Origin of the sequence: Amycolatopsis vancoresmycina (assembly GCF_000716785.1) — a bacterium.
In the GTDB taxonomy this organism is placed as follows: domain Bacteria; phylum Actinomycetota; class Actinomycetes; order Mycobacteriales; family Pseudonocardiaceae; genus Amycolatopsis; species Amycolatopsis vancoresmycina.
In genome coordinates, this window is record NZ_JNYY01000016.1 from 57,672 (window position 1) to 115,342 (window position 57,671).

The window sequence follows — 57,671 nt, forward strand, 5'->3', positions numbered from 1 at the left end:
TCCCGTACGACGACGTGGGCCCGACGGGCGCCCAGCCGGTCGACGGCCACCTCCAGGACCCGGCCCCGACGTCCTGGACGGTGTCACTGGGCGCGGGCGGCGGCACGACCCCGCCGCCGGGCAACGGCGGTACGAGCGCGTACTCGACGATCCAGGCGGAGGCGTACACCGCCCAGAGCGGCACCCAGAACGAGTCGTGCACGGACACGGGCGGCGGCGTGGACGTGGGCTGGATCGCGAACGGCGACTGGCTGAAGTACCCGGGCATCGACTTCGGCTCCAGTTCACCGAACCAGTTCGTCGCCCGCCTGGCCTCGGGCGCGGCGGCCGGGGTGAGCGGCGCGATCAAGGCGCGGCTGGACAGCGTGTCGGGGCCGGTGATCGCGGAGATCGACTTCGCGAACAACGGCGGCTGGCAGCAGTGGCAGACGGTCCCGGCCAACATCGTCGGCGCGGCGACGGGGGTGCACGACCTGTACCTGACGTTCTCGGGCAGTTCGTCGGACTTCGTGAACGTCAACTGGTTCACCTTCACCCGCTAGCGAGCCGGCCCGCGCGCCCCGGCGGTGGCGCGCGGGCATGATGGCGGCCATGCCGCACCGTGTCCTGCTCGCCGACGACGATCGTGCCATCCGGGAATCGCTCGTCCGGGCGCTCGACCTCGAGGGTTACCACGTCACCGAGGTGACCGACGGCGTCAGCGCGCTCGCCACCGCCCGGCGGGACGAATTCGACGTCATCGTCCTCGACGTGATGATGCCCGGTGTCGACGGCCTCGGGGTCTGCCGCGTGCTGCGGGCCGAGGGCGATCCGACGCCGATCCTCATGCTCACCGCGCGGGTCGAAACGCCCGATCGGGTGGCCGGGCTGGATGCCGGGGCCGACGACTACCTGCCCAAGCCGTTCGAACTCGACGAGCTCCTCGCGCGCCTGCGGGCCCTGCTGCGGCGCACGTCGCCCGAACCGGAAGCGCGGCGGACCGTGCGGCTCGGGGAGCTCGCCGTCGACCCGGCCGCACGGCGGGTGTGGTGGCAGAGCACCGAGATCACCCTCTCGAAGACCGAATTCGACCTCCTCGAACTGCTCGTCCGCAACGCCGGGATCGTCCTCGACCGGGCCACCATCTACCAGCGGATCTGGGGCTACGAGTTCGGCGCGGACTCCAAGAACCTCGCCGTCTACATCGGCTACCTGCGGCGCAAGCTGGAGCAGGCCGGGGCCGCCGGCCTGATCCACACCGTGCGCGGGGTCGGCTACTCGGTGCGGCCGTCGTGAGCCTGCGCAGCCGCCTCGCCATCGCCTTCGCCGGGGTCGGCGCCGCGGTGGCCATCCTCGTCGGGCTCTTCAGCTACCAGGCCGCCTCGCAGCGGATCGACGCCGAGCTCGACCGGTCCCTGCTGACGACGTCGGCGGAAATCGCCGCCGGGGCGACGCAGGTCCTCGCGCCGAGCCCGGTCACCCGCGGTCCGGACGACGACGACCACGACGAGGCCCAGCCCATGGCCGCGCAGGCGATCGCGCCGGACGGCGGCGTCCACCCGCTCGGCGGCCGCCGGGTGCGCCTCCCGGTCGGCGACGCCGACCGGGCGCTGGCCGCGACCGGCGCCCTCGGCGACCACCGCTACACGGACTTCACCGCGGGCCGCGACGACTACCGGGTGATCACCGTGGCCCTCGGGCCCGGCCGGGGTGCCGTCGAGCTGGGCATCGACGTCGACGAGTCCCGGCACGTCCTGAAGGGCCTGGCCGCCCGCATCACCGGGGTCAGCGCGCTCGTACTGGCCGCTGCCGCCCTGGCCGGGTGGCTGCTGGCCCGGCAGATCACCCGGCGGCTGGTCCGGCTGACCCGGGTCACCGAGCAGGTCAGCGACGGACGGCTCGACGACGTCGCCGTGCCCACCGGCGGCCGCGACGAGGTCGGCAGGCTCGCGACGTCGTTCGACCGGATGCTCGGCCGGCTCGCCGACGCCCGCGCCGACCAGGAACGGCTCGTCCAGGACGCCGCCCACGAGCTGCGGACCCCGCTGACCAGCCTCCGGACCAACGCCAGCGTGCTGCGCCGGTTCGCCGAGCTCAGCCCCGAGTCCCGCGCCCGGCTGCTCGACGACGTCGACGGGGAGACCCGCGAGCTGACCCACCTCGTCGACGAGCTCGTCGAGCTCGCGACCCGGCGCTACGAGGCCGAGGAACCGGCGCCGGTGGAGCTCGGCGAGATCGCCGGCCGCGCCGCCGAGCGCGTCCGGCGGCGGTCCGGGCGCGCCATCACCGTCGAGGCCGATGCGTCCGCGCTGACCGGCCAGGCGAAGGCCCTCGAACGCGCGGTCGCGAACCTGCTGGAGAACGCCGTGAAGTTCGCGCCCGAGGGCCCGGTCGAAGCCGTGGTGCGGGACGGCCGCGTCGAGGTGCTCGACCGCGGACCCGGCATCGGCGACGGCGACGCGGCCCGGGTGTTCGACCGCTTCCACCGCGCGGACGGCGCCCGCGGCCTGCCGGGCTCGGGCCTCGGGCTGGCCATCGTGCGGGAGATCGCGCTGGCCCACGGCGGCACGGTCTTCGCGGAGCCGCGCCCCGGCGGCGGCGCGGTGGTCGGGTTCACCGTCGGAGCCGATCTTCTCTTACCGAACTCTCACCCCGGTCACGTCGACGGCTAACCGGGCTCGGGAAGGGTGGATCCGGTAACGATCACCCGAGGAGCCCGATGTCCACCACCCTCGCCACCCGCCGCCTCGCGCGGCCGGTGGATCGCGCGTGGCGGCGTGACGCGGCCGGGCTGACGGCCTGGCTGAGTGTGCTGTTCGTGGTCGCGCTCTGGGTGTCCGGCCGCGGCCTGCAGGACCTCGCGACCGGCTTGCTCACCTCCGCCGGGCGGCTGACCGGGCTGCTGTCGGCGGACCTGCTGCTGCTCCAGCTGCTGCTGATGGCGCGGATCCCGTGGGTCGAACGCAGCTACGGCCAGGACGAGCTGGCCCGCCGCCACCGGCTCGCCGGGTTCACCTCGATCACGCTGCTGGCCGCGCACGTCGTGCTCATCACCCTCGGCTACGCGGCGACCGACCGCTCCGGTGTCCTGGCCGAGACGTGGGCGCTGGTGACGACCTACCCCGGCATGCTCCTGGCCACTGCGGGCACTGCCGCGCTGGGCATGGTCGCGGTGACGTCGGTGCGCGCGGCCCGGCGCCGGCTGCGGTACGAGTCCTGGCACCTGCTGCACCTCTACGCCTACCTCGGCGCCGGGCTCGCGCTCCCGCACCAGCTGTGGACCGGCGCCGACTTCACCGCCTCCCCGGTCGCGACCGCCTTCTGGTGGACCGCCTACGCCGCGGCCGCGGGCGCGGTGCTCGTGTTCCGGGTCGGGCGGCCGGTGTGGCTCAACGCGCGGCACCGGCTCGTCGTCGAGCAGGTCGTGCCCGAAGGCCGCGGGGTGGTCTCGGTGTACCTGCGCGGGCGGGACCTCGGCCGGCTGCCCACCGCCGCCGGCCAGTTCTGCGTCTGGCGGTTCGCCGGTCCCGGCTGGACGCGCGGCAAGCCGTTCTCCCTCTCCGCCGCCCCGGACGGGCACCGGCTGCGGATCACCGCCAAGGACCTCGGCCCGGGCAGCCGCCGCCTCACCACCCTGCGGCCGGGCACCCGGGCGTTCTTCGAAGGCCCCTACGGCCGGCTGACCGCGACTGTCCGCAAAGGACCGAAGATCGCGCTGTTCGCCGCCGGCATCGGCATCACGCCGATGCGTGCGCTGCTGGAAGAACTCCCCTACCGGCCCGGGGAAGCCGTGCTGTTCCACCGTGCCGCCCGCCCGGAGGACCTGCTGTTCCGGCAGGAACTCGAAGACCTCGCCGCCCGCCGCGGGATCCGGATCCACCACCTGCTCGGCCGGCGGTCGCCGGATCGCCCGTCCTGGCTGCCCGCCGGGTACGCCCCGGTGCCCGACGAGCAGGTGCTGCGCCACCTCGTGCCCGACATCGCCGACCACGACGTCTACGTCTGCGGACCCGACGCCTGGACCGACGCCGTGCTCGACGGCGCCCGCCGCGCCGGCGTCCCCGCCGACCGCGTCCACCACGAGCGGTTCGCCTGGTAGGAAAGGACTTCCGATGCGCAGGATCGCCATCGCGGCCGCGGCGACCGTGTCCGTCGTCGTGCTGCTGTTCAGCTACCGCACCAGCACGGACGCGACGCCCGTCGCCACCGGCCGGACCCAGCCGTCCCGGACCACGAGCCCGTCCGCGGCCGCCACCGGCACCGCCGCCGACGGGACGTTCACCGGCGACGCCGCCGACACCCGCTACGGCCCGGTCCAGGTCCGGATCACCGTCAGCGGCGGCCGCATCACCGCGGCGGACGCCGTCGAATACCCGCAGGAAAGCGGGCGTGACGTCCGGATCAACTCCGCCGCCGTGCCGGAGCTGAACCAGGAGACGCTGCAGGCCCAGAGCGCACAGGTCGACACGGTCAGCGGCGCCACCTACACCTCCGAGGGCTACCAGCAGTCCCTGCAGTCGGCGATCGACCAGGCCCACCGGTGACCACCGCGCCCCGGCGGTCCTGGACGCGTGCCGTCATGGGCACGCAGGCCAGCCTGCACCTGCGCGGACGGCGCGTCGACAGCGATCCCGGCGTCGAGCCCGCCGTCGCCGCCGTCTTCGGCTGCCTGCGGTGCGCCGACGAGCTGTTCAGCACCTACCGGCCGGACAGCCAGGTGAGCGCGATGCGCCGCGGGCTGCTGCCGCGGGCCCGCCGGCACCCGTGGGTCACCGAAGTCGTCGCGCTGTGCGAAGAAGCCCGGGACCGCACCGAAGGCTACTTCGACGCGTGGCTGCCCGGCGGCTTCGACCCGTCCGGGCTCGTCAAGGGCTGGGCCGCGGAGAAGGCGGCCGCGCACCTGGCCGGCCTGTGCGGCTTCGACCACTACCTCAACGTGGGCGGAGACATCACCGCCCGGGTCGGCGTGACCGCCGCCCCGCCGTGGCGGGTCGCCGTCGAAGATCCCGTGGACCGGACGGCGTTCCTGGCGATCCTCGAGCTGCGCACCGGCGGCGTCGCGACGTCCGGCACGGCCGCCCGCGGCCCGCACATCGTCGACCCGCACACCGGCGCCCACCCGGGCGACCTGCTCGCCGTCACCGTCACCGGCCCCACCCTGCTGTGGGCCGACGTCTTCGCCACGGCGGCCTTCGCCCGCGGCGGCGAGGACGTCGAGGCCTGGGTGGCCACCCAGGCCCCCGGTTACGAGGTCGCCACGCTCGCCCGCGCACCCTGAAGACGTCCTGCCCCGAACCCCGATCCCTCCACAAAGGACACCATGACCACCGTCAACGGCCTGCCCGCCCACATCCTCCTCGTGCACGCCATCGTCGTGCTGCTGCCGCTTTCCGCGCTGCTGCTGGTGCTCAGCGCGCTGTGGCCGGCCGCGCGCGCCAAGCTCGCCCTGCCCAACGCCATCCTGTCCGTGGTCGTCGTGCTCCTCGTGCCGGTCACCACCGACGCCGGCGAGTGGCTCGAACGGCGGGTCGCGCGGACACCGCTGGTGCGCACCCACACCGAGCTCGGCGACACGGCGATCTGGGTGGCGCTCCCGGTGGCCGTGCTGGCGCTGCTGGTGTGGTGGCGCGCGCGGGAAACCACGGCGAAGGGCCGCCGCACCTTCCTCGCCCCGGCTTCGGCGGCGGTCACCGTGGTGCTCGCGGTGCTGTCCGTCGCGGCCGCCGGCGCGGCGGTCTTCGACGTCTACCGCATCGGCGACTCCGGCGCCCAGGCCACCTGGCAGGGCCAGGTGAACACCGCGCCGGCGCCGGGCGAGCACTGATTCCGTAACGGCCGTTGCGTCCCGCGCGACCCATCAGTGCCGGAGTGGATCCGCTGCCGAACGGACGACCGGCGGGGTGGAGGCACGACCATGCGGAACCGCAGTACTGCCGATTCGTTGCAAGTCCACGTCGTGGCCGGGTCCGCCGTCGTGCTGTTCGGGATCGACCTGCCGAAGCGGGCCACCAAGGGCCTGCTCGGCTTCGCCATCGAACGCACCGATCCGGCCAAAAAGGAACGTTACTGGCTCCGCGGCATGAAGGTGTTCGAGGAAACTTCGCGCGGAATTCCCCCGGGCACCTCGGTCAGCCTGCGCGAGCACCCGGTGCAGGGGTTCCAGTGGGGCGACTACACCGCCGAACCGGACCACGAATACACCTACCGGGTCGTCGCGCTCTACGGGAAGCCGAAGAACCTCGAGGTGCGCCGCGAGGTCACGGTGACCGTCCGCACGGAACCGGTTGACACCGGGACGCACGCGATCCACTTCAACCGCGGGGTCGCCGCCAGCCAGGCGTACGCGCAGCGGTTCGGGCGGCCGCCGCGTCCCGGCGACCGCAGCGACCCGGCCTACACCTGGCTGTCCCGCGGTCTCGAGGAAGCCCTCGTGAAGTTCGTCGCCTCGGCCGGCGGCCCCGGGTTCGCGCTGCGCGGCTCGGTCTACGAGTTCTCCTACCCGCGCGTCCTCGAAGCCCTCAAGGCCGCCGCGGACCGCGGTGCCGACGTCAAGATCATCTACGACCGGCGGGGCCGGCCCAGCACGGATCCGAAGCGCGCCAAGGTGTGGCAGCAGTCCGAGCCGGCCATCGCCGCCGCCGGGCTCGGCGCGTGCATGATCCCCCGGGAGACCAACAGCGCCATCTCGCACAACAAGTTCCTGGTCCTGCTGCGGGACGGCGAACCGCAGGCGGTGTGGACCGGATCGACCAACATCACCTGGGGCGGCCTGTTCGGCCAGTCCAACGTCGGGCACCTCGTCCGCGACCCCGCGATCGCCGCCGGGTACCTGGCCTACTGGACGCGCCTGTCCACCGACCCGGACTACGACGAGATCCGGCCGGCCGACACCACCGCCACGCCCACCCCGGCCATCCCGCCGCCGGCCGGGATCACGCCCGTGGTCAGCCCGAGAACCACCCTCGACCTGATCGACTGGTACGCCGGGGTCGCCGGGCGGGCCCGGAAGTCGTTCTTCATGACCGCGGCGTTCGGCGTGCACGACAAGATCGCCGAAGCCATCGCCGTCGAATCCGACGTGCTGCGCTACCTCGTCCTCGAAGAACCGCCCGACAGCGGCGACGTCGAATTCACCCGCGACCACGACGTCAAGGTCGCCGTCGGGTCGCTGCTGAGCACCGACATCCTCGACCGCTGGACCAAGGAACAGCTGACCGGCCTGAACGTCCACGTCCGCTACACCCACACGAAGTTCATGCTCGTCGACCCGCTCGGCGACGACCCGCTGGTCATCACCGGCTCCGGCAACTTCAGCGACGCCTCGGTCCACGAAAACGACGAGAACATGCTGGTGATCCGCGGCGACACCCGGGTCGCCGACAGCTACCTCGGCGAGTTCATGCGGCTGTTCAACCACTTCTACTTCCGTTACCTGCAGCAGAAGTTCCGCGACGACGACCCGGAGAAGGTCGTCCACCTCGCCCCCGACGACAGCTGGGTTCCGCGCTACTACAAGCGCGACACCCCCAGCTACCGCCAACGGCTGCTGTTCCGCTGACCCGAGGAGAACCCGATGCCGCTGCCCGGCTACGGCGTCCTGATCGGCACGCTGGTCTCGTTCACCCGGGAGGACCCGAACGACTTCGGGTCCTGGTACCACGGCAAGCTGACCGTGCAGGCGCCGCAGGGCGCGTACGAATGCGCGGTCGACGTGTCGACACCGAGCGGGGTTCCCGTGCAGTACCGGGAGGTCCGCAACCTCGACGCGGGCCTGTTCGCCGCCGTCTCCGGCCTCGGCCCCGGCTGGCACCCCCTGGCCCGCGACGCGACGTCCGGCGCGCTCGACTACCTGCGGTCGCCGATGCTGCGCGGCCGCGGCTGCCTGACGCTGGTCGCGAGCCCCCTGGCGGCGGCGGTCAACGCGATCCTGCGGTCGCCCCGGTTCGGCTGGGTCGAGAGCACCGCGGACAACGCGCTGGACCTGCTGGAGCAGCGGCTGGCGGGCTGCCGCCGGGTGTACGTGTTCGGGGCGCCCTACAGCCACGGCCTCGGCGTCCACGACATCCACTACAACCAGGGCGACCCGCCGGGGCAGTTCCAGCACCTCGACGGCATCTGGCAGGACGGCGGCACGGTCATCGAGTCGGCGGCCGGCGAGCTGACGGCGTTCCTGACGAAGTTCAAGACCCAGGTCCTGACGACCGGCGACAACGGTCTCCCGGCCTGACGCGGGTCGCTCCGCCCCGGCCGGCCGGTACCATTCGCCGTGATCACGGCGGTGGCCGTGCCGATCGGAAGGCCGGGATGACGGGCGAACACGAGGTCGAAGCCGCCGAGCAGTGGTTCCGGCGGCGGGGGTTGCCCGCCGTCGTCCGGGGGCGGCCGGCGCGGCTGCTGCTCCGCACCACGCCCGCCGTCGTCTTCGTCGCCGCCTGGCAGGTGCTGACCGCGGTGCTGTCCGCAGTGGACGGACAGACGGACGCGGAGTTCGACCGGCTGATGGAGAGCGACGCCTTCGCGCTCGGCTACACCGCCCTGCTGGTGGGCCTGGTCGTCCTGCCGGCCGTGGGTTCCTGGCTCACCGCCCGGTGGGTGCGGCGCAAGCTGGTCGACCGCGGCGGGACGGTGCCGTCTTCGGTGCTGGCGGCCGGGTTCGTGCTCGTCGTGCCCGTCGCCGACGGGATCATCGAGGGCGACTCGATCCCGCTCGGCCTGGTGACCCAGCTCGCGATCCTGGCCGGCCTGTTCGCGGCGGCGTTCGCCGGCGTCGGCTCGATCGTCGGCTGGGCGCTGCGCGCGGCGTTCCGCCAGACGCAGCTGCTGGGCGAGCTGACCAGCCGGGCCCTCCCGCTGCTCCTGCTGTTCACCGTGTTCGGCTTCTTCACCACCGAGATCTGGCAGGTCGGCGCGGCCCTGCCGCGGCCGCGGATGTGGCTGGTGGCCGGGCTGTTCGCGGTGGTCGCGGTGGTGTTCCTGCTGGCGATGCTGAAGGACGAGGTCTCCCGCCTGACGCAGTCGCGCACGGTCCCGGTCGGCCTGGACAAGCTGCGCGGCACCCCGCTCGCCGCCTTCACGGCGGACGGCGAGCGGGTCCCGCTGACGAAGCTGGAGCGGGCGAACATGATCCTCGTCCTGGTGCTGACCCAGGTGCTGCAGACGCTCGTGCTGGCCGCGCTGGTGTTCGTGTTCTTCGTGGTGTTCGGGATCATCGCGGTGCAGCACTCGGTGATCAAGGCGTGGGTCGGCCGCGACCCCACGAGCGGCACGCTGTTCGGCATCCAGCTGCCGATCCCGCAGGAGCTGCTGCAGGTGTCCCTGTTCATCGCGGCGTTTTCCGGCCTGTACTTCGCGGCGTCGACGGTGACGGACGCGAAGTACCGCAGCGCGTTCTTCGACCCGCTGGCCGACCACCTGGCGGTGAGCCTCGTGGCCAGGGACCGCTACCTGGCGCGGCTCGCTCAGGCATGACTGTGCGCCCCGCCGCCGTGGGGCAGCGGCCAGGCGGCGGGCTGCTCCTCCGGCACCGTGAACGTGCGCTCGAACCGGAGGAACGGCTGCGTCGGCGGCGCCGGGACGACCGGCGGGCGGCCCGACCGGAACGGGTACGTCCGCAGTTCCGGGTTCGTCCGCGGTGACGGCGCCTTCTGCTCCTTCGTCGGCACGCCCGCGTAGCGCAGCCGCGGCAGCAGGCGTTCCTGCTTCATGATCACGCTGTGCGGCGCGACGTACGCGTATTCACCGATTTCCGCGCCGTACAACGGAACCGTGCCGTGGGACAGGGTCGAATGCGCGCCGACGTACACGTGGCCGATCTTGAGGACGCGGTCCTCGAACGTGTGCGCCTGGAACATCGCGCTGACCGTCGCGCCGTCGCCGAAGTGCAGCATGTCGGGGTCGACGACCTGGGCGAACCCCTCGCCGAGGACCACGCGCTTGCCGATGCTCATGCCCGTGCGGCGCAGGTACAGCGGCAGCATCAGGGTGCCCTCCAGCGCCGCGAGCACGCCGCTCGCGATGACACCCCAGGCGACGTAGAGGAAGTCCCAGCGGCTGCACCAGCACGACCACAGCGGGTGCACGCCCGGTTTGACCCGGCCGAGCAGCCCCCACTTGAGGGCCAGGACGAGCACGCACGGCAGGATCGCGGTCAGCACCGCCACGACCGCCGCCCCCGGGAAGACGAACGCGGCGAGCGGCAGCACCTGCACCGCGTACGCGGTCATCACGAACCACGCCGTCAGCACCGCCAGCGGGACGACCGGGAGCGCGAACCGCAGCCACTCCCAGAACACCCGGGTGACCACCCTGGCGAACGACGGGTCGTGGGTCAGGCTGCGGTCCGTTTCGACGATTTCGCGGCGGGGCAACAGGATCGGCGCGTGGCCGAACCAGGACGTGCCGGGCCGCATGATGCGGTCGTCGGCGACCGTGCAGACGCCGATCAGGATGTCCGGTGGCAGCCGCTGCCCGCCCGGGATGACCGCGTGGTTGCCGAGGAACGTGTCGTGCCCGAGGCGGACCGGGGCCAGTGTGACCGTGCCCTGCTGGATGCGGGGCCCGCCCAGGTAGATGCCGTCGGCGAAGAACGTGTCCGGCCCGATCTCGACCAGCTCCGGGACGACGTCGATGATCGTGCTGATCTCACAGCCGCGGCCCACCCGCATCCCGGCCCAGCGCAGCCACACCGGCCAGAACAGCCCGCCCGACAGCCAGTTCCCCGCCGTGGTGACCAGCCCGGTCTTGAGCGCCACCCGGATGTAGGCGAGGCTCCAGCGGCTGATCACGCCTTCGCGGACCCGGCCGAGAATCCGCGCGCTCAGCGCCTCCAGCCACACGCCGGCCAGCAGCGAAAGGCAGGCCGACAGCGCGAACACGGCCATGAACTGCCCGTGCGCCCACGGCTGCGTGAACGCCGCGAGCACGTCGGGGTAGGTGATGCCGAAGGCCAGCACCAGCGCGACCATGACGGCCGAGAACGGCAGGGCGAACAGCCAGCCGAACGCCGCGCGGGCCGCGACGGTCGCCAGGCCGTGGGCGAACGGCGAAAGCAGGCTGCCGGTGACGACCGGGACCGGCGCGCGGGGCGCGGGCCCGGCGTCGTGCGCGGGGACGCCGTCCCAGCGGCGGCCGTCGGGCACGGCGGTGCCGGACGGCAGCGACGACAACGCGGTGAGCCAGGCGCCCCGGCCGAGCCGGGTGTTCGGCGACATGCCCGCCCGGACGTCCACCGTGGCCCCGCCGGCGACGGTGATCCGGCCGATCGTGAGGTGCCCTTCGGCCAGCTGGACGGTGCCCAGGGAGGCGTCCTGGCCGATGGTGGCGTCGTCGCCGATGTCGAGCAGGTCCCAGCCGCCCTGCACGACGTCGACACCGCGGTGGATGTGCACGCGCTTGCCGATGCGGGCGCCGAGCGAGCGCAGGGCCATGTTCTGGAACTCGGTCCCGGCGATGGTCCCCCACGGCACGAACCGCAGCAGGTGCCGCACGATCCACAGCCGCAGGTGGAACCCGCTCCACACGGGCACCCGCATCGGCTCGAACCGGCCAATCAGCAGCCGTTTGGCCCGCACGGCGAAGAACACCGCCACCGGCGTCCAGCCGAAGCCCGCCACCAGCAGCGCGACCGGGGCCAGGACGATCAGCGGGACCAGCCCGATCCGCTCGGCCAGCCAGGGCAGCGCGACGAACGCGGCGAACCAGCCGAGCGGCGCGGCGATCGCCAGCTCGGCGAGCAGCCAGGCCGCCTGCGCCACGGTGATCGCGACGGCGCTGCGCGCGGGCGCCGCGACCGCGTCCAGCTCGTCGTGGGTCACCGGCGCGGCGAGCTTCGCCAGCCCGGACACCGTGCGGGCGCGGTAGACGTCCCGGACCGCGATGGCCTCGGTGAGCGGGTTGCCGCGCAGCTTCGAGATGAGCATCGCGGCCTGCAGGGAGCTGCCGCCCAGGTCGTCGAAGAAGTCGTCGTCGACGCCGACGCCGGTCGTCTCGAACACCTCGCCCAGCGCGCCGGCGATGAACTCCTCGAGCTCGTTGCCGGACGCGGTGGTCGTGGCCGCGTGCCGCCGGGCGGTGGCGAGGACGGGCAGGTCGGTGCGGCGCAGCTTGCCGCCGGCGCTGCGCGGCAGCGTCTCCACGGCCCCGAAGACGGCGGGGATCATGTACGCGGGCAGGGCCTTGCGCAGGTGTTCCTTCAGCTCGGCCGGGTCCGGCAGGCCGCCGGGCCGCTCCGGCACCAGGTGCGCGGCGATCACCTGGCCCGCGCCCTCACCCTGGACCCGGCAGGCGGCCTCGCGCACACCGGGGTGGCGCGCGAGCGACGCCTCGATCGCCTCCAGCTCGATCCGGTAGCCGCGCAGCTTGACCTGCGAGTCGATCCGGCCGTGGTAGAAGAGCGTGCCGTCCGGCCCGGCGGAGACCAGGTCGCCGGTCCGGTAGAGCCGGCCGAGCCGCGGGTGCTGCGGGAACTTTTCGGCGGTGAGCTCCGGTTTGCCGTGGTAGCCGAGCGCCAGCCCGGCGCCGGTCATGCACAGCTCGCCCTTTTCGCCGGGCTTGACCGGTTCGAGCCGGTCGTCGAGCACCAGCGCGCGCATGCCGGGCACCGGGCGGCCGATCGCGACCGGCTTCCCCGGTTCGACGTCCGCGCGCAGGCACGTCACCGTGCACTCGGTCGGCCCGTAGCCGTTGACCATCCGGCGCCCGGGTGCCCAGCGCTCGGCGACGTCGGCGGGCAGCGCCTCGCCGCCGACGTAGAGCAGGCGCAGCTGCGGCAGTTCGCGCCGGGGGTCCTCGCACGCGGCCGCGCGCAGGAGCGTCGGGGGCGGGCAGAGCACCGTGATCCGTTCGTCGCGCAGCCACGGCACGAGGTCGGGGCCGAGGCGCGCGGTCTCGTCGTCCATCACCACGGCGGTGGCCCCGCACGCCCACGCCATCCAGGCTTCCTCCACGGAGGAGTCGTAGGCCGGCGACGAGCCCTGGGCCACCCGGTCGCCGGGCCCGAGGCCGAACTCGGCGACGTCGGAGCGGATCAGGTTGACCACGCCCTGGTGCCCGACGAGCACGCCCTTCGGCTTGCCGGTGGTCCCCGACGTGTAGATGACGTAGGCCAGCCCGGCCGGCGCCGCCGGGGCGATGACCGGCTGCGCCGCGGGCTCGGCGGTGCCGTCGACGCGCTGCACCGCGCCGGCGTACCCGGCTCGGGCGGCCCGCTCGTGGCCGGCCCGGTCGGTGATCAGCAGCGCGGGCGCGGCGTCGGTGAGGATGTGCCCGAGCTGTTCGTCCGGGAAGGACGGATCGACGCAGACGTAGGCCGAGCCAGCCCGGAGCACGCCGAGCTGGGCGAGGTAGAGGTCTTCGGTGGTGCGGGAGAGCAGGATCGCGACGATCCCCGGGCGCCGGACGGCCCGGTGCACCGCGCGCGCCACGATCGCGGACCGGCGGTGCAGGTCGCGGTAGGTGGCGGTCCGCCGCGGCCGCCCGCCCGAAGGCGGGACGTCCACGGCGACCGCGTCCGGCCACCGCCGGGCCGACTCCTCGAAGAAGTGGTGCAGCAGGGCGGGGCCGGCGTCGTGCGGCTGGGGCGCTTGGCTCACCGTCACACCCCGGCGGGTTCGGGGATCCGGCCGTCCAGCACGGCGAGCAGGTACGGCGAGAGCAGCTCGCGCAGGCTCTCGCGGCGTTCCGGCGGCAGGTGGCGGAAGCCCTGGATCGTCCCGTCGCACCCGGCGGCCCCGCACCGGCAGGTGAACGGCTCGGCCATGTCGTATTCGGTGCTGGCGTAGTGGAAGGTGATCTCCGACCAGGCCGGGATCGGCCGCAGGCTCAGCACCGACCGGCCGCGGATCACGGCCGTCGGCTCGCAGGCGTGGTTCATGAACCGCCAGTAGTACCGGTCCAGCACGTCCTCGAGCGGGCAGCCGGCCGGCATGTCGACGTGGCTGTGCGCGTCGAGCTGGACGGTGTAGCGCGTCGGCGTGGCCGTCACGTCGCCTTCGAGGGTGAACAACAGCGCGCGGGCGGGCACCGCCTGGTTGGTGACCAGCCGGTACTCGCGGTCGTTGCGGACGACGGCTGCCCGTCGCGTGTCCTCAGCCATCCGTGACCTCCTGGGAAGTTGACCCGAACACCGGAGGCCACGTCGGCCGCGCCCGGAGAGTTCAGCTCCGCCACCCGGCCCGCTCTCAGGATCTTCTCAACGACGCTCTGGTAGCCGCGGTCCGGCCGGCACCCGCATGCGAGGATCGCGGGGTGTCTGCGACTTCCTCCCGTACCCCCTCGTTCTGGGACGACGCGGTCGTCTACCAGCTCTACGTCCGCTCCTTCGCCGACAGCGACGGCGACGGCGTCGGCGACCTCGGCGGGGTGATCCGGCGGCTGGACCACATCGCCGGGCTCGGGGCCGGCGCGATCTGGCTCAACCCGTGCTACCCCTCGCCGCAGGCCGACCACGGCTACGACATCGCCGACTACCGCGGCGTCAACCCCGAGTACGGCACCCTCGAAACGTTCGACCGGCTGGTCGCCGAGGCGCACGCGCGCGGGCTGCGGATCTTGCTGGACCTGGTCCCGAACCACTGCTCGGACCGGCACCCGTGGTTCACCGCGGCGCTCGCCGCCGGCCCCGGCTCCCCCGAGCGCGCGCGGTTCGTCTTCCGCGACGGCCGGGGCGACGCGCCGCCCAACAACTGGCAGTCGGTGTTCGGCGGGCCGGCCTGGACCCGCGTCACCGAACCCGATGGCACGCCCGGCCAGTGGTACCTGCACCTGTTCACCCGCGAGCAGCCGGACTTCGACTGGCGCAACGCCGAGGTGCTGGCCGAGTTCGACGACATCCTGCGGTTCTGGTTCGACCGCGGCGTGGACGGGTTCCGCATCGACGTCTGCCACGGGCTGATCAAGGACGCGGCCCTGCGCGACTGGGACGGCGGCGGCTACAACGCCCACAGCTGGAACCAGCCGGAGGTGCACGGAATCTTCCGGCGCTGGCGGGCGCTGGCCGAGGGCTACGACCGCGACCTGCTGCTGGTCGGCGAGGTGTGGGTGCCCGACCCGGGCGACCTCGACGACTACCTGCGCCCGGACGAGCTGCACCAGGCGTTCTCGTTCGACCTGCTCGTCCAGCCGTGGGACGCCGGGGCGCTGCGCGGCGCCGTCGAGCGCGCCGCGGCCCGGACCGCGGTGCACGGCGCACCGGCGGCGTGGACGCTGGCCAACCACGACGTGCACCGGGCGGTCACGCGCTACGGCATCGTCCGCCCCGAGCCCGCGCCCCCGAGCAACGACGCGTTCGCCGCCCTGATGCGCCCCCGCGGCGAGGTCGACGTCAAGCTGGGCGAGCGGCGCGCCCGGGCGGCGCTGCTCCTGGTGCTGGCCCTGCCCGGCTCGGTGTTCCTGTACCAGGGCGAGGAGCTCGGCCTGCCCGAGGTGCTCGACCTGCCGGACGAGGCCCGCCAGGACCCGGTGTTCCACCGCAGCGGCGGCCGGGAGAAGGGCCGCGACGGCTGCCGGGTCCCGCTGCCCTGGTCGGCGGCCGCCCCGGCGTTCGGCTTCGGCACGGGCACGCCGTGGCTGCCCCAGCCGGACTGGTTCGCGGCGTATGCGGCGGACGTCCAGGACGAGACGTCGACGCTGCACCTCTACCGCCGCGCGATCCGGGCCCGGCACGAGCTCGGCCTCGGCGAGCCCGGCGAGGTGGCGTGGCTCGCGACGGGCGAGGACACGGTGCTCGCGTTCCGCCGCGGCGAGGTGGTGTGCGTGGTCAACACCGGGGCCACGGATTTCACGCCCCCCGCGCAGTGGGGTGCGGTCGTGCTGCACAGCGGCGAACCCGCCGTCGTGGCCGCGGACACCGCGGCGTGGCTGGCCCCGGCCCGTTCGTAGGCGGGTGATCGGGCGCGGAAACCGCTTTCCCGTCCCTCACCCGAGTGATCTCGGGCGCGGGCCGAGCCGGTGAATTCACAGCCGCGGTCAGCCGCCGGGCACCGGCTCGGAACCCAGCGCCGCCAGGAGGTCCGCCACGCGGTGGTGCGCCTCCAGGGGGTGCCGCAGCCGGCCTTCCGGGTGGATCTTGTAGTGGTTGCGCCGTCCGACGCGCTCGCGCTCGAGGTAGCCCTCCGCGATGAGGTCGGCGAGGATGAGCTGCACGCCGCGTTCGGTGATCCCCACGCGCCGGGCGATGTCGTGCAGCGTCCGATCCGGATCCGCGGCCACGCACAGCAGGACGTGCGCGTGGTTGCTGAGGAACGTCCACGAAGCCATACCGGCCACAGTAGACGTCCGAACTTGACAGACGAAGTGGAGTTCGTCATTCTGGTGGCAGCGGAGGGGAGTACCCGCCAGGTCCGGCATCGTCAGTACGGCTGCCCGAGTGCAGCTCGGTGCCGGCGTCACCTTCGGGTGGCCGGGGAGACCTCCGGTTCGTCACCGAACCGGAGGAGTGTGTCGTGACCGTCCCGCTGTGGGCCTGGGCCGCCGTGCTCGGCGTCATCCTGGCCATGCTCGCCATCGACCTCGCCGCCCACCGCAAGGCGTCCGTCGTCGGCGTCCGCGAAGCGCTCGCCTGGTCCGGCGTCTGGGTCGCGCTGGGGCTCGCCTTCGGTGCCGTGGTCTGGTGGATCTGGGGCGCGGAGTTCGCGGGCCAGTACTTCGCCGGCTACGTCATCGAGAAGTCCCTGGCCGTCGACAACGTCTTCGTGTTCGCGATCATCTTCGGCTACTTCGCCGTCCCCCGCGAGTACCAGCACCGCATCCTGTTCTACGGCGTCGTCGGCGCGCTGGTGTTCCGCGCGGTGTTCATCGCCGCGGGTTCGGTGCTGATCGCGAGTTTCGCCTGGATCCTCTACGTGTTCGGCGCGTTCCTGGTCATCACCGGCATCCGGATGGCGCTGCACCGGGACGAGGCGGTCGACTACGGCAAGAACCCGGTGCTGCGGGTGTTCCGCCGCATCGTCCCGACCACCGACGGCGACCACGGCGGCCGGTTCCTGGTGCGCCAGGGCGGCCGCTGGGTGGCGACGCCCCTGCTCGCGGTGCTGGTGCTGATCGAGGTCACCGACGTCGTCTTCGCGGTCGACTCGATCCCGGCGATCTTCGCGGTGACCCAGGAGCCGTTCCTCGTGTTCACGTCGAACGCGTTCGCGGTACTGGGGTTGCGGGCGATGTACTTCCTGCTGGCCGACGTCATGCACCGGTTCGTGTACCTGAAGCTCGGGCTGGCGATGGTGCTGGTGTGGGTGGGCGTGAAGATGCTGCTGCTGGACGTGTGGAAGATCCCGACAGCGCTGTCGCTGGGCGTGGTCGCCGCAATCCTGGCGACGGCGATCGCCGCCAGCCTGCTCCGGACCCGCACCGCGGCGGCGGAGAAGGAAATCCGCTGAGAACGGCCACGGCCGGCACGCCGGACTGGCCGGGCGTTCTCGCGGCGATCGCCGTCGCCGCCGGGCTGTTCGTGGTCCGGCGCGGCTGCTGCTCGCTCACCGAGCGAGCCGGGCCGGCAGGCCGGCGGCCGTGACGAGCCCGGGGCCGTGGAACTTCACCGCCCGCGAGAAACGGCCGTCCCGCACCGTGAACACCCACAGCCCGTCGGGGCCGTCCGGGCGGTAGCTGCCCGCGGCCGGCTGGCCGTTCGCGCGGGTGGGCAAGAGCCGGGCGGCGCCGCCCGGTGCGGAGAACGCGCGCTCCAGGAACGGCAGGCACACGTCCACGCCCTTGAACCACAGCGGGTGCGGTACGGCTTCGAGGGTGAAGTCGTCGTGGATGACGGCCCGCAGCGCCACGGTGTCCTCGGCCTCGAACGCCGCGATGTAGCGGTCGAGCAGCGCGCGCTCGTGCTCCGGGCCGGGCGGCGGCCGGTCGTCCAGGTCCAGCTCGTCGAGCCGGCCGCGGGCCCGCTGCAGGAGGCTCTTCACCGCCGGGACGCTGACGCCGAGGGTGTCCGCGATCTCGGTGGCCTGCCACGAGAGCACCTCGCGCAGCAGGAACGCCGCGCGCTGCCGGGCCGGCAGGTGCTGCAGCGCCGCGACCAGCGCCAGCCGGACCGACTCGCGCCGCACGACGACCTCGCCCGGATCACCGAGCACCGCGTCCGGCAGCGGCCCGAGCCACGCGACGGAGTCGTCGGCGAAGGCCCGCACACCGGGGTCGTCCGACGGCGCGCCGAGGCCGGCGGGCAGCACCCGCCGGCTCCGGTGGTTCAGGTGGGTCAGGCACGCGTTGGTGGCGATCCGGTAGAGCCACGTCTTGAGCGAAGACCGCTCCTCGAACGCGGCGACCCCGCGCGCGGCCTTGAGCCAGGTTTCCTGGACGACGTCTTCGGCGTCCTGGTAGGACCCGGTCATCCGGTAGCAGTGCGCGACCAGCGCCGGGCGGAGCGAGCCGAACTTGGCCTGCAGCCACTCGGTCCCGTGAATCGCTTCGGAAGACACACACCCTCCTGCTCGTCGGGGACATCGTCGGTCAGCGAAGGGAATCTCGCAGCTCTGCGAGCGCCCCGCGCATCGCGGCCAGGCCGCCGCGGTGGAACCGCGGCCCGTAGGACACCCTGGCGACTCCCAGCGACGCCAGGGTGTCCAGGTCCAGCGCCGGGCCGGTGTTCCCGTTGACCGGCCCGGGCACCCCTTCGACCAGCCGCCCGACGTCGTCGGCGGCCGACATCCCGATCGGGTACACGCAGTCCGCGCCCGCCTCGCGGTAGGCCCGGCCGCGGCGGATCGCCTCGGCCGTCCGGTCCGGTTCGGGGATCCCGCTCGGCGGCAGGAAGACGTCGACCCGGGCGTTGAGCACGAGCGGGACACCCGCCGCGCCGGCGGCCGCGCGGACCGCGGCCAGCCGGTCCGCCTGGGCCGCGGTGCCGGTGAGCCCGCCCGCCCGGTGATCGGTGTCCTCGAGGTTGCAGCCGGCGGCGCCGGCTTCGAGCAGCTCGGCCACCAGCTGTTCCGGCGCCAGGCCGTAGCCCGCCTCGGCGTCCACGGTCACCGGCACCGGCACGGCGCGGGCGATCCGCGCGGCGGCGGCGAACATCTCGCGCCACGGCGCCCGTTCGCCGTCCTGGTGGCCGAGCGTCTCCGCCACCGCGACGCTGGACGTCGCCACCACCGGGAACCCGGCCTCGACGACGAGCTCGGCGCTGGCCTCGTCCCAGGCGTTCGGCAGCACCAGCAGCTTCCCGTGGTGCAGCGAGCGCAGCAGTTCGGCGTGGGTCTTCAGGTCAGGCATGGTCGTGCTCCTCCGGTTCGCGCCGCGGGATGGCCCAACCGGCCAGCGCCCCCGCGGCGGCGAGGACGGCGCTGACCACGGCGGCGGCGGTGAAGCCGTCGGTGAAGGCGCCGGGCGAGGCGTAACTGCCCGTCAGGGAGAACCCGAGGACCAGGACCGCCACCCCGAACGCCCCGCCGAGCTGCCGCATCGCGCTGAACGCCCCGGACGCCTTGCCGAGGAACCGCGGCGCGACCGAGGTCAGCACCGCGCTCTGCGCGGCCGGCAGGCACAGCGCGATCCCGGTGCCGGACAGCACCAGCGGCACCGCGATCGCCCAGTACCCGATCGCGGGCGCGGCGACCAGGGCGATCCACAGCATGGCGAGACCGTGCAGCCCGAGCCCCCCGACGACGAACGGCCGTTCGCCGAACCGGCCGGCCAGCCGGCCCGCCACCTGCGGGACGACCGTCGTCGTCAGCCCCCACGGCGCCAGCGCGAGCCCGGCGGCCAGCGGCCGGTACCCCAGCCCGTCCTGCAGGAACTGCGCCATGAAGAACACCGCCCCGAGCGCGGACGCCCAGTGGAAGAAGATCACGGCGTTACCGGCGGCGAACCGGCGCGAGCGGAACAGGTGCAGCGGCAGCATCGGGTGCACGGCGCGCCGCTGCCGGACGGCGAACGCCCCGAACGCCAGCAGGCCACCCGCCACGGGCCCGGCGACCGCCACACCGGTCCAGCCGGCCGTGCTGCCCTGCGCCAGGCCCCACACCACGCCGAACGAGCCGGCACCGGCCAGCACCAGGCCCGGGACGTCGATGGCCGGATCCGGGCCGCGGCTCTCCTCGATGCGGGTCAGCGCGAAGCAGACCAGGGCGATCCCCACCGGCACGTTGATCCAGAAGATCCACGGCCACGAAACCCCCTCGACGACGGCCCCGCCGAGCAGCGGCCCGAGCGGCACCGCCACCCCGCTGACGCTCGCGAAGACACCGAGAGCCGTGGGCCGCTGCTCCGGCGGGAACGCCGCGCCGAGCAGGGCGAGCGCGAGCGGCATGACGAACGCGGCCCCCGCGCCCTGCAGCACCCGGCCGGCGATCAGCGTGCCGGCGTCCGGAGCGACCGCGCAGATCAGCGACGCCCCGGCGAACACGGTCACCCCGGCGGCGAAGACCCGGCGCCTGCCCCAGCGGTCACCGGCCGCCGCCGCGGTCACGAGGAGGACGGCGAAGCTCAGGCCGTAGGCGTTGACCGTCCACTCGAGTTCGGCGGCCGACGCGCCGAGATCGGTCCGGATCGCGGTCAGCGCGGTCGCCACGACCAGCGCGTCGAGCACGACCATCAGCGACGCGACCGCGGTGACGGCCAGCACCCACCGCCGCCGGATCCGCTCCGCGGCCGGGGCCGGTGTGGGGGAAGTTCTGGTGCCCAACGGTGTCTCCTCCTGCTCCGGTCACCGGCGTTCCGCCGCTTCCGAAGACGTAGACACCGCACGCGGCCGGGAGGAATCGGTGCGTGGCTCAGCCGACCGAGCCGGCCGGCCTCGGACCAGTCGCGCCGAGGTTCCCGCTATGTCCGGAAGTCTGCCTACTGGCGGGCGCACGAGCGGCGGCTGAACGGGTTCCCGCAGTTCACCACCGAGATCGACGGGCAGGACATCCACTTCCTGCACGTCCGCTCGCCCCGGACAAGGTCGTCGGGGTGCACGCGAACGGGCTCGCTGCGTTCACCGCGCCGGACGCCGGAGCGGAGCTGACCCGAGGCCGAGCGGGCGCGGCTGAAGCAGGTCGAGTACCTGCGGCCCCCGGCCGGCCTGGATCGTGGAGAAGTTCCGCGAGTGGACCGACCCGGCGGCCGAGCTGCCGGAGGACGCCGTGGACCGGGACCTGCTGCTGACCAACGTGATCCTCTACTGGGTGACGGGCACCGCCGGTTCCGCGGCCAACTGCTACTACGAGACCGCGCGCGCGGGCGCCTGGAGCGCGGCCGGGCGGTCGCCGGTGCCGACCGGGGTGGCCGTGTTCCCGCGGGACGTGTCGATCCGCAGCACCCTCGACCGGGACCACACCATCGTGCACTGGTCCGAGTTCGGCCGCGGCGGCCACTTCGCCGCGATGGAGGCGCCCGACCTGCTGGTGGCCGACGTCCGGGCGTTCTCCGGCACGCTGCGCCGGCCCTGGATAGTCCATTGTGGACTGAAAGTCCGGGCCGCCCCCGGCAGGCGGGGTGGCCCGGCCGGGGTGCATGCTGGGGTGGTGAACAGCGACCACTCACGGGCTGAACCACGGCGGCACCGCGAGGCGGCCGCCGACCGGCGTGACCGCACGGCCGACGAGCGCGAACGGGCCGCCGACCGCCGCGAAGCCACGGCGGACCAACGCGACCACATCGCCGATGAACGCGACCGCATCGCCGACGAGCGCGACCGCATCGCCGACGAGCGCGAAAGGTCGGCCGACGAGCGCGAGGTGGAGCTGACGCGCCTCGAACAGCGCACGGACCGGGCCGCCCGCGACACCGCCGCGGCCGCCCCGGACGCCACCCAGCGGGCCCGGGAGTCCCTCAAGCGCTCCCGCGACCGCCAGACGTCGAACGCGGCGGCCCAGGACCGCGAGACGGCGGCCCAGCAGCGGGAGGACGTCCGGACCGTGGGCGAGCAGGATCGGATCGATCGCGAGGTCGCCCGCACCGAACGGCGAACGGCCCGGCTGAACGACGAACCACCGGCCTGACCACCCGAGCCGCGAATACACCGGGCCCAGCGCGAAACCGTCCGGCCGAGCCGCCGCCGCCGCGACCGGATCCACCACGGCACCCCCGGCCGAGCCGGAGCCGCGACCACACCGGACCCACCGCGAAACCGGCCGCCGAGCCATCACCGAACCCGCCGCGGCGCCACCCGGCCGAGCCACTGCCGCGACCACACCGAACCCACCCCGAAACCGCCCGCCGAGCCACCACCGAACTCACCGCGGCGCCACCCCGCCGAGCCACTGCCGGCCCGCGACCAACACCGGCCCCACCACGGCACCACCCGGCCGAGCCACCACCCGGATCAGAGCGGCACCTCCACCTCCATTCCCATGATCCGGGTGACCGTGCGGCGGCGCAGCCAGCCCCGGGCCGGCGCGCCGTCCCGCACCTCGCCGAGGAACGCCCTGCGCTGGGCCGAGGTCGCCGACCGCCAGCGCATCGCGAGCACCGGGCGGACCGGGGCGATGAACGCCTGCACCCGTTCGTGCGCGCCCGCGATCCGGGCTTCGTATTCGCGGTCCGGGCGGTAGGCCAGTTCCAGGTCGATCAGGGGCGCGGCGCCGCCGGCGTGGTGGTGGCAGCGTGACAGCATCCGCGCGAGCTCGTCCATCGCGCCCCGCACGCGGCAGGGCATCTGGTCCTGCCAGCGTCCGAGCCGCGGGACCGGCGACGGCGCGGCCGTCACCTCGTCCGCGAGCACGACCAGCGCCCGGACCGCCGATCCGGCGAGCTCAACGCGGATCCGCCTGCCCTTCGCGTCGACGAAGAACCGCGGCACCCGGCCGGCCACGACGGTGCCCGACCGCAGCCGGACCCACTCCTCGACGGCGTCGGGCGACGGACAGGAGGACACGAACGTGAACGCCAGCTCGTCGCCGGCGAGGTTCATCGTCACGGGGAACAGGGAACCGAGGTCGTGCACGAACGCCGAGCCGATGACGAGTGCGGCGCGGGAGCCGCCTCCGGTCATCGCCTCCTCCTCCCGGGCTACACCTGGAGATCCGCTTCGATGCGTTTGAGGTAGTGCCGGGCCAGCGCCAGGTTCGCCCGGTCGCGGTCCAGCACCAGGTACAGGAACAGGGAGTTCCGCGCGCCGACCGTGTTCATCAGCCGGATCAGGTGGTACTGGCGGTGCAGGGTGATCAGGATGTCCTCGATGGTGTCGTTGAGCGCCAGCGAGGACATCACCCGCAGTTTCGACCGCACGACCTCGGTGTTCCCGGCCGCCGCGACCTCCAGGTCCAGCCATTCGCCGCCGCCGCTGGTGCCGAGCGACATGCCGCTTTCGTAGTCGACCAGCGCCACGCCGACGGCGCCGCTGATCGACATGGCTTCCTTGAGTGCCGTGTCGATGTTCATCATCATGCTGCATCCTTTCCGTGAAACGAGTGGCCGGTGGGCTACGCGGCCAGGATCGAACCGATCCGCTCGATGACGGGCCGCGATTCGAAAAGCAGGCGCCCGACGTTCAGCCCCTTGTCCCCCAGCACGACCATCAGCGCGAGCCGCCCGATGGCGTAGACGGCCATGTACCCTTCGCTGCCGAACACGACGGTCTGGTGGAGCGTGCCCTTGCCGGTGATTTCGGCGGCCTGCCTGGCGATCCCGAGATCGGCCGCGGCGAGCGCGGAGATCTTCGCCGGATCGATGTCGTCGGCCGCATCGGCGATGATCGGAATGCCGTCGACCGCGGCCAGCACCGTGTCGGTCACCCCGGCGACGCTTTCCCGCAGGGTACGCAGCTCGCCGGCCAGTGCTTCGAAGTCCAAGACTTTTTCTTTCTGCTCCGGAATTGCGGAAGACGAGTGCGGCGACCCTACCGCCGTCATTACTCCCCGCCAATCGGCGTCCGAGTACCACTCTGCCGTTTCACTCGATCGAGTGAAACGATTCTCGCGCTGTAACAGAAAGAAATTGACAAACGGCGATCATTTCGCCGTGCATTCGGCCGATCGGCGGCTCACCATGGGCCGGAAAGGGCCGGCCCCGGGCGCGGAGCCCGGGGCCGGACGGCTTCAGCGCAGCGGCTCGAGCGCCTTCGCCAGCGGCTCCAGCACGGCCGGGGTGTGCGGCGGCGGGAGGTAGACGATGGCCAGGTCCACGCCCACCGCACCGAGGGCCTCCGCTTCCGCGGCGACCTTCGCGTAGTCGAGGTCCGGCCCCAGCCGGACGTGCGAGGACAGCGTGATCTCGGCCGGGTCGCGCCCGACGTCCGCGCAGTGGCGGTGCAGCACCTCGCGCTTGCGGGTGAACTCCTCCGGGGTGCCGCCGACGAAGTTCCAGTGCTGGGCGTACTTCGCGGTCGTGCGCAGCGTGCGCTTTTCACCGCTGCCGCCGATGCAGATCGGCGGGTGCGGCCGCTGCACGCCCTTCGGTTCGCACCGGGCGTCGGTCAGCTGGTAGTGCTCGCCCCGGAACGTCGTCGTCTCCTGCGTCAGCAGCCCGACCAGGACCTCGCACGCCTCCTCGAACCGGTCGCTGCGCTCCTTGACCGAACCGAGCTGCATGCCGTACGCGCCGGACTCCTCTTCGTTCCAGCCGGCGCCGACGCCGATCTCCAGCCGGCCGCCGGAGACGATGTCGAGCGTGGCCGCCATGTTCGCCAGCAGCGCCGGGTGGCGGTAGTGGATGCCGCTGACCAGCGTGCCCAGCCGGAGCCGCTTCGTCGCCTGGGCGAGGGCCGTGAGCGTCACCCAGCCTTCCAGGCAGGGGCCGGTCGGATCGGAGAAGATGGGGTAGAAGTGATCGAACGTCCAGCCCGACTCGAACAGCTCGATTTCGTCCGCGGCCTGCCAGACGGCGAGCATGTCCGCCCATGCGGTGTCCTGCGGTGAGGTCTTGATGGCGAATCGCATGATCTTCAGCGTAACCCTGGAGTTCCTCCAGAATGCCTGCTCAGGCGCCCCGGAGGTTTTTGTCGGTGGTGCCCGGTACCGTCCTCGACGTGAACGCTCAGGAACGCATCCGGGACCTCGCCGACCGCATCACGGTGCTGCGCGACGCCTACTACCGCGGGTCGCCGCTGGTGGCCGACGCGGAGTACGACGCGATCGAGGACGAGCTGCGGAGCCTGCTCGCGGCGCACCCGGAGCTCACGCCGGACCCGAACCCGCTCGACCAGGTCGGCGCGCCCGCGGTGCTGCACGCGCCGATCCGGCACTCGCGCCCGATGCTGTCCCTGGAGAAGGCGACCAAGCCCGAGCAGGTCGAGGCGTTCTTCGACCGCTTCCCCGGCCAGCCGGTGGTGGTCATGCCGAAGCTGGACGGGCTGTCGCTGGCCGTCGTCTACGAAGACGGGCGCCTGGCCAGGGCGGTCACCCGCGGTGACGGCACGACGGGCGACGACGTCACCGTGCTCGTGCGGGCCCTGACCGACGGGATCCCGGCGCAGGTCGGCGCGCCGGGCCGGGTCGAGGTGCGCGGCGAGGCCGTCATGCTGCGCTCGACCTTCGCCGCCTACAACACCGCGCACCCGGACAAGCCGCTGATCAACCCGCGCAACGCCGCCGCGGGCACGCTGCGCGCGAAGGACCCCGCGACGGTGGCCGAGCGGCGGCTGCGGTTCTTCGCCTTCGACCTGTACACCGAGCCGGACAGCGCGGCGGCCGACCTCGGCAGCGCGCTGCACGCGCTCGGCTTCACCGCGGCCGACATGCGGCGCTGCGCCGACGCGGCCGCGGCGCAGGACGTGATCGGCGAAATCGAGCGGCAGCGCAACGACCTGGACTACGACCTCGACGGCGCCGTGCTGCGGCTGGCGAGCCGGGACGCCTACGCGGCGGCCGGCACCCGGTCGAGTTCGCCGCGCGGGGCGCTGGCGTTCAAGTTCGCCGCGGAGGAGAAGACCACCGTGCTGGCCGACGTGGTCTGGGACGTCGGCAAGACGGGCAAGATCGCGCCGGTCGCCTGGCTGGAACCGGTGTTCGTGGGCGGCACCACGGTCACCCGCGCGACACTGGCCAACCAGGAGGTGATCCGCGCCCGCGGCATCAGGATCGGCGACACCGTGCTGGTCCGCCGGGCCGGCGACGTGATCCCGTTCGTCGCCGGGGTGCTCGACGCCTCGAAGCGCACCGGCGCCGAGCGGGAGATCGTCCCGCCGGACGCGTGCCCGTCGTGCGGGCAGCCGCTGACCGAGCAGGGCAACAGCCGGGAACTGTTCTGCACCAACGTCTCCTGCCCGGCCCAGACCGTGCGGCGGCTGATCCACTGGGCGTCACGGGCGGCGGCCGACATCGACGCCATCGGCGGTGTCTGGATCGAACGGCTGGCCGAGGCCGGGATCCTGGAGCACCCGTCGGACTTCTACAGGCTGACCAAGGAGAAGCTGCTCGAGTTCGACCGCATCGGCGAGGTCTCGGCCACCCGGATGATCGAGTCGATCGACGCGAGCCGGTCGGTCGGCCTGCGCCGGGCGCTGATCGGGCTGGCCATCCCGATGGCGTCCGAGGGCACGGCCGCCCGCCTGTGCCGGGCCGGGTTCGGCTCGCTGGAGGACGTCGCGGACGCGGGTGCCGAGGGACTGGTCGCGGTGGAGGACATCGGGCCGAAGGTGGCGGCGTCGCTGATCGAGCACCTGACCCGGCTGCGGCCCGAGCTCGAGCGCCTGCGGGCGGCGGGCGTTTCCCTGGACGTGCGCGAAGAGGACCTCCCGCCGGTCGTCGCGGCCGGCGCGCCGCTGGCGGGCAAGACGGTGGTCGTCACCGGCTCGATCAGCGACCCCCGCTCGGGCGAGAAGGTACCCCGCCCGACCTTCCAGCGGCTGTGCGAGAAGGCGGGCGCGACCACGGCGACGTCGGTGTCGGCGAACACGGACCTGCTGATCACGGGCGCGGACGTCGGGGCGAGCAAGCTGACCAAGGCCGAGAAGCACGGCGTCGAGGTGGTCGACCAGGGCGAGATCTGGCAGCAGCTGATCGCGGCGGGCATCGTGTAGCGGCGCTGTCCCGGTGCACGGACGGGTCATCCGTTCGGGCAAAGCCGGCGCGGGCGACACTGAAGGGGGCAATCGGCCTCGTTCGAAGGGACGCTCGATGACCACGCCGCCGACCGACCGCGCGCGCACCCGCCAGCTCAGCGTGCACGAGTTCCTCACGGCACGGGGCTGGCACCTCGACGGCGAAAGCGACCCGGCCGAGGTGCGGTTCGCCGACGACGTCCACGCGGGCTGGCACTACCCCGCCACCTACGGCGGTCAGCGGATCAACGAGGTGGCGGACACCACGCCAGTGCCGTTGCAGGGCTGCTTCACGTTCGGCGACGAGGGCGAGGAAGTGTTCAGTGTGACCCCGGCGGGCAACCTGCGCGGCAGCGGTTGCGCCGAGCACGACACGCAGGAGCGGTGCTTCCCCTTGACCGCGGAGGGTGCGGTGGACCTGACGGAGATCGCGCCCCTGCTCGACACCCTGGAACCCCGGGCGCGCGCCCTCGATCCGCGGGAGTTGATCGAATGCCGGTACTTCGGGCCGTGTGAGCGGTGAGGCCGGGTCCGGTCGGCGAGGTGCCGCGCGGGGCCCCGGGTTCGGCCCGGCCACCGGTCCGGTCTCCGGGGAGGCGCCGCCCGTGCGGCGCCCCGGGTTCGGCCCGGTCACCGGAGAGGCGCCGCACGCGCGGCCCCGCGTTCGGCCCAGCCACCGAGATCCCGTTGCCCGGCCTGATGATCTGCCGACCGCTCGGCGTGAGGACTGCGGCACCCCCTTCCACGGCCTAGGCTGAGCAACGCCTGACCGATCAGAGGAGTTCGCCACCGTAGCTTCGCTCCGCGAAAGGGTCCCCGCCATGTCGCAGCAGGTGAACCAGGAAACTTCGGCCGCGGGCGGGGTGAACCGGCGCAGCGTGCTCGCCGGCCTCGCCGGTGGGGTGGCCGCCGCCGGGCTGCTCGCCCAGCCGGCCGCCGCTGCCGGAACCGCTGCCGGAACCGCCGAGACCGCCGGGGCGCCCGAGCGCGATCGCCGCGTCGAGGCGCTGCTCAAGCAGATGACCCTCGCCGAGAAGATCGGCCAGCTCCAGCTCGTCGGCGACGAAACCGCTGCCCGCGCCGCACTCTCCGGCGGCGGCCTCGGCGGTGTCTTCTCCGTCGTCGGTGCCGCGAAGCTCAACGCCCTCCAGCACATCGCCGTCGAACGGACGCGGCTCAAGATCCCGCTCATCTTCGGCCTCGACGTCATCCACGGGTACACCACCAACTTCCCGATCCCGCTCGCCCAGGGCGCGAGCTTCGACCCCGCCGTCGCGGGCACCGACGCCACCATCTCGGCCAAGGAGGCCCGCAGCAGCGGCATCCACTGGACCTACGCGCCGATGATGGACGTCACCCACGAGCCGCGGTGGGGCCGGATCGCCGAAGGGTACGGCGAAGACCCCCACCTGGCCGCCCGGTTCGCCGTCGCCAAGGTCCGCGGCTACCAGGGGGACGACTACTCCGCGCCGGACCGGGTGGCCGCCTGCGCCAAGCACTTCGTCGCCTACGGCGGCGCCGAAGGCGGCCGCGACTACAACACCGTCGACGTTTCGCTGCAGCGGCTGCACAATCTCTACCTGCCGCCGTTCAAGGCCAGCGTCGAGGCGGGCGTCGCGACCGTCATGGCGAGCTTCAACACCATCAGCGGCGTCCCGGCCCACGGCAACGGCTACGTCCTGCACGACGTCCTCAAGGGCGCCTACGGCTTCCGCGGGTTCGTCGTCAGCGACTACACCGGCATCGAGGAACTGATCCTGCACGGCCTGGCCGGCGACGGCGCGGACGCCGCGGCGGCCGCCCTGCCCGCCGGTGTCGACATGGAGATGGTCAGCACCAACTACGCCCGCTTCGCCGAACGGCTGCTGGCCGAGCGCCGGATCACCGGCGAGCAGATCGACGACGCCGTCCGCCGGATCCTGCTCGTCAAGTTCCGGCTCGGCCTGTTCGAGCGCCCCTACGTCGACGAGGCAGCCGAGGTGAAGGCGCCGTCGCCGGCCGCGCTGGCGGCGTCGCGGCAGGTCGCGGCGCGGTGCATGGTGCTGCTCAAGAACGACGGCCCGGTGCTGCCGCTGGCGAAGACCGTCGGCTCGGTCGCCGTCGTCGGGCCGCTCGGCGCGGCGACCTACGACCTCAACGGCACCTGGGCGGGCCTGGGCACCGGCGCGGGAACGACGCCGCCGGTGACCGTGGTCGACGGGATCAAGGCCGCGGCGCCCGGCGCCACCGTGAGCTACACCCCCGGCTGCACCGTCGACGGCACCGACACCAGCGGATTCGCGGCCGCGCAGCAGGCGGCGCGCGCCGCCGACGTGACGGTCGTGGTGGTCGGCGAAACGGCCGCGATGAGCGGCGAAGCGGCGGCGCGCAGCACCATCGACCTCCCGGGCGTGCAGCAGCAGCTGGTGGCCGCGATCGCCGGGACCGGCAAGCCCTTCGTGGTCGTGCTCGTCAACGGCCGCCCGCTGACGATCCCGTACCTGCACGACAACGCTCCCGCCATCCTCGAAGCGTGGGCCCCCGGCGTGCAGGGCGGCCACGCGATCGCGGACGTGTTGTTCGGCGTGGTGAACCCGGGCGGCAAGCTGCCGGTGAGCTTCCCGCGCGCGGTGGGCCAGATCCCGGTCTACTACAACCACGAGAACACCGGGCGGCCCGCCGACCCGGCGAACAAGTACACGTCCAAGTACCTGGACCTGGCGACCGGGCCGCTCTACGAGTTCGGCCACGGCCTGTCCTACACGACGTTCCGCGTCGACGGCCTGCGGCTGTCGGGCACGCGCCTCCCGGCCCGCGGCGGCCGCATCGACGTCACCGCCACGGTCACCAACACCGGCGCCCGCGCGGGCGACGAGGTCGTCCAGCTCTACCTGCGCGATCCGGTCGCCAGCATCGTCCAGCCGGTCCGGCGCCTGCGCGGCTTCCGCCGGGTGACACTGGCGCCGGGCGCATCGACGCCGGTTTCGTTCACCCTCACCCCGGACGACGTCGGGTTCTACGACAACGCGGCCCGGTTCCGGGTGGAGCCGGGCAAGATCGAGGTGTACGTGGGCACGAGTTCGGCCGCGACGCTCACGGCGAGCTTCACGGTCGTCTGAACCGCCCTCGTAACACCCGGCGACAACCGGGCGACCTCAACACATGTTCGAGAGGTTCACCGACCGCGCGCGGCGGGTGGTCGTTCTGGCTCAGGAACACGCCAGGATGCTCAACCACACCCACATCGACACCGAGCACCTCCTCCTGGGGCTGATCCACGAGGGTGAGGGGGTCGCCGCCAAGGCGCTGGCGACGCTGGGCATCGCGCTCGAGGACGTCCACCAGCAGGTCGAGGAGATCATCGGCCAGGGCCAGCAGGCGCCGAGCGGGCACATCCCGTTCACGCCGCGCGCCAAGAAGGTGCTGGAGCTGTCGCTGCGGGCGAAGGACGAGGTCGGCAACGAGGAGCACAAATCGCCATCCGCCATCGAACAGTTCGGCCGCAACCTCACCATGCTCGCGGTGAGCGGCGACCTCGACCCGGCCATCGGGCGCGCCAAGGAGATCGAGCAGGTCATGCAGGTGCTGTCCCGCCGGACCAAGAACACTCCCGTGCTCGTCGGCGAGCCCGGCGTCGGCGCGACCAACGTGGTCGAAGGTCTCGCCCGGCTCATCGCCCAGGGTGAAGTGCCGGAGACGCTGAAGGACAAGCAGTTGTGCACCCTCGACCTCAGCTCACTGGCCGCCAAGCCGCCCGAGGACCTCAAGAAAGCGATCAAGGAAGTCCGCACGCGGGGTGACGTCATCCTGTTCGTCGACGAGATCCACACTCTCGTCGCCGCCGATGCCGACCCCCAGCTGGCGGATGCACGGGCCTTGCTCAAACCGATGCTGACCCGCGGCGAACTGCGGGTCATCGGCGCCACCACCGCGGACGAGTACCACCGGTACGTCGAGAAGGACCCCGCGCTGGACCGCAGTTGCCAGCCGATCCAGGTCGGCGAGCCGACGCTCGAGCATGCCATCGAAATCCTCAAGGGTGTGCGTGACCGGTACGAGGCACACCACCGGGTCTCGATCACCGACCCGGCTCTCGTCGCGGCGGTCACCCTGGCCAGCCGGTACGTCTCGGACCGGCCGTTGCCGGAAAGCGCGCTGGATCTCCTGGACAAAGCCGGTGCCCGGATGCGCATCCACCGTACCGCCCAACGTCCGGATCTGCGCGAGCTGGACGAGAAGCTCGCCGACGTGCGCCGCCAGAAAGACGACAAGATCAACGACCAGGATTTCACGGCTGCCGCGGAACTGCGGGACACCGAGAAGCGATTACTGAAAGAAAAGGCTGAGCGCGAGAAACAGTGGCGGGAAGGCGATCTCGACGTCATCTCCGAGATCGACGAGGACGAGATCATCCAGATCCTGGCCGAGGACACCGGAATCCCCGCCGAGACGATCCGCAACACCTGGTCACCGGCGGCCGAAACCCACCAGGAACCGCCCGGTGACGAGAACGCGTACCACCTCCTCAACGACCAGCCCGTCGCCGACGCCGCCGAAGACCTCCTGGGCGCCACCGAAACCGCGCGCGGGATCGCGTCGATCCTGACCCGCACGCCGTCGCCGTTCGTGATGGCGATCGACGGTGGGTGGGGCACCGGCAAGAGCACCCTGCTGCGCCAGATCGAGGCCGCGTTGCCGGAAAGTCCCGACCTGGTAAAGGTTTCCTTCAACGCCTGGACGGCGCAGGCCGACAATGCTCTGGACTCCCTCATCAAGTCCGTGATCATGAAGCTGGACGCGCGGCTGCTCCGGCGCTGGATCCGCAAGCTCTCGAAAAGCCGCCACACGCTCACCCTGCTGCGGCTCGCGTTCTCCGTCGCGACCCGGTTCTTCGGCATCTCGCGGCTGGCCGACGAACTGTGGGCCAAGCTCGAGGTGAACGCCAAGTCGCGCAACGAAATGCGCGACTGGATCCAGAAGATCCTCGAAGACTGGACCAAGGACTCCCGGCTGCGCACGGGCCGCAACCTGGTGGTGTTCGTCGACGACCTCGACCGCTGCTCCGACGCCGTCGTGGTGCAGATCTGCGAGGCCGTGAAGCTGTACCTCGCCACGACCGGGGTGGTCTTCGTGATCGGCTGCGACCTGTCCGTGCTCGCCCGCGGTGTCTCGACGTCGGCGCGCGGCGGCGAGGGCGAAGGCCGCACCTACCTGGAGAAGATCGTGCAGGTGGTCTACCGCATCCCCGTGCCGGACCGGACGAGCACCGTGCAGCTGGTGCACAGCTACGCCAAGCAGGCTGGTGTCGGCGGGTTCGTGGACGAGACCGTCACCAAGATCCTGGTGGAGCGGACCGAGGGCAACCCGAGGCGGATCAAGCGGATCATCAACAGCTTCGTCCTGCAGCAGAAGCTGAGCCCGGCCTGGCGGAAACCCCCGCTGGGCAGCGGCAGGCTCATCATCGTCATCGTCCTGCAGCACCTCTACCCGGCCGTCTACGAATCGCTCGTCAGCACCCAGACCGGCGCGGACCCGATCGGGGAGTTCCTCGACTACGCCGCGGTGCGCGGCCGCGTGACCGATCCGCCGGGGGCGAGCGACATGTGGTGGTCCACCGCCGGCCGGGTCTTCCGCCGCCACGGCATGATGCTCCCGGGCCGCGCCCCCGAGGCGCGCACCGAGCTCATCACGAACCTGGAGCGCCTGGAGCGCGAGCTGCCCGCCCACTTCGTCGAGCTGGCCACCAACGAAGCCCTGACCACGCTGTTGCGCGAACTGGGCGACCTCGAGACCCGCCTCGCGGTCCGCGCGCAACTGGTGAGCCGCCCGTTGAGCACCGGCTCGTTCCCGGCCGAGGCCCTCGATGCGGCGCCGGAGTCCTCGGCCACCGCGTGATCCCTTCGTTGACCGGCGCCCGGCGTACTCCGTAGGTTCGGTGCGGAACGAGGGAGGTCCGGGATGAGCCACCTGGTGCGGTTCGCCGACGGTCCGGGCGGCGTCCGCGTCGGCCTGCTCACCGGCGAGCAGCTGCGGCCGCTCGCGGTGACGTCGATGGGCGACCTGCTGCGCCGGCCGGTGGCGGAGATCCGCGAGCTGGCCGAGACCGCGGGCGAACCCGTGTCCGCGACCGGGGCGCGCCTGCTGCCGCCGCTGGACGGGCGGATGGAAGTGTGGGCCGCCGGCGTGACGTACCTGCGTTCCGAAGAGGCCCGCCGCGAGGAGAGCGCCGACGAGGACGTCTACGCGCGGGTGTACCGGGCGGAGCGGCCGGAGCTGTTCTTCAAGTCCGCCGCCTGGCGCGTGGTCACCGACGGCGAGCCGATTGCCCTCCGCGCGGATTCCGCCAACAACGTGCCGGAGCCGGAGCTCGGCCTGCTGCTGACCGGCACCGGCGAGATCGCCGGGTACGTGGTGGTCGACGACGTCAGCTCCCGCAGCATCGAAGGCGAGAACCCGCTGTACCTCCCGCAGGCCAAGATCTACACCGGGTCGTGCGCGGTGTCGGCGCGGGTGCGGCCGGCGTGGGAGGTGCCGGACCCGCGGTCGCTCGCCATCCGGATGCGCATCCTGCGCGACGGGCACGAGGTGTTCGCGGGCGAAGCCGGCACCGCCCAGCTGAACCGCGAACCGGCCGACCTGGTCGAATACCTGTGGCGCGACAACGACTTCCCCGACGGCGCCGTGCTCTCGACCGGCACCTCCGTCGTGCCCGGGCTCGACCTCGGGCTGCGGCCGGGAGACGTGGTCGAGATCGAGATCACCGAGATCGGGTCGCTGCGCTCCCCCGTGGTCCTGGGCGCGGACGACGTGCGCCGGGTGCTCGCCGCGCGCCCGGGGTAGGGCCCCGCGGTCAGACGAGCAGAACGCGCCGGCCCCGGGTGTGGCCGGCCTGGCTGTCGATGTGCGCCGCCGCCGCGTCGGCGAGGGGGTACGCCCGCTCGACCGGGATGTGGAGTTCTCCGCGGGCAATCAGGCCGACGGCCTCGGCGAGCGCGTCCGGCACGCTGCCGGCCACCCCGGAGAACCGGACGCCGAACTCGGGGGCGCGCAGGTCGGCGATCGTGATCACCTTCGCCGGATCGCCGGTCAGCGCGGCCAGTTCGCCGAGCACGCCCGAGCCCGCCAGGTCCAGGGCCGCGTCCACCCGGCCGAGCGCCCGGACGCGCTCCACCCAGCCCTCCCCGTAGGTCGTGGCCGCCGCGCCCAGGCCGCGCAGGTAGTCCTGGTTCGCCGCCCCGGCCGTGCCGATGACCTTGATCCCGCGGACGCGGGCGAGCTGCAGCACCGCCGTGCCCACACCCCCGGACGCGCCGCTGACCAGCAGTGTCTGCCCGGCCGCCACCCCGGTTTCGCGCAGCACGCGCAGCGCGGTCTCGACCACCGACGGGTATCCGGCCGCCTCCTCGAACGTCAGCCCCTCGGGCATCCGCGCCCACGCCGACAACACCGCGAACTCCGCGTACGTGTTCCTGCCCTCGCCGAAGACGAAGTCGCCGGCCCGGACCCCCTCGACGCCCGCGCCGACCTCGTCCACCACCCCGGCGGCGTCCAGGCCGACCCCGGCCGGCAGCTCGATCGGGTGCGCGCCGAGCACCTGCCCTTCCCGCAGCCGCCAGTCGACGGGGTTCACCCCCGCCGCCCGCACCGCGATGCGCACCTGGCCGGGACCGGCGTGGGGTTCCTCCGCGTCCACCAGGCGCAGCACCTCGGGACCGCCGAACTCGCTGAATCCGATCATCTTCATGCCGCGACCGTAGCACTAACGGTTAGTGTTTTGAAACGGTTAGCTTTACGTACCTGCTAGTCTCAGGCCGTGACCGCGCCACCCGGGCGTCGCGAGCGCAAGAAGGCCGCGACCCGCCAGAAGATCGCCGGAACGGCCCTGCGCCTGTTCCTCGAGCGCGGCTACGACCCGGTGGGCATCCGGGACGTGGCCGCCGAAGCCGACGTCGCCGTCACCACCGTCTTCGCCCACTTCGCCTCGAAAGAGGCCCTGGTGTTCGAGCAGGACGAGAACTTCGAACACCGGCTCACCCAGGCCGTCGCCGAGCTCGCGGGTGAACCGCTGATCCCCGTGCTGCACCGCGAAATCCGCGCCATGGTCCGCCACTGCGCGGCGCCCGGCCGGGCGCCCGTCCGGGACATGATCGGCTCTTCGCCCGCCTTGCGGGACTACGAGGACGCCATGTTGCTGCGGTACGCCGAGTCGCTGGCCGCGGCCATCACCGCCGCCCCCGGCCTCGACCGCACCCCGACGGCGTGCCGGGCCCTCGCGCGCTTCGTCATCGACGCGTACGCGATCGCCCGCGACGCCGCCGATCCCGAAGCCGCGCTGGGCGAAACCTTCCGGATGATCGAAGCGGCGTGGAACGCGTGAGGCTTCGCCTACATTGGACGGCATGATCTCGACCGCCGAGAAGGCCACCCTCCTGCAGGAGCTGCACGCCGCTCCCGAGCTGCTGCTCGTCGTCAACGTCTGGGACGCCATCACCGCCAAGGTCGTCGCCGAGACGCCCGGGACGAAGGCGCTCGCGACGCCGAGCCACGGCATCGCCGCCTCGCGCGGCTACCCCGACGGCGAGAAGATCCCCCGCGACGAAATGATCGCCGAGGTCGCCCTCATCGTGCGCAACGCCGGCGACCTGCCGGTCACCGCCGACCTGGAAGCCGGCTACGGCGACCCGGGCGGCACGGTGGCGCGGGCGATCGAGGCCGGCGCCGTCGGCGCCAACCTGGAAGACCGGATGAAGCCGCTGGGCGAAGCGGTGAAGGCCGTCGAAGCCGCCGTCGCGGCCGCCCGGTCGGCCGGCATCGACTTCGTCCTCAACGCCCGCACCGACGCCTTCCTCAAGACCGACCCCGACACCGCACTGGCCGAAGCCATCACCCGCGGCCGCGCCTACCTCGACGCGGGCGCGTCCAACTTCTTCGTGCCCGGCAAGCTGGACGAGAGCCAGGTGGCGCGCCTGGTCGAGGAACTGGGCGAGCGGAAGGTCAACCTGATCGGCATCCCCGGTTCGATTTCGTTGGCGCGAGCCCAGGAACTGGGCGTGTCCCGGGTGTCGTACGGCCCGTGGAGCCAGAACGTGGCACTGACGGCGTTGGCCAAGCTGGCTGAGGACGTCTACGCGGGCGGCGGGCTTCCGGCGGACACCCGCAAGCTCAACTGACCCGGCTTCGCCCGCACCGGGGCTGATCGGAGTCCGCCATCCGTCGACGGCACCCTTCCCCCGGTTGCGGGAAACCGTTGGTCGAATGGCGGTGATTCCGCATTGATTCCCACCTGTTCGGACGAGTGAGCACACAGAAAGACTCAATTACGATATGAGGGTCGTGTTTGAAACTCACACCCAACGATCGAATTGGAGTCACGGATGTCGCGGCGCTTTATTCTGCCCATTTTCGTTGCTGCCGCAGTCATCGGCGGGTTGGCCGTCGAATCGACTGCGGCTTCGGCGGAGGTCCAGATCAAATCGTCGTGCCGGGTGACCACGGCCAGTTCCCTGTCGCTGTGGAATGACCCGTGGTTCGGTTCCGTGGTGGGCACGTGGGGACCGAACCACGTGTTCACCGAATACGGTATCGAGGGCGCCAACCGCTACCGCACCGCGACGGCGTCGGGCGCGACCGTGTGGGTTTCCGCGGATCCCGCGTGGTCGCGCCCCTGCTGAAGCTGGCCGCGGCCGGGGCAGCCTGACGGCTCGACGCTCAACTGACCCCGATCAGCGCCTGTCCCGCCGCCGCGCCAGGGCGAGCAGCGTCAGTCCGGCCGCCACCAGCGCGAGCAGCGTGGCTGCCTGCGCCGGCAGCGCGGCGACGCCGGTTCCGGCGAGGCCGTCGTGCGGTCCGGTGCCACCCGGCGGGGTTCCGACCGGCGTGACGCTCACCGAGCTGGCCGGCGATGAGGTGACCGGCGTCGTGGTCGTGGCGGCGCTCGAAGAACCGGTCGTCGTCGAAGTCGGGGAACCGGTCGTCGTCGGAGTCGGGGAACCGGTCGTCGAAGTCGGGCTCGGCGAAGTCGAAGGGGTAGGCACCGTGGAGCTGGTCGGCGGCCGAGCCCCGCAGTGCGCTTCGACTTCGCCGAGGTGCAACGACGTCAACGGACCGTCGTACACCGCTTTCCCGTCGCCGTCCTTCAACGAAGCCGTCACGTCGATGTCCAGGCCGGCCCGCGCGTAGTCCTGACGGCTCTGCGCGGCCGGATCCTGGAACGGCGTGACCACGACCACCAGCGTGCTCCGGCCGACCTCGGGAGCACCCAGCTCCGCACCGGTCACGCTCACCTCGTTCCGGCCCGCGTGCAGCACGTGCCCGAGCACCGAGATCACGCCGCTGTTGGTGCGGTTGTAGGCGAGCGCCCACGGCCCGACCGGCGGCGGCACGCATTCGGCGTACGAATCGAGCGACGCCACCCGGAGGAACGGCTTTCCCTTGACCTTCAGCTCCAGTGCCGTCAGCTGTGCCTGGGCCCAGTTCTTGGCCGGGTCGGCCGACGTCCGGGTCTCCTTCGTCGCGATGCCGATCCTGTCCAGCATCCCGTCCGGATCGCCGAAGTCCCCGTTGTCGACGTCGCCCAAGGCGGCGGATTCCGCCACCCCGTACCGGCCGGTGTAGGCGTCAAGACCGAGCGCTTCGACCGGCGACGTAGTCAGCCGGACGAGCGTGGCGGTCGCGGGCGCGGAGGACCGCGGCACCGGCACGGCCAGCGCAAGCGTCACGGCGCCCGCGGCGACGGCCAAGCCGGTCAGGACGTGGGTCAGGCGGAGCGAAGGCACCGGATCAACAAAACACAGCTGATCACGACGGACGACCGGGATCACTGGTTCGGTGGCGCTGATCAGCCGATGGTGTGACGCCGCCGGCGCGGCACACCGTTCTTGTTCTTCAGGGAGCGGTACTGGTGGTCTTCATGCCGAGGACACGCTCAACGGTCCGCGGGCTCCGAGCCGGGCTCGGTCCCGGGCCAGGTCTGCGGAGCGGGACCGAACGCCCGCCGGGCCGCGCGGACCGCCAAGGCGGCGACGGTGGCGTCGGCACTGTCGCCGATCACCGCGCCGATCCCGAACGGAGCCTCCCGGCCGAGCACGATGACGCCCTGCTTGGTGCCGTACTCGGTGACGAAGTTCTTCCCCAGGACGCGGTCCGCTCGGCCGCCTTGCCCACGATGGTCGACGAACTCGACTGGCCGAGCAGAACCCCCATCACCAACGTCCGCCGACGCTCGATCTCGTCCAGCCGGACCCTGTGGACCTCGGCGACCGAGAGCACGAACAAGACGCTCAGTTCAAGCGAGGAAAAAGCCTCGCCCGCCGACAGCGCCAGCGCGACCCCGGTACCGGCAGCAGGCGCCGCCGCCGTCGCCCCGGCCGCGGCGCCCCCACGTCGTCACCTTGACGCCCAGTTTCGCAGCACCCCGCCAAGGCCCATCGATCACCCACGCCCGGCGCCCGAAACAGCGAGAGGCGGTGCCTACACTGGACGGCGCAGGGACCCGGCAGTCAGTCATCCGTCGTCTGGCGCGGCCAGGCCAGTCCAGCGAGGTGAGCAGAGCGGATGGACTCAGCTGCCGAGGCCGTGACCAAGGTCGACTCCCCCGACGACTCGGGTGCTCGCACGTTCGACCGGTTCCACTGGCAGGCATGCATGGCCGCAGCGGACGGACTGGCTGCTTACCGGGACAGCCTGACATCGGAAGGGGCGCTTCAGGCCGGCTTGGAACGATCCGTGCTTTGCGAGCGCCACGAGGATTGGGTCGTGATCAGCGGTCAGCAGGCCGAGTTGGTTTCAGCCAAGCATCGCGATCCCGAGGTCGGAGCATGGAAGTCCATCAACGAACTCGTCACCGACGGCGGCCTGGCCCATCTCTTCGCCCGGTGGGCCACCCTCGGAAAGAAAGTGCGCGCACGGTTGGTCACGAACTCTGCGCTGGCCGCCGGTGGACCACGACTACTGCAAAACACCATAGCCGAACTCCGAGATTTCTGCGACACAGGCGCACCCGCCGGGACAGACGAAGCTATTCTCCAGTTCATGAAAGCGTTGCGCAGGAACGGGCGGGACCTGCCTCCGCATTGGAGAGAGCCCGGCGCCGGATCCAAGACGACTCCCGAGGCCGAGAAGAAATGCTTCGCCGAGGTCTGCGAATTCTTGTCCGTTCTGGACATCGACGACAGACGGCACTCCCGCGACGTCGTCGACAAGCTTGCTCCAAGCGAATTCGTCAAGCCTGTCCTCGATCAGCTCGGACGTACTGACGCAGACCCGAACACGATTTGGCTTGCCGTTCGAAACCTGTTCATCGAAGCCTCGCGGCGCCACAAACCGATCCCCTCCGCCGGTCTTCCCATCATTCTCACGTCCGTCCTGAACGGTGGACGCACTCCTGAACAGCTTCGCAACGACGACGATCTAGCAGCGCGCACCGTGACACTGACCGATATCGACGCAGCTGTGCGGTCCATGATCGCGCCGCTGCCGCAACAAGCCGCGACAGCCCACGCGATCGATGTTCGAGTGGACTCGATCCACGCCATGAGCAGCGGGTGGTTCCATGCTTTCTCCAGGCAAGACGCTTGGGCAGCCGCCCGCCTTGCCGCCAGGTCGACGCTACCCCGCGATCAGGAAGCAATGGACGCGCTCTTCAGTGAACAGCTCGCATTGGGCGCGTACGTCCTCACATCGTTCGGCTGCCCCGCCGCCGTCATGTTGGCATGTCACAACAAAACTCGGTACGACGTGGTGATTCGTGACATCAGCGTCAGCGAGAGAGTTGTCGGCAAGATTATTGACGGTGTCGTTTTCTGGATCGAGAGCGGGGGCTGGAACGAGCACCCGATAACGTTCAACCTTGACGCCGCATACCCGCGCGCTCGCCTGGTGAACGAGGGAACCGATCTCGGAAGTTACTTCGAAAAGCGCAGCATCTGCGTGCAGGCCGGAAAGCAGGTGACCATTCCGGTCATGCTGAACTCGACACGAGCTTCGCACGTATTCAAGTTGCGCGTCAAGTATGACATCAACGGCTCCCGCCACGCGCTTACCGTAGACAACAACGGGCAGCCTTTCCGGGTGTCCCCCGTGATCATGCACGGTGGCGAACCGGTGGAAGCACTCCCCGCCGCCGAACGCGATCACCTCCGCAGCCTCAGCTACCTTGACGCATACCTCATGCACTACGACGCTCATCAGGTCAAGATCGGAAAGTGCGCTCCGGAAGATTTTCCGGGCTATTGGCGCGAAACCGATCCGGCTGACTAGAACTTGGTCTCCCGGCGCCGATGCGACGATGAACATCCGCTCACGCCACTGGTCGGGTATCCGCCCGGCGAGTCACCGACCGTGCTCCAGCCGCCTGGCGATGACCAGGGAAGCTCCGTGGCCCGCCGCCCGTCGCTGCCCGCCCTTCATGTGGGAAACCATCCCACTTCCGGCAGGTCATCGTCATTCTCTGGACAGCGCAGATCTCCTCGAGTGCCTTCGGCAACACCCGCGGACATGGAACTGACTGGTCGTTGAGTCCTCCGTTCGGGGTATACCGGGATGGTGCTTCCGAATGTGCGGCGTAGTGGCGAGATACTGACTTGATGCCTGACGATGCGGATGTGCCGCCGGACGGAGTGGCGAACTCCGTAGGCGGTGAGGTCAGCGGATCGGTGGTGCAGGCGGGCAGTGTCACCGGTGGGGTGCACATCGGTGACGTCAACCTACGGACCGGCGCGCCGGTGCGTACCCGGTACCGCGAGCAGGTCAAGCAGATCGCGCCCAAGGAGTTGGTCAACCGCGAGGCCGAGCGAGCCGATCTCGCCGCATTCGCCATTGACCCGGCGTGCGCGGGCAGCTACGCACTCTGGCGAGCCCCGGCCTGGGCAGGCAAATCGGCCCTGCTTTCGTGGTTCGTCCTCAATCCCCCAGCCGGTGTGCGAGTGGTGTCCTTCTTCATCACCGCACGGATGGCGAGTCAAAACGACCGTGGGGCGTTCGTGGAGAACGTGCTCGAACAGCTTGCCACGCTGCTGGACGATCCCCTGCCGGCGTTGCTCACCGTCCACACTCGCGAGGCGCACATGCTCGGGTTGCTCACCGACGCCGCCCACGCCTGCGAGGACCGCGGGGAACGGCTGGTTCTGATCGTCGACGGGCTCGACGAGGACCGCGGGGTGACGACCGGTCCGGACGCTCACAGCATCGCCGCCCTGCTGCCGGTAGAGCTGCCGGCCGGTCTGCGGGTGATCGTCTCCACCAGGCCGCAACCGCCCATTCCCCCGGATGTGCCTGATCACCACCCGCTGCGTGACGCCGGTATCGCCCGCACGCTGGCCATCTCCGAGAAGGCGACGGCCATCCGCGCGGAGATGGAACGCGAGTTGAAAGAACTACTCACCGGCACGCAGCTGCAACAGGACCTGCTCGGGCTTCTCGCCGCGGCAGGTGGCGGCCTGGGCCCTCGCGAATTGGCCGAGCTGACGGGCCAGTCTCTGTGGGAGGTCGACGACCACCTGCGCACCGTCACCGGCCGCAGCTTCGCCCTCCGGGACGCGCAGTGGCAACCGGACTCCACGATCTACGTACTGGCTCACGAGGAACTCCAGACGGCCGCGACAGCCATGCTCGGCGACACCAGGATCGCGGGCTACCGCGACCGGTTGCACCGGATGTACGCGCGCTGCCGCGCGAGGGGGTGGCCGCCGTCCTCACCGGAATATCTGTTGAACGGCTACTTCAACATGCTCAAGGCGGCCTGCGACCTTCCGAGAATGATCGTTTGCGGCACTGACCTGGCTCGCCACGACCGAATGCTGGACATCTCCGGCGGCGACGTCACGGCCATCGCCGAGATCATCAGCACCCAGGAAGCCATCGCAGACGGAGGGCTCGCGGGAACCGCTGCGGTGTCGGCCATGGTCAGGCTGGCAGTGCACCGCGACCACCTCCGCAAGCGCAACTCCTACATCCCGCTTGAGCTGCCCGCGGTTTGGGCAGCTCTCGGCCACGTCCACCGGGCAGAGGCCCTCGCACAGTCCATCACCAGCCCACCTTGGAGACGCAGAGCGCAGGTGGCACTGGTCGGAGCGCTCGTGGACACCCAGGAACTCGACCAGGCCGAGCTGGTGGCGCATTCCATCACCAACGTGGTCGAGAAGTACCAGTCGCTCGTCATGGTGATCGAGGCACTGGCCAAGGCCGGTGCGTACGACCGGGCGCGCACCCTGACCAGCCTGATCACCAATCCGGTGGCACGCAGTCAGGCCCTGGCCGCGGTGGCGGGGGCGCTCGCCGTCGCCGGAGAAACCGACCACGCCGAGGCCTGCGCCAGGGCGATCACCAACCGATCCTGGCTGATTCGCGCACTCACCTCGGTCGCCACGGCGACCGCGGAGAACGGCGACGGCAGGCGAGCGTGCGTACTCGCCATGGAGGGCGCTGCCCTGGCCAGGAAGCTGTCCAACTACGACGAAGAACGCGCAGCCCTGGATGCATTGGCCAAGGCACTGACCGTTGCCGGTCACGAGGATCAAGTGCGCAGGCTGACGCTGCGGACCCACAACAAACCACAGGACCGTCCGCCGGCCTCGAAGCCGGACGAGGAGAGCCCGGGACACGAAGGGATACCGGTCGAAGAGGTCGGTAACTGCGAAGAGCTGGTTGCCCTGGCCAAGAAGGCCATCATCGGTGGTAAGCCGGAAACAGCACATGCCGCGGCTACCGAGGCCGAAGCACTTGCCAGGAGGATGAGCAATCCGGTCGGTGACGGCCAGGCGCTGGTCACCCTGATCAAGGCCGCAGCCACCGCGGATGACCTGGACCGGCTGCTCGCGCTCACCGAGCTGATCACCCGCCGCTACAAGAGGGTCCAAGCGCTGGTCGTGCTGATGAACCTGGTGGAGAAGAACTCGGTCCGGGCGCGCGCGCTCGGAACCACCGCCGAGAAGTACGCCCTGTCGATCGAGGACAGTTTCGAGCGAAAGCAGGCCCTGCTCTCGCTGGTGAAAGCCGCGGTGCCGATAGGCGATCTCGGCTGGGCGGAAGCATTGACGCAGTCGATTCCCGCGTCCGTCGAACACACCGAGGCGCTGCACATCCTGACCAAGGCGCTGGCGGCCAACGGGAATTCGGATCGGGCGCTGCAACTGGTCCAGGTCGGGGCACCCGGTGAACGGTGCCGGATGCTGATCGGCATCGCGTGGGCCATGGTGAGCGCCGGGGACCGTGACCGCGTCCACGAGCTGGTCATCCGTACCGCCGCTCTCGTCCGCACGATCGCCGTTCGCGTCGAAAGAGTCCGGATGTTGGCCAGGCTGGCCGAGCTGACGAGCACCGTGGGACGTCCGGAACTGACCGAGCGTCTGTTGCAGGAGGCTCGAGCACTGGTCGGAGGGATCGAAGACCGCCTCCTGATTTCGGCCGGGTTGATCGGAGCAGTCGCCACCCTCGGCGATTTCGCGCGCGCAGAGAGGCTCGCTCTGACCATCAGCGATCCGGTCAGGCGACGGGCGGAGCTGATCGAGTTGAGAGCAGCTGTGATCGATCACCCCGATCGCGTGGCCGCGTTGACGATCACCATCGATGCGCTCCTGGAATCTCGCGCATCCGGGGGTGCGCCCTCGGTGCTGGATTCGCTGATCGCCAAGGGTGACCTCGACCGAGCCACCCAGCTGATCCGCTCGATACCCGACTCCGACAAGCGATGCGCCGCGTGGGCGGCGTTGGCCGCACACCTCGGGCCTGCGCACTGCGCGGGCCCCATCGTGGCGATTCTTGCGTTGCAGCCGTGGGAAAAGGCACTGGAATCAGTAGTCGAACACCAGCCGGCGGCGCTGACTGCGCTGATCGACGAACTGCTGGCCATCTCGGTTCCCACACCGAACCCATCAGCCTGACCGCGCTACACCGGCCCGCTCCTTTGACGAGGTTCGACGCGCTCGTCCCTCGTTCGTGTACCACGCAGCGAATGCCCGGGTTGAATTGCGATGCCGCCACGGCACGGACGAATGCGGCGCTTCGACGTCGCGTCTTTACCGCAGCTGCCGCAGCAAGTCAAGACCACAGCCCACTACCACTCTGCAGCGGTTAGCCCGAGCGGAGCAGGGGCTTCATGATCTCGCAGGCGCGGTTATGATCCTGCGCATGCTCGCACCACTTTGGTGACCAATCTCGCGTATCGTGCGGTGACCAACCGCTTAGTAGGCTCGCGGGCACGAGCCCGCTTCTCAACGACGAGGAGGTCCCCCGTGACCGATTCCCCTTCCCGCGTCGCCGTGGTCACCGGTGCCGGCCGTGGCATCGGTGCCGCCGTCGCCGCCCGGCTGGCCGATGACGGGTTCGCCGTCGGGCTGCTCGACCTCGACGAGGCCGGCGTCAAGCAGGGCGCCGAGGCCATCGTCGCCAAGGGTGGCAAGGCCGTCGGGGTGGCCCTCGACGTCGTCGACGCCGAGCAGGTCGAGGCCGCCGTCACCCGGGTCGCCGACGAGCTGGGCCCGCCCGTCGTGCTCGTCAACAACGCCGGGATCACGCGTGACAACCTCATCTTCAAGATGACCGAGCAGGACTGGGACTCCGTGCTCGGCGTGCACCTCAAGGGGTCGTTCCTGATGACCCGCGCGGTGCAGAAGTACATGACGCAGGAGAAGTACGGCCGGATCGTCAACCTCTCCAGCACCTCGGCGCTCGGCAACCGCGGCCAGGTCAACTACTCCGCCGCGAAGGCCGGCATGCAGGGCTTCACCAAGACCCTCGCCATCGAGCTGGGCAAGTTCAACGTCACGGCCAACGCCATCGCGCCGGGCTTCATCGCCACCGACATGACCGCGGCGACCGCCGAGCGGATCGGGATGAGCTTCGAGGACTTCAAGGCCGCCGCCGCGTCGCAGATCCCCGTGCAGCGCGTCGGGACGCCCGACGACATCGCGCACCTGACGTCGTACCTGGTCAGCGAAGGCGCCGGGTTCGTCTCGGGCCAGGTCGTCTACGTCGCCGGCGGACCGAAGGACTGAGGCCGATGCGCGAGTTCGAGAACCTGGACGCCTTCGCCGCGGCGGTCGGCGAGCACCTCGGGTACAGCGAGTGGGTGAAGGTCACCCAGGACCGGGTGAACCTGTTCGCCGACGCCACCGACGACCACCAGTGGATCCACGTCGACGAGCCGATGGCGACCGCGGGCCCGTTCGGCGGCACGATCGCCCACGGCTTCCTGACGCTGTCGCTGCTCTCGGCGTTCGGCCCGAAGATCTACCGGGTCAACGGCATCAAGATGGGCATCAACTACGGCCTCAACAAGGTCCGCTTCCCGCAGCCGGTGAAGGTCGGCTCGAAGGTGCGCGCCGGGGCCGAGCTGGTCGAGGTCACCGACATCCCCGGCGGCAAGCAGGCGGTGTCGAAGTGGACGGTCGAGATCGACGGCGAGGCGAAGCCCGCCTGCGTCGCCGAATGGGTGACGCGGTTCCTCGCGTGACCGGCCCGGGACGCGTCGCTTCCCCGGGGAAGTGACGCGTCCCGCCGTCTCTGTACCTCATACCGACTAGTCGGTATGCTCTCCCGGACGGAGCTTGAGGAGGCTGGATGAACCCGCCAGGACTCGACCTGGACCGCCTGCGCGCCCACCTGGACGCGCAGCGGCCCGGGATGGTCGCCGGGGAGCTGACCGCGGACGTCGTGGAAGGCGGCCGGTCGAACCTCACCTACGTGGTCGGCGACGGCCGGTCGCGCTGGGTGGTGCGCCGCCCGCCGCTCGGGCACGTGCTGCCCACCGCGCACGACATGGGCCGCGAGTTCCGGGTGATCTCCGGCCTGCGCGACACCGCCGTGCCGGTGCCCGAAGCCCTGCTGCTGTGCGAGGACGCCGACGTCCTCGGCGCGCCCTTCTACGTGATGGGCTTCGTCGAGGGCACGCCGTACCGGACCGCCGGCCAGCTGGGCGAACTCGGCCCGGACCGCACCCGGGCGATGGCCGACGCGCTGGTCGGCACGCTCGTCGACCTGCACGCGGTGGACCCGGCCGCGGTCGGGCTGGGTGACTTCGGCCGTCCGGACGGCTTCCTGGAGCGGCAGCTGCGGCGGTGGAAGAAGCAGCTCGACGCGTCCCGCAGCCGCGACCTGCCGGGCATCGACGAGCTGCACGACCGGCTCGCCGCGGCGGTGCCGGTGTCGGGAACGCCGTCGATCGTCCACGGCGACTACCGCCTCGACAACGTCCTGGTCGACGAGACCGACCGGATCGCCGCGGTGCTCGACTGGGAGATGTCGACACTGGGCGACCCGCTGACCGACCTCGCGCTGCTGGTCGCCTACGCCGAGCGCGACAAGGTGTCGCTGCCGTTCGTCTCCAACGCCAGCTCCGCGCCGGGTTACCCGAGCACGGACGAGGTCGTCGCCCGCTACGCGGAACTCTCCGGGCGGGACGTCTCGCAGCTGAACTGGTACGTCAGCTTCGCGTTCTTCAAGCTGGCCGTGATCCTGGAGGGCATCTACTACCGCTTCAGCAAGGGCCAGACGGTCGGGGCGGGTTTCGAAGGCGTCGGGGCCGGGGTCGCCCCGCTCGTCGCGCACGGCAACGAGATTCTCAAAGAGGAGAAGTAATGGACTTCGCGTTCGACGAGAAGACCGAGGAGCTGCGCGGGAAGCTCCTCGAGTTCATGGATTCCCACGTCCACCCCGCCGAGCCGGTGTTCGAGCAGCAGCTCGCCGAACGCGACGACCCTTGGGCCATCCCGCCGGTCGTCGAGGAGCTCAAGGCCGAGGCGCGCCGGCGCGGCCTGTGGAACTTCTTCCTCCCCGGCGAGCACGGCGCGGGCCTGACGAACCTGCAGTACGCGCCGCTGGCGGAGATCACCGGCCGCAGCATCCGGCTCGCGCCGGCCGCGCTCAACTGCGCCGCCCCGGACACCGGGAACATGGAAGTGCTGGCCATGTTCGGCACCGAGCAGCAGCAGAAGCAGTGGCTGGAACCGTTGCTGAACGGCGAAATCCGCTCGGCCTTCGCGATGACCGAGCCGGACGTCGCCTCCTCCGACGCCCGCAACATCGAGACCGCGATCCGGCGTGACGGCGACGAATACGTCATCACCGGCCGCAAGTGGTACATCTCCGGTGCGATGAACCCCGCGTGCAAGATCTTCATCGTGATGGGGAAGACGGATCCCGAAGCCGCGCCGCACAAGCAGCAGAGCATGATCCTGGTCCCCCGCGACACCCCCGGTGTCACGGTCAAGCGCGGCATGCACGTGTTCGGCTACGACGACAGCGACCACGGCGGCCACGCCGAGGTGCTCTTCGAGGACGTCCGCGTGCCGGTCGAGAACCTCATCGCCGGCGAGGGCGACGGCTTCGCGATCGCCCAGGCGCGGCTCGGGCCGGGCCGCATCCACCACTGCATGCGCGCCATCGGCATGGCCGAGCGGGCGCTGGAACTCATGTGCCGCCGGGCGATCTCGCGCGAGGCGTTCGGCAAGCCGATCGCCCAGCAGGGCGTGGTGCAGGACTGGATCGCCGAATCGCGCGTGCGCATCGAACAGCAGCGGCTGCTGGTGCTCAAGACCGCGTGGCTGATGGACACCGTCGGCAACCAGGGCGCGCACACCGAAATCCAGGCCATCAAGATCTCCACGCCGGCCGCGGTCGAGTGGATCCTCGACAAGGCCGTGCAGGTGCACGGCGCGGGCGGGGTCAGCCAGGACTTCCCGCTGGCCGCGATGTGGGCCGGGAACCGCACGCTGCGCCTGGCCGACGGGCCGGACGAGGTCCACAAGCGCTCGCTGGCCCGGCGCGAACTGAAGAAGTACCTCTCGGAGGGCGCGAAGTGACTGTCACCGCCGAAGACCTGACCCGCCAGGCCACCGAATTCCTGGCCTCGCACGACCCGCGCGATGTTGTCCCCCTGGAGTTCCTGCGGGCCCGGTTCGACGCCGGGCTCGCCTGGATCCACTTCCCCGCCGGGCTCGGCGGGCAGAACGCGCCGCGCGCGCTGCAGTCCGTTGTGGACGGTGTGTTCACCGGCGCGGGCGCGCCGGACAACAACCCCCGCCGGATCGGCATCGGCCTCGGCATGGCCGCGCCGACCATCCTCGCCTTCGGCACGCCCGAGCAGCGCGAACGCTTCCTGCGTCCACTGTGGACCGGCGAGGAGGTGTGGTGCCAGCTGTTCTCCGAGCCCGGCGCCGGTTCCGACCTCGCCGCCCTCGGCACCCGCGCGGTGCGCGACGGCGACGACTGGATCGTCACCGGCCAGAAGGTGTGGACGTCCGGGGCGCACGAGTCGCAGTGGGCGATCCTGGTCACCCGCACCGACCCGGACGTGCCCAAGCATCAGGGCATGACGTACTTCCTGTGCGACATGACCGCGCCCGGGGTCGAAGTCCGGCCGCTGCGCCAGATCACCGGCGAGGCCGAGTTCAACGAGGTCTTCCTGACCGACGTCCGGATCCCGGACAGCCAGCGCCTCGGCGCGGTCGGCGAGGGCTGGAAGGTCGCGCAGACGACGCTGATGAACGAGCGCGTCGCGATCGGCGGGCACGTCCAGCCGCGCGAAGGCGGGCTGATCGGGATCGTCGCGAAGACCTGGCGCGAACGGCCCGAGCTGCGCACGCCGGAGCTGCGCGACCGGCTCGTCCAGCGCTGGGTCGAGGCGGAAACGCTGCGGCTGGCGGGCACCCGGCTGCGCCAGCAGCTCGCCCTCGGCGCGCCCGGGCCGGAGGGTTCGGCCATGAAGGTCGCCTTCTCCGAGCTCAACCAGGCCCTGACCGGCCTGGAGGTCGAGCTGCTCGGCGAAGAGGGCCTGGCCTACGACGACTGGACGTTCCGGCGCCCGGCGATCGTCGACTTCACCGGCCGCGAAGCCGGTTACCGCTACCTGCGCGCGAAGGGCAACTCCATCGAGGGCGGCACCTCGGAGGTCCTGCGCAACATCATCGCCGAGCGCGTGCTGGGGCTGCCCTCGGAGCCGCGCGTCGACAAGGACGTCGCCTGGAAGGACCTGCCCCGATGACTGACCTCCTGTACTCGGACGTCGAGGAAGACCTGCGGGCTTCGGTCCGCGACCTGCTGAAGGACAAGGCGTCGGCCGAGGCGCTGCTGGCGCGCGCCGAGACGGCGGAGCCGTACGACCTGAAGCTGTGGCGGACGCTGGCCGACGAGGTCGGCGTGGCCGGGCTGGCGGTGCCGGAGGAACTGGGCGGACACGGCGCGTCGGCCCGCGAAGTCGCCGTGGTGGCCGAGGAACTGGGCCGCTGCGTCGCGCCGGTGCCGTTCCTGGGCAGCGTGGTGCTGGCGACGACGGCGCTGGTCCGCGCTTCGGCGGACGAGTTCGTCCGGCGGCTGGCCTCGGGTTCGGCAATCGGTGCGCTGGCCGTGCCGCTGTCGACGGCGCCGGGCGCGGGCTTCCCGTCGTCGGTGACGGCGAACCCGGACGGCGCCTTGAGCGGCCGGGTGGGCACGGTGGCCGACGCGTCGGTGGCGGACCTGCTGGTCGTCCCGGCCGCCGGCCCCGACGGCCCCGGGCTCTACGTCGTCGAGGCGTCGGCGGCGACGGTGTCCGAGCTGGTCTCGTTCGACCTGACCCGCCGGGTGGCCGACGTGACGCTGTCGAACGCGCCGGCGGTGCTCGTGGCGTCGGGCCCGGAGGCGGCTTCGGCGTTGGAGAGCGCGCTGCTGTTCGGGGCGGGCATCCTCGCGTCCGAGCAGACGGGCGTCGCCGAGTGGGCGCTGACCGAGACCGTGCGCTACCTCAAGGGGCGGTACCAGTTCGGCCGCCCGGTCGGCGGGTTCCAGTCGCTCAAGCACCGGCTGGCGAACCTGTACACGGACCTGGTGCTCGCCCGCGCGGCGGCCCGCAACGCCGCCGACGCGCTGGCCACCGGCACCGACGTGCCGATCTCGGTGGCGGTGGCCCAGGCCCGCAACGCGCCGATCGCCGTCCGCGCGACGGAGGAGGCGATCCAGCTGCACGGCGGCATCGGGATGACGTGGGAGCACCCGGCACACCTGTACCTGAAGCGCGCGAAGGCGGACGAAATCGCCCTCGGCACCCCCGGCAGGCACCGGGCCCGGCTGGCGGACCTGGTCGACCTGCCCGCGTAGGTCGCCGGCGGAAACGGCCCGTTCCCGACGCGGAACGGGCCGTTTCCGCAACTCATTCGGCCGTGCCGGACGCGGCGATGGCTGCCGTACGCTGAGTCCCATGGCGCAGGCCATCCAGAAGCACCTCAACCAGGCGCTGATGCGTATTCCCCGGCGGGCGGAAAGCGCCGACCGGTCGACGCTGGCCGCGACCTACGTCGCCGCCGGATCGTTTTCCGCGATGATCAATTCGGCCGACCACCAGCTCCTTTTCGGCCGCCGCGGCACCGGCAAGACGCACGCGTTGCTGCACCTGCAGGAACTCGCCGAGGGCACCGGGGACCTCGCGATCCACCTCGACCTGCGGACGATCGGCTCCAGCGGCGGCCTCTACGCCAGCACCGCGCTGAGCCCCGCCCAGCGCGGCACGCAATTGCTGGTCGACACCCTCGAAGCCGTCCACGACCGGCTTTTCGCCGTCGCCGTCGACGGCAATTTCCCGAATCAGGACGCGCTGGTGCGCGGCCTCGACGCGCTGGTGTCCGCCGCCACCGAAGTGGAAGTCGTCGGCGAAACCGAACAGGAGCAGACTTTCGGCGGCGCCGTGGAACGGGAATACTCCGCGGAATTGAGCGTCACCCACGGCGGCGGCGCCCGGGCCGGCGCGCGGCGCAAGGCGTCGGCGACGGCGTCGAGCCGCCGCAAGCGCACCGGCGTCGAGCAGCACCGCGTGCTGTTCGGCCCGCTGAGCCGGGCCGTGCAGACCGTGGCGGACGGGGTCCGGCCGGCCCGGCTGTGGCTGCTGCTGGACGAGTGGAGCAGCGTGCCGCTCGACCTGCAGCCGTTCCTGGCGGACCTGCTGCGCCGCAGCGTGCTGCCGGTCCGCGGCATGACGGTGAAGATCGCCGCGATCGAGCACCGCGCCCGGTTCTTCGTCCCGCTCGACGACGACTACCTGGGCATCGAGGTCGGGTCGGACGCGGCGTCCGCCGTCAGCCTGGACGACGCGCTGGTGTTCGGCCGGTCGCCCGCCGCGGCCCAGGCGTTCTTCCGGGAGCTGTTCGGCAACCACGTCCGGCCGATCCTCGCCTCGATGCTGCGGACGCCGGTGCCCGGCGCGTTCGTCGACGCCGCCTTCGACGGTGGCGCGTTCCCCGAGCTGGTCCGGGCGGCCGAGGGCGTCCCGCGCGACGCGATCAACATCGCGGCGCTGGCCGCGCAGCACGCCCACGACGGGAAGATCACGCTCGCGCACGTCCGCCGGGCCGCGCGGGACTGGTACCTGCGGGACAAGCAGTCGGTGATCAGCCGGGACGACGACGCCGACCGGGTGCTCGGGCTGCTGGTGGACGAGGTGGTGGGCCGGCGCCGCTGCCGCACCTTCCTGCTGCCCGCGCGGGACCGCCCGGCCGCGATCGACACGCTGTGCGACGCGCGGCTGCTGCACATCCTCAAGCGCGGCGTGGTCGACCCGCGGCGCCCGGGGCGGCTGTACGACGGGTACGCCATCGACTACGGCTGTTACGTGGCGCTGCTCGCCGGGAACCGCCGCCCGGCCGACGTCTTCACGGTCGACAAGGCCGTGGTGGACCTCGAGCGGCTGGGGTCTTCATGAAGAAACTTCAGTTTCGCGGGGAATTTTCGCTCAGATGAGCGAAAATTCTGTGAGCCAGGCCACTCCGGGCGCAAACGTGTGACAAAAGTGCCCGGATCCCCATGGTTCTCGCGGGGGATGCGGATCTAGCCTGTGCGCCATGGAATCAGCCGTCGCCCCGACGGACGCCGCCGCGCTGGAGGAATTGACCATCGCCGTCGGCGGCCACCACCACACCGCGCTCGCGGCCGGCCCCGAGTCGGGCGAGCTCGTGCTGCTGCTGCACGGCTGGCCCGAGTTCGCGGAGGCGTGGACCGAGCAGCTGCACGCGCTCGGCGAGGCCGGCTACCGGGCGCTGGCGGTGGACCAGCGCGGGTACGCGGCGGGCGCGCGCCCGGACGGCGTCGAGCACTACGCCCTGGATCTCCTGGTCGGCGACGTACTGGCGTTCGCCGAGAGCCAGGGCGCGGACCGCTTCCACCTGGTCGCCCGCGACTGGGGCGGCATGGTGGCCTGGGTGTTCGCCACGGCCCACCCGGACCGCCTCCGGTCCCTGACGGTGCTCTCGACCCCCCACCCGGCGGCCCTGCGCCAGGCGGCGGCCACGGACGACGGCCAGTTCCACGACCTGGGGTACATCCGCTTCTTCCGCCGCGAAGAAGGCAAGGCCGAGAAATACCTCTTACGCGACGAAGCGGCGCAATTACGGGCTGTTTACAGCCGCCGCATTCCCCGGGCGATCGTCGAACGCACCGTCGAGCGCCTTTCCGAACCGGGCGCACTGACGGCCACGTTGAATTGGTACCGCGGAGCGACGAACGACGCGTTCGACATCCCGGCGGGCCGCATCCGGGTCCCGACGCTGTACCTGTGGGGCCGCGAGGACCCGTACCTCGGCCAGAGCGCGGCGGAGCTGACGGTCCACCACATCGACGCGGAGTACCACTTCCAGATCGTCGAGGGCGCGAGCCAGTGGATGGCGATGGAGGCCCCGGACGAGGTCAGCGCGCTGCTGCTGGACCACGTGCAGCAGCACTAGCCCGCCGGCGGCCGCAGGGCGTCCAGGAGCAGGTCCGCGTAGTGGTCGCCGATCTGGCGGGCCGTCAGCGACCCGCTCCGGCGGTACCACGAGCCCAGGTGGTGCACCGAGCCGAAGAAGAAGTCCACCACCACGTCGGCCGGTTTGTCCGTGCGGAACTCGCCCGATCGCTGGCCCTCCTCGACCAGGCCGCGGAAGCGCTCGTGGTACTTGCGCCGCTCGGCGCGGACCGCCTTCTGCTTGTCCGGGGACAGCTGGTGCATCGACTGCAGGAAGATCGTGTTGTCGTCCAGGTTGTCGATGCTCGACACCACCACGTCGGACGCCGCCGCCGCGAGGCGTTCCCGCAGCGGTGCGCCCGACGAGGCCACGCTCTCCAGCTGGCGGGTCTGCTCGCGCAGCACCCGTGCGTAGATCTCGTAGAGCAGGTCGTCCTTCGAGCCGAAGTAGTGGTACATCGCGCCCTTGGTGACGCCCGCCGCCTCGACGATCTCCTGGACCGAGGTGCGGTCGAAGCCCTTCTTCGCGAACAGCTTCGTTGCGTGCTCCAGCAGCCGCCGGGGGACGGCGGCCTGGTCGTCGCCGGTGGCTTCGCCCGGCTTGCGGGTGCTTGCTCGAGTCACCGCTGGACCCCCTCTCAGGACGCACCAGGATAACGCCACGACAGGAACCGCCGCGGGTTGTCCACGAGCATCGTCGTGATGTCCGCTTCGGACACCCCGCGCTCCCGCAGCGCCGGCAGCACGTCCCGGGTGATGTGCAGGTAGTGCCAGTTCGGCGCGATCGACGGCAGCTGCGCCGCCGGGAGCCAGTCGATGTAGCAGGACGCGTCGTGCGAGAGCACCATGCTGCCCGCGTAGCCGCGTTCGCACAGCGCCGCGACCGTGTTCACCCGCTCCTCGAACGGCAGCAGCAGGTCCAGGCCGAACCGGTCCATGCCCAGCAGCGAGCCGCGGTCGGCCAGCTCCGTCAGGTACCCCAGGTCCGCCGAGTCACCCGAGTGCCCGAGGAGCACGCGGGTCAGGTCGACGCCTTCGGACGCGAACACGTCCTGCTGCTCCAGGCCGCGCCGGGTGCCCGCGTGCGTGTGCGTCATGATCGGCGCGCCCGTTTCGGCGTGGGCGTGCGCCACCGCCCGCAGCACCCGCTCGACGCCCGGGGTCACCCCGGGTTCGTCGGTCGCGCACTTGAGCAGGCCGGCCTTGACGCCGGTGCCCGCGATGCCGTCCCGGAGGTCCCCGACGAACATGCCGACCAGCGGGTCTTCGCCCTGCAGCAACGTGCCCGGCCCGCGGAAGTGCAGGTAGTGCGGCACGTCGTGGTAGGTGTACAGCCCGGTCGCGACGACGATGTTGACGTCCACCTCGGCCGCCACCCGCTGCACGCGCGGGATGTACCGGCCGAGGCCGATCACCGTCGGGTCGACGATCGTGTCGATCCCCGCGTCCTTGAGCTCCTTCAGGCGCCGGATCGCCTCCGGGACGTGCTCGTCCTCGCGGAACCCTTCGTGCTCCGGGTAGTTCTCGGCGAACTCGGGGCTGAGCACGAAGAGGTGCTCGTGCATCAGCACCCGGCCGAGCGCTTCCGGCGCGATCGCGCCGCGGACCGTTTCGACCACCGCGCTACCCCCGGGCCCGCAGCTCGCGGCGCAGGATCTTCCCGCTGGTGGTCTTCGGCAGCTCGTCGAGGACTTCGATGGTCCGCGGGTACTTGTAGGCCGCGAGGCGCTCCTTGCACCAGGCCACCAGCTCGGCCGGATCGGCGTTCGCGCCGGGTGCCGGGCTGACGTACGCCTTGACCGTCTCGCCGCGGTATTCGTCGGCGACGCCCACGACGGCGGCCTCGCGGACCGCCGGGTGCGTGTAGAGGACGTCTTCGACCTCACGCGGCCAGACCTTGAAGCCGGACGCGTTGATCATGTCCTTCTTGCGGTCGACGACGTAGACCCAGCCGCGCTCGTCCATGAACCCGATGTCGCCGGTGAGCAGCCGGCCGCCGGGCAGGGCTTCGGCCGTGGCCTCGGGCCGGTTCCAGTAGCCCGAGACGACCATCGGGCCCTCGACGGCGATCTCGCCCGCCTGGCCGGGCGGCAGCTCCTCGCCGTTCTCGCCGAGGATCCGGACGATCGTGTCCGGCACCGGCAGGCCGATCGAGATGGTGCCCGACGCCGGGTCGATCGGCGCCTCGAGGGTGCCGGGGACGACGACGCAGCCGGCCGTGGTTTCGGTGAGGCCGTAGCCGTTGTGGATGTAGTGCCCGGTCTTCGCGCGGAACGCCTCGACGACGGCGGGCGGCAGCGCGGCGCCGCCGGAGTACAGCAGCGCGAACGACGCGAAGTGTTCGCGGCTGAAGGACGGGTGGGCCATCAGCGCCATGTAGGCCGTCGACGGACCGACCGTGTACGACGGCTCGTGCTCCAGGAACGCGTCGAGCACGACCCCCGGCTCGAAGCGGTACGCCAGCGCGAGCGTGCCCTCGATGTCGATCGCGGAACCCAGCTCGCAGACCATGCCGGTGATGTGGAACAGCGGCGCGAGCCCGAACAGCGTCGACCCCGCGGGCAGGCCGCTGAACGAGCCGAGCCCGGCGGCGTTGGTGCCGATGTTGCCGTGGGTGTTGGTGGCGCCCTTCGGCGTGCCGCTGGTGCCGGAGGTGTAGCTGATCAGGGCGGTGTCGCCGAGCGCGAAGGCGGGTTCCGGCGGTTTCGGGCCCGGCGTGGCCGCGGCTTCGAGGAGCTCGGTCGCGCCCGGGGTGGCCTCCCGCTCGACCTTGGCCAGGACGCGCTCGTCGTCGCGGGTCTGGAACTCCAATTCGCTCGTGGTGAGCGCGATGCCGACGCCGTTGGCGGCCGCCGTCTCGCCGATGTAGGCGTTCCAGCCGCGCTGCGAGCAGACGACCGCCTTGACGCCGGCGTCGGTGAACACGTGCGTGAGCTCGCGTTCGCGGTACATCGGGTTGACCGGCACCACGATCCCGCCGGCCTTCCACGCGCCCAGCAGGGCGACCACGAACTGGGGGATGTTCTGCAGCACGAGGGCCAGCCGGTCGCCGCGGGCGAAGCCGTGGGCCGTCAGGTACCGGGCGACGCCGTCGGAGAGCTCGTCGACCTCGCGGTAGCTCAGCCGCGCGTCGAAGTACGCGATCGCGGCCCGGTCCGGGACGTGGTCGACGGCCCGGCGGAACGCCTCGGGCAGCGTCGTCGGCTTCGCCGGCTCCGCGTCCCGCACGCGCTCGTCGTAGCTCGCGAGCCAGGGCTTCGCGTCGTACCAGCTCATCCAGTGACCTCCTTTGGACACCGACCGGTCGGTATGCCGACGCTAGGAGGACACGGCGGCCCGCGTCAAGCCCCACGCGGACGCGCCGAAATTGCGCGGAACAATTCCCGCGCTCCGAAACAATGCGGCCAGATGCCGCCGTCACCGAGGTACACGTACCCCGGTTCGGAATGGTTCACATCTTCTTTTTCGCACCGGTCACACTGGACAAACCCCAGGTCCGCACGCCACCATGGGCGTCGGCGACCAGTTGGGTCCGCCCCATCAGATAACTCCGCCGTATCCCCCGAACACGGCGGAGTGCCCATATGTTCACGCTAACTCACGTACGAAAACGGAGTCATTCATGCCTGCTTCCGGTGGACGACACCGCCTCTCCCGGCGGACGAAGATCGCGACGGGTGCCTTCGCCCTCGCGATCGCAGGCGGGGCGCTGGCGGTCGCGACGACCTTCGGCGACCCCGGCGCCGCCAACGCCGCCTCGGGCGGTCAGGCGGCGGTCGGCCAGATCAGCTGTCCCGACGTGGCGAGCAAGCTCCCGGCCATCCCCGCCCAGGCGCAGGCCGAGGTGCAGCGCAACCTGGACCTGCTGAACACGCAGATCAACGAAGCCAACAACCGCCTCAAGACGACCGTCGGCCAAGGCGGCCCGAACTTCGTCCAGAACGCCATCCTCGGCCCGCTGGCGGACAAGCGGAAGTCGACGATCGACCGCATCGCCATCTCGATCGGGCGCCGCGCCGAGAAGCCGCAGGGCCTCGACGGCCTGGCCACCTGCTCGGTCGGCGGCGCGGGCGCCGCCGTTCCGGCACCGGCCCAGGGCACCGGCAACGGCGGCCAGAACAGCAACAACGGCCAGAACGGCACCAAGGGCACCAGCGGCAACACGGGCAACGCCGGGGTCGGCAAGATCTCCTGCCCCGACGTGGCGAGCAAGCTCCCGGCCATCCCCGCCCAGGCCCAGGCCGAGGTGCAGCGCAACCTCGAGCTGCTGAACACCCAGATCGACGAAGCCAACAACCGCCTGCAGACGACCGTCGGCCAGGGCGGCCCGAACTTCGTCCAGAACGCCATCCTCGGCCCGCTCGAGGACAAGCGCGTGGCGACGATCAACCGGATCGCCACCGCCATCGGCCGCACCGCGGCCAAGCCGCAGGGGCTCGACGCGCTCGCGCCCTGCAGCCGGTAACGCGCCAGGCCCGGCGAGGGGTGCGCCTCGCCGGGCCGCGGAACCCCGCCGGGCCGGACCCGTTCGCGGGATCCCCGCGGTCCCGGCGCCCTGCTAGTGCGGTGACCGGATACGTTCGCCGGGTTGCGCTGGAACCCTGGTGGTCTGCCATGGCTGGGCGGGGGGGGGGAGGGGGGGGTGAAAACACCCTTCCCCCCCCCCCCCCCCCCCCGGGGACCCTCCTGGTTCTCGCCCCCGTCGCCGTGAGCCGGCGGGGTGCCCCGGCGACCCGATCGCGGTGCCGTCGCGCCGCCGCCGTGCCGGCCGCCAAGACGGCGAGCCCCACGACGTTGACCGCGGCACCGACCCACAGCGGCGAGACGAACCCGAGCCCGGCGGCCAGCGCCAGCCCGCCCAGCCAGGCGCCGAGCGCGTTGCCGATGTTGAAGGCCGCGATGTTGGTGCCGGACGCCATCGTCGGCGCGTCGTCGGCGTACCGCATGATCCGCAGCTGCAGACCGGGGGCGGTGGCCAGGCCGACGGTGCCCATCAGGAACAGCGAGATCATCGTCAGGACCTGGCTGTGCGCGGTCAGCGCGAACACCACGAGCACCGCCGTGAGCAGGGCGAGGATCACGATCAGGGACTTGTCCAGCGCCCGGTCCGCCGCCTTGCCGCCGAGGAAGTTGCCG

General features: G+C 71.6%; 47 protein-coding genes and 3 pseudogenes (2 of these 50 cut by a window edge). 33 read left to right on the forward strand and 17 right to left on the reverse strand.

What is annotated here, in order from left to right:
* The 10 genes from OO60_RS32200 to OO60_RS32245 all read left to right on the forward strand — a co-directional run.
* A protein-coding gene (locus OO60_RS32200) for a beta-1,3-glucanase family protein (protein WP_033262755.1) crosses the window boundary here: on the forward strand, window positions 1-542 show its 3' end. Its footprint begins 1,099 nt before the window's first position; 542 of the gene's 1,641 nt are visible here — the last part of the coding sequence; its start codon lies beyond the left edge, outside the window; the stop codon is at window positions 540-542.
* A gap of 40 nt (window positions 543-582) precedes the next feature.
* Window positions 583-1,275, forward strand: a complete 693-nt coding sequence (locus OO60_RS32205) for a response regulator transcription factor (RefSeq protein ID WP_033262832.1) — start codon at window positions 583-585, stop codon at window positions 1,273-1,275.
* Window positions 1,272-2,651: a sensor histidine kinase gene (locus tag OO60_RS32210; RefSeq protein ID WP_033262756.1), complete on the forward strand. Its 1,380-nt coding sequence runs from the start codon at window positions 1,272-1,274 to the stop codon at window positions 2,649-2,651. Before OO60_RS32205 ends, OO60_RS32210 begins: the two co-directional genes overlap by 4 nt.
* A 47-nt stretch (window positions 2,652-2,698) precedes the next feature.
* Complete coding sequence (locus OO60_RS32215) at window positions 2,699-4,078, forward strand: ferredoxin reductase family protein (RefSeq protein ID WP_033262757.1); 1,380 nt, start codon at window positions 2,699-2,701, stop codon at window positions 4,076-4,078.
* Between the two features lie 13 nt (window positions 4,079-4,091).
* Complete coding sequence (locus OO60_RS32220) at window positions 4,092-4,523, forward strand: FMN-binding protein (protein WP_033262758.1); 432 nt, start codon at window positions 4,092-4,094, stop codon at window positions 4,521-4,523.
* Window positions 4,520-5,257, forward strand: coding sequence for an FAD:protein FMN transferase (locus tag OO60_RS32225; RefSeq protein ID WP_244885620.1), 738 nt, complete (start codon window positions 4,520-4,522; stop codon window positions 5,255-5,257). The genes OO60_RS32220 and OO60_RS32225 overlap by 4 nt, the downstream gene beginning before the upstream one ends.
* Window positions 5,258-5,299: 42 nt before the next feature.
* Entirely contained in the window at window positions 5,300-5,803 is a 504-nt protein-coding gene (locus OO60_RS32230; protein WP_033262759.1) for a DUF2231 domain-containing protein, read from the forward strand.
* Between the two features lie 90 nt (window positions 5,804-5,893).
* Entirely contained in the window at window positions 5,894-7,537 is a 1,644-nt protein-coding gene (locus OO60_RS32235; protein WP_063749437.1) for a phospholipase D-like domain-containing protein, read from the forward strand.
* A gap of 15 nt (window positions 7,538-7,552) precedes the next feature.
* On the forward strand, window positions 7,553-8,206 hold the full coding sequence (locus OO60_RS32240; RefSeq protein ID WP_033262760.1) for a DUF2278 family protein: 654 nt from the start codon (window positions 7,553-7,555) through the stop codon (window positions 8,204-8,206).
* Between the two features lie 77 nt (window positions 8,207-8,283).
* Window positions 8,284-9,447, forward strand: a complete 1,164-nt coding sequence (locus OO60_RS32245; protein WP_033262761.1) for a hypothetical protein — start codon at window positions 8,284-8,286, stop codon at window positions 9,445-9,447.
* Here OO60_RS32245 and OO60_RS32250 read toward each other — a convergent pair.
* Both OO60_RS32250 and OO60_RS32255 read right to left on the reverse strand, forming a co-directional pair.
* Window positions 9,438-13,568 (reverse strand): non-ribosomal peptide synthetase, encoded by a 4,131-nt coding sequence (locus tag OO60_RS32250; protein WP_051767837.1) that lies wholly within the window; start codon window positions 13,566-13,568, stop codon window positions 9,438-9,440. The genes OO60_RS32245 and OO60_RS32250 overlap by 10 nt on opposite strands.
* Window positions 13,569-13,570: 2 nt before the next feature.
* Window positions 13,571-14,101, reverse strand: a pseudogene (locus OO60_RS32255) (SET domain-containing protein-lysine N-methyltransferase); the annotation flags it as partial.
* Window positions 14,102-14,223: 122 nt separating this feature from the next.
* Here OO60_RS32255 and OO60_RS32260 point away from each other — a divergent pair.
* Window positions 14,224-15,855, forward strand: a complete 1,632-nt coding sequence (locus OO60_RS32260) for a glycoside hydrolase family 13 protein (RefSeq protein ID WP_033262763.1) — start codon at window positions 14,224-14,226, stop codon at window positions 15,853-15,855.
* An 87-nt stretch (window positions 15,856-15,942) separates the two neighbouring features.
* Here the strand turns inward: OO60_RS32260 and OO60_RS32265 are convergent, their stop codons facing one another.
* Window positions 15,943-16,233 (reverse strand): helix-turn-helix transcriptional regulator, encoded by a 291-nt coding sequence (locus OO60_RS32265; protein ID WP_004561749.1) that lies wholly within the window; start codon window positions 16,231-16,233, stop codon window positions 15,943-15,945.
* 185 nt (window positions 16,234-16,418) lie between these two features.
* On the opposite strand from OO60_RS32265, the gene OO60_RS32270 reads away from it, so the two are divergent.
* Window positions 16,419-17,351, forward strand: coding sequence for a TerC family protein (locus OO60_RS32270; protein ID WP_033262764.1), 933 nt, complete (start codon window positions 16,419-16,421; stop codon window positions 17,349-17,351).
* Window positions 17,352-17,447: 96 nt separating this feature from the next.
* Here the strand turns inward: OO60_RS32270 and OO60_RS32275 are convergent, their stop codons facing one another.
* Genes OO60_RS32275 through OO60_RS32285 form a run of 3 tightly spaced genes read right to left on the reverse strand, consistent with a single transcriptional unit; the run spans window position 17,448 to window position 20,599 of the window.
* Window positions 17,448-18,398 (reverse strand): RNA polymerase subunit sigma-70, encoded by a 951-nt coding sequence (locus tag OO60_RS32275; RefSeq protein WP_004561748.1) that lies wholly within the window; start codon window positions 18,396-18,398, stop codon window positions 17,448-17,450.
* Window positions 18,399-18,429: 31 nt separating this feature from the next.
* Window positions 18,430-19,188, reverse strand: coding sequence for an isocitrate lyase/PEP mutase family protein (locus OO60_RS32280; protein WP_033262765.1), 759 nt, complete (start codon window positions 19,186-19,188; stop codon window positions 18,430-18,432).
* A complete protein-coding gene (locus OO60_RS32285; protein WP_003082797.1) occupies window positions 19,181-20,599 on the reverse strand; it encodes a DHA2 family efflux MFS transporter permease subunit in 1,419 nt (472 codons plus the stop codon). The genes OO60_RS32280 and OO60_RS32285 overlap by 8 nt, the downstream gene beginning before the upstream one ends.
* A 180-nt stretch (window positions 20,600-20,779) precedes the next feature.
* Between OO60_RS32285 and OO60_RS48480 the strand changes: the two genes are divergently transcribed.
* Both OO60_RS48480 and OO60_RS47525 read left to right on the forward strand, forming a co-directional pair.
* Window positions 20,780-20,923 (forward strand): epoxide hydrolase N-terminal domain-containing protein, encoded by a 144-nt coding sequence (locus OO60_RS48480; protein ID WP_420835559.1) that lies wholly within the window; start codon window positions 20,780-20,782, stop codon window positions 20,921-20,923.
* A gap of 64 nt (window positions 20,924-20,987) precedes the next feature.
* Window positions 20,988-21,899: a hypothetical protein gene (locus OO60_RS47525; protein WP_003082798.1), complete on the forward strand. Its 912-nt coding sequence runs from the start codon at window positions 20,988-20,990 to the stop codon at window positions 21,897-21,899.
* 323 nt (window positions 21,900-22,222) lie between these two features.
* Here the strand turns inward: OO60_RS47525 and OO60_RS32300 are convergent, their stop codons facing one another.
* The 4 genes from OO60_RS32300 to OO60_RS32315 all read right to left on the reverse strand — a co-directional run bounded on the left by OO60_RS32300 (window position 22,223) and on the right by OO60_RS32315 (window position 24,776).
* Window positions 22,223-22,891 carry a hypothetical protein gene (locus tag OO60_RS32300; RefSeq protein ID WP_003082801.1) on the reverse strand — a complete coding sequence of 223 codons (669 nt, stop codon included), beginning with the start codon at window positions 22,889-22,891 and terminating at the stop codon, window positions 22,223-22,225.
* A 17-nt stretch (window positions 22,892-22,908) separates the two neighbouring features.
* Window positions 22,909-23,280 (reverse strand): hypothetical protein, encoded by a 372-nt coding sequence (locus OO60_RS32305; RefSeq protein WP_033262836.1) that lies wholly within the window; start codon window positions 23,278-23,280, stop codon window positions 22,909-22,911.
* 41 nt (window positions 23,281-23,321) lie between these two features.
* Window positions 23,322-23,690: a roadblock/LC7 domain-containing protein gene (locus tag OO60_RS32310; RefSeq protein WP_003082809.1), complete on the reverse strand. Its 369-nt coding sequence runs from the start codon at window positions 23,688-23,690 to the stop codon at window positions 23,322-23,324.
* A 246-nt stretch (window positions 23,691-23,936) separates the two neighbouring features.
* Window positions 23,937-24,776 (reverse strand): TIGR03560 family F420-dependent LLM class oxidoreductase, encoded by an 840-nt coding sequence (locus OO60_RS32315; RefSeq protein ID WP_033262768.1) that lies wholly within the window; start codon window positions 24,774-24,776, stop codon window positions 23,937-23,939.
* A gap of 89 nt (window positions 24,777-24,865) precedes the next feature.
* On the opposite strand from OO60_RS32315, the gene ligA reads away from it, so the two are divergent.
* From ligA to OO60_RS32340, 5 genes and pseudogenes are all read left to right on the forward strand, one after another.
* Window positions 24,866-26,857: an NAD-dependent DNA ligase LigA gene (gene ligA / locus OO60_RS32320; protein WP_033262837.1), complete on the forward strand. Its 1,992-nt coding sequence runs from the start codon at window positions 24,866-24,868 to the stop codon at window positions 26,855-26,857.
* Window positions 26,858-26,954: 97 nt separating this feature from the next.
* Entirely contained in the window at window positions 26,955-27,401 is a 447-nt protein-coding gene (locus tag OO60_RS32325; protein ID WP_003082815.1) for a hypothetical protein, read from the forward strand.
* Between the two features lie 298 nt (window positions 27,402-27,699).
* Window positions 27,700-29,976, forward strand: coding sequence for a beta-glucosidase BglX (bglX, locus tag OO60_RS32330; RefSeq protein WP_244885621.1), 2,277 nt, complete (start codon window positions 27,700-27,702; stop codon window positions 29,974-29,976).
* Window positions 29,977-30,019: 43 nt separating this feature from the next.
* Window positions 30,020-32,248, forward strand: a pseudogene (locus OO60_RS45135) (P-loop NTPase fold protein); the annotation flags it as partial.
* A gap of 567 nt (window positions 32,249-32,815) precedes the next feature.
* The gene (locus OO60_RS32340; protein ID WP_003060426.1) at window positions 32,816-33,697 is read left to right on the forward strand and encodes a fumarylacetoacetate hydrolase family protein; all 882 of its coding nucleotides are present in this window, start codon (window positions 32,816-32,818) and stop codon (window positions 33,695-33,697) included.
* Between the two features lie 10 nt (window positions 33,698-33,707).
* On the opposite strand, the gene OO60_RS32345 is transcribed toward OO60_RS32340, so the two are convergent.
* A complete protein-coding gene (locus OO60_RS32345) occupies window positions 33,708-34,601 on the reverse strand; it encodes an NADP-dependent oxidoreductase (RefSeq protein ID WP_003060422.1) in 894 nt (297 codons plus the stop codon).
* Between the two features lie 69 nt (window positions 34,602-34,670).
* On the opposite strand from OO60_RS32345, the gene OO60_RS32350 reads away from it, so the two are divergent.
* The 3 genes from OO60_RS32350 to OO60_RS46670 all read left to right on the forward strand — a co-directional run bounded on the left by OO60_RS32350 (window position 34,671) and on the right by OO60_RS46670 (window position 36,528).
* On the forward strand, window positions 34,671-35,234 hold the full coding sequence (locus OO60_RS32350) for a TetR/AcrR family transcriptional regulator (protein WP_033262769.1): 564 nt from the start codon (window positions 34,671-34,673) through the stop codon (window positions 35,232-35,234).
* Window positions 35,235-35,256: 22 nt separating this feature from the next.
* Window positions 35,257-36,027 carry an isocitrate lyase/PEP mutase family protein gene (locus OO60_RS32355; RefSeq protein ID WP_033262770.1) on the forward strand — a complete coding sequence of 257 codons (771 nt, stop codon included), beginning with the start codon at window positions 35,257-35,259 and terminating at the stop codon, window positions 36,025-36,027.
* A gap of 204 nt (window positions 36,028-36,231) precedes the next feature.
* Complete coding sequence (locus tag OO60_RS46670; protein ID WP_155848829.1) at window positions 36,232-36,528, forward strand: hypothetical protein; 297 nt, start codon at window positions 36,232-36,234, stop codon at window positions 36,526-36,528.
* 51 nt (window positions 36,529-36,579) lie between these two features.
* Here the strand turns inward: OO60_RS46670 and OO60_RS32365 are convergent, their stop codons facing one another.
* Window positions 36,580-37,632 carry a hypothetical protein gene (locus tag OO60_RS32365; RefSeq protein ID WP_003060409.1) on the reverse strand — a complete coding sequence of 351 codons (1,053 nt, stop codon included), beginning with the start codon at window positions 37,630-37,632 and terminating at the stop codon, window positions 36,580-36,582.
* A 149-nt stretch (window positions 37,633-37,781) separates the two neighbouring features.
* The gene (locus tag OO60_RS47530; protein WP_003060406.1) at window positions 37,782-37,943 is read right to left on the reverse strand and encodes a hypothetical protein; all 162 of its coding nucleotides are present in this window, start codon (window positions 37,941-37,943) and stop codon (window positions 37,782-37,784) included.
* Window positions 37,944-38,431: 488 nt separating this feature from the next.
* Here OO60_RS47530 and OO60_RS32375 point away from each other — a divergent pair, with 488 nt between their 5' ends.
* The 10 genes from OO60_RS32375 (at window position 38,432) to OO60_RS32420 (ending at window position 52,536) form a co-directional block, all read left to right on the forward strand.
* Window positions 38,432-40,114, forward strand: coding sequence for a hypothetical protein (locus OO60_RS32375; RefSeq protein ID WP_155848828.1), 1,683 nt, complete (start codon window positions 38,432-38,434; stop codon window positions 40,112-40,114).
* 326 nt (window positions 40,115-40,440) lie between these two features.
* The gene (locus tag OO60_RS32380; protein WP_155848827.1) at window positions 40,441-43,734 is read left to right on the forward strand and encodes a hypothetical protein; all 3,294 of its coding nucleotides are present in this window, start codon (window positions 40,441-40,443) and stop codon (window positions 43,732-43,734) included.
* Window positions 43,735-44,085: 351 nt separating this feature from the next.
* Window positions 44,086-44,847 carry a 3-oxoacyl-ACP reductase FabG gene (gene fabG, locus OO60_RS32385; RefSeq protein ID WP_003060399.1) on the forward strand — a complete coding sequence of 254 codons (762 nt, stop codon included), beginning with the start codon at window positions 44,086-44,088 and terminating at the stop codon, window positions 44,845-44,847.
* 5 nt (window positions 44,848-44,852) lie between these two features.
* Window positions 44,853-45,305, forward strand: a complete 453-nt coding sequence (locus OO60_RS32390; protein ID WP_003060396.1) for a MaoC family dehydratase — start codon at window positions 44,853-44,855, stop codon at window positions 45,303-45,305.
* 107 nt (window positions 45,306-45,412) lie between these two features.
* Window positions 45,413-46,429, forward strand: coding sequence for a phosphotransferase family protein (locus OO60_RS32395; RefSeq protein WP_003060390.1), 1,017 nt, complete (start codon window positions 45,413-45,415; stop codon window positions 46,427-46,429).
* A complete protein-coding gene (locus OO60_RS32400; protein ID WP_003060388.1) occupies window positions 46,429-47,652 on the forward strand; it encodes an acyl-CoA dehydrogenase family protein in 1,224 nt (407 codons plus the stop codon). The genes OO60_RS32395 and OO60_RS32400 overlap by 1 nt, the downstream gene beginning before the upstream one ends.
* Window positions 47,649-48,833 (forward strand): acyl-CoA dehydrogenase family protein, encoded by a 1,185-nt coding sequence (locus OO60_RS32405; RefSeq protein ID WP_003060386.1) that lies wholly within the window; start codon window positions 47,649-47,651, stop codon window positions 48,831-48,833. The genes OO60_RS32400 and OO60_RS32405 overlap by 4 nt, the downstream gene beginning before the upstream one ends.
* Window positions 48,830-49,924 (forward strand): acyl-CoA dehydrogenase family protein, encoded by a 1,095-nt coding sequence (locus tag OO60_RS32410; RefSeq protein ID WP_003060383.1) that lies wholly within the window; start codon window positions 48,830-48,832, stop codon window positions 49,922-49,924. The genes OO60_RS32405 and OO60_RS32410 overlap by 4 nt, the downstream gene beginning before the upstream one ends.
* Before the next feature lie 100 nt (window positions 49,925-50,024).
* Entirely contained in the window at window positions 50,025-51,518 is a 1,494-nt protein-coding gene (locus tag OO60_RS32415) for a hypothetical protein (RefSeq protein ID WP_033262772.1), read from the forward strand.
* A 139-nt stretch (window positions 51,519-51,657) separates the two neighbouring features.
* On the forward strand, window positions 51,658-52,536 hold the full coding sequence (locus OO60_RS32420) for an alpha/beta fold hydrolase (protein ID WP_004563124.1): 879 nt from the start codon (window positions 51,658-51,660) through the stop codon (window positions 52,534-52,536).
* Here OO60_RS32420 and OO60_RS32425 read toward each other — a convergent pair.
* From OO60_RS32425 to OO60_RS32435, 3 genes are read right to left on the reverse strand one after another with little or no spacing between them, the layout of a single operon-like run.
* Entirely contained in the window at window positions 52,533-53,159 is a 627-nt protein-coding gene (locus OO60_RS32425) for a TetR/AcrR family transcriptional regulator (RefSeq protein WP_004563125.1), read from the reverse strand. The two genes, OO60_RS32420 and OO60_RS32425, sit on opposite strands and share 4 nt — an antisense overlap.
* A gap of 14 nt (window positions 53,160-53,173) precedes the next feature.
* Window positions 53,174-54,154 (reverse strand): phosphotriesterase family protein, encoded by a 981-nt coding sequence (locus OO60_RS32430; protein WP_004563127.1) that lies wholly within the window; start codon window positions 54,152-54,154, stop codon window positions 53,174-53,176.
* Between the two features lie 4 nt (window positions 54,155-54,158).
* Window positions 54,159-55,811, reverse strand: coding sequence for an AMP-binding protein (locus tag OO60_RS32435; protein ID WP_004563131.1), 1,653 nt, complete (start codon window positions 55,809-55,811; stop codon window positions 54,159-54,161).
* Between the two features lie 346 nt (window positions 55,812-56,157).
* Between OO60_RS32435 and OO60_RS32440 the strand changes: the two genes are divergently transcribed.
* Entirely contained in the window at window positions 56,158-57,000 is an 843-nt protein-coding gene (locus tag OO60_RS32440; RefSeq protein ID WP_004563133.1) for a hypothetical protein, read from the forward strand.
* A 247-nt stretch (window positions 57,001-57,247) separates the two neighbouring features.
* Here the strand turns inward: OO60_RS32440 and OO60_RS32445 are convergent.
* Window positions 57,248-57,671: pseudogene (locus OO60_RS32445) on the reverse strand (MFS transporter) (its annotated part continues 749 nt past the right edge of the window); the annotation flags it as partial.

What these genes read in the sequence shown, in the direction of transcription:
- OO60_RS32205 (WP_033262832.1), top strand. Translation starts at nt 583, where the DNA reads ATGGCGGCCATGCCGCACCGTGTCCTGCTCGCCGACGACGATCGTGCC.
- OO60_RS32215 (WP_033262757.1), top strand. Translation starts at nt 2,699, where the DNA reads ATGTCCACCACCCTCGCCACCCGCCGCCTCGCGCGGCCGGTGGATCGC.
- OO60_RS32220 (WP_033262758.1), top strand. Translation starts at nt 4,092, where the DNA reads ATGCGCAGGATCGCCATCGCGGCCGCGGCGACCGTGTCCGTCGTCGTG.
- OO60_RS32230 (WP_033262759.1), top strand. Translation starts at nt 5,300, where the DNA reads ATGACCACCGTCAACGGCCTGCCCGCCCACATCCTCCTCGTGCACGCC.
- OO60_RS32235 (WP_063749437.1), top strand. Translation starts at nt 5,894, where the DNA reads ATGCGGAACCGCAGTACTGCCGATTCGTTGCAAGTCCACGTCGTGGCC.
- OO60_RS32240 (WP_033262760.1), top strand. Translation starts at nt 7,553, where the DNA reads ATGCCGCTGCCCGGCTACGGCGTCCTGATCGGCACGCTGGTCTCGTTC.
- OO60_RS32245 (WP_033262761.1), top strand. Translation starts at nt 8,284, where the DNA reads ATGACGGGCGAACACGAGGTCGAAGCCGCCGAGCAGTGGTTCCGGCGG.
- OO60_RS32265 (WP_004561749.1), bottom strand. Translation starts at nt 16,233, where the DNA reads ATGGCTTCGTGGACGTTCCTCAGCAACCACGCGCACGTCCTGCTGTGC.
- OO60_RS32280 (WP_033262765.1), bottom strand. Translation starts at nt 19,188, where the DNA reads ATGCCTGACCTGAAGACCCACGCCGAACTGCTGCGCTCGCTGCACCAC.
- OO60_RS32300 (WP_003082801.1), bottom strand. Translation starts at nt 22,891, where the DNA reads ATGACCGGAGGCGGCTCCCGCGCCGCACTCGTCATCGGCTCGGCGTTC.
- OO60_RS32305 (WP_033262836.1), bottom strand. Translation starts at nt 23,280, where the DNA reads ATGAACATCGACACGGCACTCAAGGAAGCCATGTCGATCAGCGGCGCC.
- OO60_RS32315 (WP_033262768.1), bottom strand. Translation starts at nt 24,776, where the DNA reads ATGCGATTCGCCATCAAGACCTCACCGCAGGACACCGCATGGGCGGAC.
- OO60_RS32325 (WP_003082815.1), top strand. Translation starts at nt 26,955, where the DNA reads ATGACCACGCCGCCGACCGACCGCGCGCGCACCCGCCAGCTCAGCGTG.
- bglX (WP_244885621.1), top strand. Translation starts at nt 27,700, where the DNA reads ATGTCGCAGCAGGTGAACCAGGAAACTTCGGCCGCGGGCGGGGTGAAC.
- OO60_RS32340 (WP_003060426.1), top strand. Translation starts at nt 32,816, where the DNA reads ATGAGCCACCTGGTGCGGTTCGCCGACGGTCCGGGCGGCGTCCGCGTC.
- OO60_RS32345 (WP_003060422.1), bottom strand. Translation starts at nt 34,601, where the DNA reads ATGAAGATGATCGGATTCAGCGAGTTCGGCGGTCCCGAGGTGCTGCGC.
- OO60_RS32355 (WP_033262770.1), top strand. Translation starts at nt 35,257, where the DNA reads ATGATCTCGACCGCCGAGAAGGCCACCCTCCTGCAGGAGCTGCACGCC.
- OO60_RS46670 (WP_155848829.1), top strand. Translation starts at nt 36,232, where the DNA reads ATGTCGCGGCGCTTTATTCTGCCCATTTTCGTTGCTGCCGCAGTCATC.
- OO60_RS32380 (WP_155848827.1), top strand. Translation starts at nt 40,441, where the DNA reads ATGCCTGACGATGCGGATGTGCCGCCGGACGGAGTGGCGAACTCCGTA.
- OO60_RS32390 (WP_003060396.1), top strand. Translation starts at nt 44,853, where the DNA reads ATGCGCGAGTTCGAGAACCTGGACGCCTTCGCCGCGGCGGTCGGCGAG.
- OO60_RS32395 (WP_003060390.1), top strand. Translation starts at nt 45,413, where the DNA reads ATGAACCCGCCAGGACTCGACCTGGACCGCCTGCGCGCCCACCTGGAC.
- OO60_RS32400 (WP_003060388.1), top strand. Translation starts at nt 46,429, where the DNA reads ATGGACTTCGCGTTCGACGAGAAGACCGAGGAGCTGCGCGGGAAGCTC.
- OO60_RS32410 (WP_003060383.1), top strand. Translation starts at nt 48,830, where the DNA reads ATGACTGACCTCCTGTACTCGGACGTCGAGGAAGACCTGCGGGCTTCG.
- OO60_RS32415 (WP_033262772.1), top strand. Translation starts at nt 50,025, where the DNA reads ATGGCGCAGGCCATCCAGAAGCACCTCAACCAGGCGCTGATGCGTATT.
- OO60_RS32420 (WP_004563124.1), top strand. Translation starts at nt 51,658, where the DNA reads ATGGAATCAGCCGTCGCCCCGACGGACGCCGCCGCGCTGGAGGAATTG.
- OO60_RS32435 (WP_004563131.1), bottom strand. Translation starts at nt 55,811, where the DNA reads ATGAGCTGGTACGACGCGAAGCCCTGGCTCGCGAGCTACGACGAGCGC.
- OO60_RS32440 (WP_004563133.1), top strand. Translation starts at nt 56,158, where the DNA reads ATGCCTGCTTCCGGTGGACGACACCGCCTCTCCCGGCGGACGAAGATC.